Raw genomic sequence first — 57,671 nt, 5'->3', positions numbered from 1 at the left:
GCTTGTCATCCGGATTCTCGACAGGCAGCATGTCGTACGTCACCTTGTAGCCCGTCTTCTCATTCAGAAACTTGGCTACGACTTCCGCATTGGGGTCGAAGCGCGCATACTGCAGCAGCGCCTTGAATTCCGGCTTCGGCGCATTGGCGTTAGCGGTGGCAGCCGGAGCCGCCGAGGTAGAAGGAGCTGAGGTACTGGCGGGACTGCTGCTTCCGCAAGCGGCTAAAGATGCCGCAATCGTGGTGATGGATAATACGGCTAAACATTTTTTGAACATGCGTGTGCCTCCCTTTATCGCTTTATCCTTATGAGGTTCAACCTGTCAAGCAAGCTTCGTACAGCGTTCCGTGCGCCTGCCAACCACCACCCTTCGTGAATGTGAAGCGGAATCAGCCCTTGACCGATCCGACCAGTACACCTTTGACGAAATATTTTTGCAAGAACGGATAAACGAGAACGATCGGCAGCGTCGCCAAAATAATGGAAGCCGCCTGAATGGACTGCGGCGAGACGTTGAGCGAAGCATCGACATTCGTCCGAAGGAACGCGTCTGTCGATGAGACGAACAGCTCCTTCAAATATAGCTGCAGCGGCTTCAAATCAGCCGAGTTGATATAGATGAGCGACGTGAAATAATCGTTCCAGAACGTAACGGCATAGAACAGCCCGATAGTGGCTAGTACGGGCAGCGACAGCGGAAGCATAATACGCCATAGAATGGTCATATTGCTGGCACCGTCAATTTTGGCCGATTCCTCCAAGCTGTCCGGCAAGCTTTCGAAATAATTTTTAATAATCAGCATGTTGTACACGTTGATCATGAAGGGCAGGAAGAGCACCGGCAGCTTATCGATTAAGTGAAGGGTGTGCATGAGCAGATAGGTCGGGATTAATCCTCCGCTGAACAGCATCGTGAACAAGTAGACGATGATGAACCATCTGCGGCCTCTCAGCCTGGGCTTGGAGAGCGGATAAGCGGCCAGCGTCGTCATGAATAAGGCAAGCAGAGACCCGATGGCGGTGACGGTGACCGAAACGGTGAAAGCGTTCAAGAACAGACTGTTGCTAGCCACATACTTGTACGTCCCGATTTGGAAGTCGATGGGATACAGCGTGACCATACCCGATACGACCGCCGATTCACCGCTCAAGGACTTGGCGATCAAATTAATGAACGGGAAGATCGTCGAGAGTCCGAGCAGTACGAAGAACACGTAATTGATTATGGCAAAAACCTTCTCGCCCGGAGAAGACCGGATAACGCCCGAGCTTCGTGTCCGTGCGGATTGTACAGCGCGATTCGTTTGCATGCGTACATGACCTCCTTCCTCTCTTCACCAGAGACCGCGACCGAAAAATTTGCGTGCCAGCCCATTTCCAAAAAGAATCAAAATAAAGGCGACAACCGATTCGAAAACGCCGACAGCCGTCGAGAAGCTGTAATCTTGATCGCCTAAACCGACCCTGTACACATAGGTGCCGATCACATCCGCAACGTTATAAACGCTGGGGTTGTACATCACGAGCACTTGCTCCGTACCCGCTTCCAGGACATAGCCCAGACGGAGAATGAACATCAGCAGAATGATCGGCATAAGACCGGGGAGCGTGATATGCACGATTTGCTTCCATTTGTTGGCGCCGTCGATTTTGGCCGATTCATACAGGCCCGGATCAATGCCGGCCAGTGCTGCCAAATAAATAATCGTATTCCAGCCGGTTTCCTTCCACCCGGCGGAAGACACGAGCACGGAACGGAAGATGTCGCTGTCCAGAAAAAAGCGAACCGGTTCGCCGCCCATCGCGACGATCATTTTGTTTACGATTCCCCCATTGGTGGAGAGCAGGTCGATGAACAACCCGCTGACGATTACCCACGATAAGAAGTGGGGCAAATAAATTACGGTTTGCACACTTCGTTTGAAGGCCATATTCTTCAACTCGTTGAGCAGGATGGCCACGATGATGGGCAGCGGGAACAGAAACAAGATTTTATAAACCGAAATGGCCAGCGTATTCTGAAACACTTGCATGAAGCTATCGGATGAGAGCAGCTTCTCAAAATGTTTCCACCCGACCCATGGACTTGATGCCATGCCTTCAAATATGTTGAAATCCTTGAAAGCAATAATAATTCCGTACATAGGCGTGTACTTGAACAGCAGCAGAAAGGCCAGTCCGGGAATCAGGGCCAGATACAAATCCCAATCTTTCCGGATATCCACCCATAATTGCTTGCCATAGCTCTTCTTCGCATTCGGATTCGGATTCGGATGCATGTCGGACCTCCATCTCTCAGGCTGCCTTGCCTTCTTTACTTTCTTCTATAGATTTAGTGTAGCATCCGGTGTTTTTTTGCGAATTAGAGTAATATTACTTGTTTTGGTACTTTCATAACTTCTCGCTGTGAATCCTTGCCGGACAAGCCAAAAACCCCGCCTCATCCAAGGCAGGGTTCTGTTAAAGTTCAGCTGCGCACTTCCCCGGGAGTGACCCCCCAATATTTGCGGAACACTCTCGTGAAGTAGCTCACGTCCCGGTAGCCGACGGCAGCGGCGGCATCATACACCCGGACGCCTTCCTGCAGCGTGGCCTTGGCCCGTTCCATTTTTCTTTCCATGACATAGGTTGAGAAAGCTTTGCCCGTCTCTTGTTTAAACAAACGGCTCAAGTAGGAGGAGTTCACATACAGCCGATCAGCCACGGCGTGCAGCGTCATCTCCTGATCGATTTCATTCTCGACAAGGCTCAGAATCGTTTTGATCATGTCGTGGCTCGTCGATTTTCTGCGCTGGGACGCATAGGCCAGGTAGGCTTTGACCATGCGCTGCAGCCAGAACAGGATTTGATCCTTGGCGATCAGCTCCCGGCGATTATTGAAAAACACATAATCCTCTCCGGCCACCTCCCGCACAGGCCATCCTTGCTTCTGAATCATACGGACGAACAGGCTTTCGAAATACAGAATATGTTCATGGATCTCCTCGAGCGTATCCGCTTGGGCCATCCCGCCTTCCCACAGCGCATGCAGCGTCTCAGCAGCCTTGTCCCCTTCCCCGGTTTCCAGCGCGATCTCCAGCGCCTTCTCCAGATTCGGCTGCAGCTGGAGCTCGGGCTCCCTGCCCTGCTCTTCCCGGTAGGGAATCGCCAGGTCATGCCCCAGTATGATCCGGTTTTGCAATGCCCGCACAGCTTGTACGTACAGCTTGTTCAAATCCTCGCATCCGCCTGTCATTCCGCTGATGCCTGCGCTGGCCGTAAGACGAAGGCAGCTCAGGACAGTGAACAGCAGCTTCTCGGTCATCACATTGACTTTCTGCAGCGCTTCCTTCGGATCGTCCTGACCGGAAAGCTTGAAGACGACGACCGTGTATCCCGCGTAATCGGAGACAACCCAGCAGGGCGTTGTTTGCAGGTATTCCTTCACGATGCTGCCCAGCGAGAATTGAAGCAGGGAGACATCCTTTCTGCTGAATCGGGTTTCCGACTCTGAGAGCGGGTCCATGTCGATTACGGCAACCGCGAATTGCGCATCCTGCCCCACATCCATTTGCAAATATTTGCTCCGCTGCTCAATTTCCCATAGCTCGAACTTCCCCTTCAGCCAGCCCTGCATAAAGTCATTGACCAAATACGGCAGATGCTGCATCCACCGCTGCTTCAGCTCCTCTGCGTTGTGGCGCTGCTCCAGCTCCGTTCGCAGCTTCTCGGCCGCTGCCAGCACCGCCTCCATAATCTCTTCGTCCCCGGCGGGCTTCAGCAAATATTTCATGACTCCTAGCGACATCGCCTCCTGCGCGTAAGCAAAATCGTCATGTCCGCTGAGCACGATCATTTTCAATAATGGATCGGTCCGGCGGAGCTGCCGGGCCAGCGCCAATCCATCCATCTCCGGCATTTGCACATCAAGCAGCACAATGTCCGGCTTCTTCCGGTCGATCAGCCGCAGCGCCTCTACGCCATTCCCGGCTTGACCTACGACTTCAATGCCATGCTGCTCCCAAGGAATATTGTTCGCGAGCGCGTTCCTTAAGCGGACTTCGTCTTCTACGATCAGTAAATTCATAGCTGGAACTCCTTTAAGGTTGTGATGAGCTACGATCCTCTTTCTCTTCAAGGATTTGTTTTTCCTGCATATAGTTCAGAATTGCCGCCATTTGGGCGAAAGCGGCCTTCAGCTGTTCATGCACCGCAGGATGCACCTCCGCTTCCTTCCGTCCGGACAGCCACTCGCTAAGCTCGAATATTCGAGCTGCCCATAAGCCATCGGTCCCCCGATCCAAACCTTCATCAGCTCGACTGGCGGTCAAGAGATCGTTCAGCCGCCCGATGAGGACGGCAGCGGCTTCATCGCTTATGCCGCTTCGCGGGATATAAGACTGCTCCACATCCTTCACGACGGCGGCCAACAAAGCCCGGATCGCCCGGCGCGGATACACGCCAGGCGATATCGCCTTGTCTCTCCAGGGACCTAGCCGTAAGGCGCGATTCGCTTCGCTCGTGGCCTGTCCGAAGGCGAAGATGACCGTCCCCTCGTCCAAATCGCGTGCGGCTAGCACCTGCTCAATCGTCTCCAGCGTTCCCATGCGGGCATACATCGGATAAATCCCCGTATAAACCAAGTTTCCCGTGTTCAATTGAGCTTTATGCGCCACGAATGAAGCCCGGACGTCCTCCGTACTTGCATAATAAGACTGTGGAATCACGACGTCCACGCAAGCGGACCATTGACCGATCTTGTCCGACTCCGCCCCAGGCTCCGGCGTGGCCGAAATGATCGTGTGCGGGCGGACGGATTTCAACGTCCGGTACATGTCGCTCATGAAGCTGTCCTCGATGTCCGCCAGCCATTGCGACCAAACCATGGCCATGTCCGGCTGCTCCCGGGCATCGATATCCTTCGGATCAACGCCATGCTCTTTCTCAAATGCACGCCTGGCATGAGAGCTGAAGCAATAGCTGTCATCCGGGTTGTTGTCCGCCGCATGCGGCAGCCGGATAAAATCGACATTCACGCCTGCGATCTCATACCCCGTGATGATTTCAACCATGATGGCCATCAAGTAAGCGCGAACGTTCGGGTTCGTAATGTCCAGCCAGTAATATCCGGTTTCAGGCTGCGGCTGCGGTCTGTCAGCACCGCATTGGCGCCTCGCGAGCGCCCCCCACTCCGGGTAAACGCGCAGCACAGGGCCTCCGGTCGGATGTATGCCGACCATGAAGCCGTCCAGCCAAGCATGGAGAGCGATGCCTCGTTTCCGCGACTCAACGGCAAAAACATGTAAAGGATCCCACCCCAGGAAGGAAGGATGCTGATTCTCCACCCCGTACCCAGCGGCTGCGGTGCTGGGATAAATCGTATAGCCCCAAAACCATGTCTCCAAGTACAGCTCGTTGAAGCCGGCTTCCAGCATCCTGTCGAGCGTTCGGCAAACATCGGCACCGCTTTGCTCTGTCGGCCGGTACCATACGCCCCGCGCTTCCGCCGCCCGGCTGGGAAGCGCGAGCAAGTAGCTGTCCAGAGCTTCGTTCCTTGCTTGCAGAGCTGCTTCACGGCTGTCACGGCTGTCACGGCTGCTTGCCAGACCGGCCGCATATAATTGTTTCGCCTGGGCGAGCAGCTTGGCAGCCGCATCCGATCGGCTTCTTGCCATATCCAAAGGGGCGCGGACGTAATCTTGCCAATTGCGTTCAATCGTATGCTGCGCAAGGATGAGCTGCTGTTCCGCTTGCCCGATCCATCGTTCGATCTCCCCTACCGCCAACTTACACGCCTCCCATCGCCTGTATTTGAAATCTAACATATCACAACGTCTGGCGGCCCGACAGAGGACTTCCGTGACTTCCTTTGGTACTTTCTTATGCAAAAAAAGCTGCCGCCACAGTCATCAGCGACTATGGAGACAGCTTCTTCCGTATGATTATTTCCTGTAATCCAGCATGGACAAGATGAGCGTAACGGCTTCCGCCCGGGTCGTGGGGTCATTCGGAACAAAAACATTTCCGTCTCTGCCTTGAACGAGCTTGGCTTCACGGGCAGCCGCTATCGAAGCCACCGCCCAATCCGGAATGTCCGAATCATCGCTAAATCCGGGTGCCGACGCGGTATTCAAGCTTAATTCCAGCGACCTTTCGATCATCACTGTAATTTCCGCACGCGTGATTTGCCGTTCCGCACGGAACGTGCCGTCTTCATAGCCGTTCACAACGGATTGCCTAACCGCTGCATTGATGCTCGGTATCGCCCACTCGGGGATGCCGGCGTGATCGGCGAAGCCCGGCTGGGCGCTATCGCCGGTATCCCAGTGCTGCGCTCTGGCCAGCATGGCGGCGAACTCCGCGCGTGTAACATGCCCCTCAGGCTGGAAGGAGCCGTCCTCATAGCCGTCTACAAACCCGAGCTTCGCCGCCCTCTCGATGGCTGCCTTCGCCCAGTGCCCGGCAAGATCGGTGAAGGCGCGCGGAGCGATCTCTGCGGCGGCCAGCGTTCCCGGCTTCAGCTGATTGGAGACGATCCGGCTGTTAACAAGCTTCAGCGCCGTGAGCTCCATGGAAGCCTTCCCTGCGCCGGCCGCTTTGAAGATCAGCGTGCACAGCGTCACTTCGCCGCTCTCGCCCGGTACATTGCCCATCTTGGTACTGGCGAATTGCACAAGGTTTTTCTTCTGAATCGCAGGCACGGAGAAGCCCTCGATGGCGCTCTTCGCCGATACGAATTTTAATTGTGTCTCATCATAGGACAGATTGACTTCATAAGCATACACATCCTGCAAGTTCTTTCCTTTGACCGTAACCGTCACTTCATCGCCGGCTGCCGGCTTGTCATTGGACAGCGTCAACGAGAAGGCGGGCGTCTCAGCCGCAAACGCCGTTAAGGGAAGCAGCGGGATGAGGAGCAGCAGCGTTACAACATAGATCGTTAACAGCTTACGTTTCATATCCCCCATCCTCACTCCAATATTTTTTTGGCAATCGCCACGAGGTCGACAATGTCAATCAAGCCGTTGCCGTCATAGTCCGCCGTTCGGATGGTGCTCCAGTCCGGATGCGATTGATCCATGCCGTAATGTGCGGCTGCGAAAGCGAGGTCGCTGATCGAGTACCGGTTGTCATGGTTCGAATCGCCTGGCAAGCCTTGCGGAACGGTCACTTCCACGTTCACGCTCGATGGGGCTGCTGCGTATTCGTGCCCTTCGGCATCACCCAAGGTGGCGCCGGTAACGGCAATCGAACCGGTCGAGGCGTCCGTAATCGGCTTCGCCCGCAAGTTCAGCTCGATGTACACTTGGTCGCTCGATATGGCATGGGCTATCCCTTCGCTGACGACGATCAAACGGATGTCGCCCGTCGCCTGAGATGAACCGGTGTGCACGATCTTCACGCCGTCCGCCGTCGATCTTGCATCCACGAATTCATACAGGCTTGGGTCATAACGGTACGATAAATCCTGTGCCAGTACGGGCTGCCCGACATGAGCTAAACCGAAACGCAGCGTGAAGCTCTCGCCTGGACCCACATTCGGAGGCCCGGTCAGCATTGTAACGGTGCCTTGACCTGTCTCTTCCCGAACAAGAACCTGCGCTGTCACGGTCTGCCCGCCATACTGCGCCGTCAGCGTCGTGCTGCCGGCTCTCAGGCCCTTCACGACGCCATGGCCGTCGATTGATGCGATGCTCTCATCAGCTACGGTGAACACCGTGTCTGCGGTGACAGTTCTCACCGTTCCGGAAGGACTGTAAGTGGCTGTTACCACCGTTTGATGGCTTTCCCCAGCTTCCAGACTGTATTCGGCTTGATCCAGACCAATCGTGAATGTTTCCGGTTGAACCGATTTCTTGAGCGTAAACTGATCAACCAACCGCCCGCCTACCGTTTTGGTGACGACCGTCATTTCATCGCCCTGAATGTCCACAGCCGCATACATTTGCGTATTCTCCGCATCCGTCACCTTCTGCCAGTCTCTTGCGGTCAGCGAGTAAAACTTGGGTCCGGTGGAGCCTGCGACCATATAAGTCGTTCCTTGACCTTCGGCAACCGCATGGCCGTCTTTCATCGGGAACGTGCGCAAATAGATGTGATCGTGTCCATTAATGCCCAGATCCACTTTGAACTCGTCGAACACCGGCACCCACTGCTCGCGCACGATCGCCGTATCATAGATGCTGCCGTACGGTCCGCGGTGGAAAGCAACGACCTTCCACTTCTTCGTTGTCTTCGCCAAATCTTGGCGCAGCCATTCCTTCTGCTCTTCGTATGCATATTCGCTGTTCAGCACGACGAAGTGCATATCCTTATAGTCAAAAGAGAAATTCGTTCCTTTCAGCGTGCTGACGCCATTGCCGGGCTGGTGAAAATGGGCCAGGAAATCGTTGTTTTCCCGCATCCCCATCACTTCGTGATTCCCGATCAGCGCCACGAGCGTCGAATTCATCAGCTTCTCCTGCGCAGCCCCGAACCACATGTTCCACTCGCTCTCCTTAAAGCCGCTGTCGATCATATCGCCGGCATGCACCATGAATTCCGCATCCGGATGTTCTTCGAAAGCTCGGTTAACGGTGTTCCCCCACAGCTTGTAGCCATTCAAATCCGCCGCTTGCGAATCCGCGAAATACAGAAACTTGGTATGGTCGCCTTGAGCCGCAGCCGTACGGAACGTCCCCTGAGCGCTCACATTCCCGCTGCCGTCGCCGACCCGGTACACATATGAAGTATCGGCCTCCAGACCGCTCGTCACCGCCTTGTGAACACGAACCGTGCCTAGATCGTACGTTGAATACACGTAACTGTCCCCGTTAAACTTCTGTACATGGTCTTGCGAGAAACCGGCGAATTCAGCCGCTTTCACGACTTCCACAACGGACGGCTCAATGCCCGGGTGCGTATGCCATGCGATATATCTCGATGTCGCCGGGTCATCGCCCATCGTTACGCTGATATTGAACGGGGCCGGCGTACCGGCCAGCGGCGATACCTTGAAGTTCATGACGGAGCTGAACATTTGCCCTTTGACCGCTTGCAGCTTGTATTCTTTCACATTCGAAGTCAATACCGGCGTTTCCAGCATCCCTTGTGCATCGGTCATGCCAATTTCCGCCCCGTCGGCAAGCAATTTCGCCCCTTCCACCGCCTGCCCCTGCTCATCTTTCACTGTAAATTCGGTTGTGTAGCCTTGAACGACGCCGAACTCATCCCAGCCCAGTGACAAATGCTGCTTGATCACAGCCGTTACCGGCAATCCGAAGAAAGCGAAAGGCGTCTCGCCCGTATCCGTGAATCTGATCGTACCGGAACGGAAGGCAATCTCATGCGTACCTGCCGCATCCGGCTTCACCCGGAAAGAGATTTGACCGAGCCAATCTTCATCTCCCAGCGCTGCAGCCTGCAATCCCGTCCATGTTAGACGTATGGTGCCTCCGACCCGATCGATGGTCGATTGCCACATGGAGTCGTCCAGCTTTGCACCTTTGATTGCTTGCAGCCCCTCAATTTTCGCGGGATCGAAAGCAAATTCAATCTGACCGTCACGAATGTTCGAGGCCTTGACACCTTTCAGGTCAACCGTATACGTATTGCCCGCATACGTTTCTTGCGGAGCTTCATACACGATTTTGGGCGCGCCTGTCTCGACCGTGAATGTCCATTCCTTCGTCGTCTGGTTGCCGGACAAATCTTTGATCTGCAGCTTCGCTTGATGAACGCCGTCCGCGAGAGGCACTTCCGGCGTATGCCAAATGCGGCCCTCCGGCGGATACAGTGCATGGGATATCAAGGCACCGTCCAGATACAACCTTATTTTGTCCGGATCGATCAGCGTAGTTCCCGGATGCGTTTCGTGATTGTAGCCGTAATCCTCACCGTACGCGCGGATCATAGGAGTATTCGTATGCACGACGGCACCTTCGGCAGGCGATAGGTTCGTGATGACCGGCGGATCCATATCGTCCTTGGTAGGTCCGTACAGCGCGCGGATCTGATCGACATAGATGACTCCGGCATCCTTCTTGGCCGCCTGCGTCTCCATATAGCGGACCGGCATATCGATCGTGAGCGGAAGCGTCCTGCCTTTCGGCACGACGGCCTCCACGTATTTCCATCCCGTCCAATTCACTCCGATATTCTGGTCCGTGAAGTCGATCGGAATGGCCCCGTTCACATCCCTGAGCTGGGCTCTCAGCCAGTGCGTGCGTCCGTCGCCGTACACCCACATGCTGATTTTCTCCGGGTATCCTGGGATTTGGATGCGTGAAGCGACGTCCTTGACAGTCAGATATGCGCCGGATGTCCCCGGTTTGCCCGTAAAATCATACTCCAGCTTCAGCGCTTTGCCGCCGAATCTGACGAATTCCTCATTCGTTTCAATACTTGCAACGCTCTTAACCGCTTGTGCGGAGGAGCTGACAAGATAATTGCCCAGCCCGTTCTCGAAATCTTCAAGAATAACAGGCGGAAGGCCTACGTTAACGTCCATTGATGTCTCCACTCCGTGATAGCTTGCGTAAATTTTTCCGTTTTTTTCCGTTTCATTCGTTGCGGTGAAAGTGCCGCTTGCGTCGATTGTACCGATCGGTCCTTCTACGCGCCAGCTCAATTGGCTGTTATCCGCCCGCACAACTTGACCGTCCCGCAATGCAATAACGGAGAGAACCGCAGATTTGCCCGAAGCGAACGTTTGCACTGCATCGGGAAATTTCAATTGTGTCAGCTCATCAACCACCTCGACAGTCGCTTTCCCGGCTTCCAGACCGGAACCGCTTACGGTCAATTCGGATATCCCCGGCGCGGTTCCGGCCGTAAATTTGCCTGTGCCGTCGATCGTACCGCTCATCGGATCCATTCGCCAGCTGCGCTCACCCGCATAAGCAGCCGGATGTCCGGCATTATCCACCGCGTAGGACTGGAAGTTGACGCTCGAACCGGCCAGCACGCGCTCGAAATTCGGCTGTACAACCAGCTTGGACGCCGCCCCCTCGGGAGCCTTGTTGACGAGCAGCAGCCCGTTCGCGGTTTTTCTTTCCCCGCCGTCCGAAGGCCGGTTCATGACTTGGCGCGCCGTCTGTCCCGGAAGCTTCACCACGACGGTCGAGGAGCCGCCGCCATCGAGGTTGAGCGCCTGCACGACGCCGAGGCTCTTCATCAATTGTCCCAGCTCCTGAAGCTGTACGCCTTCGCTGAACCCCGGCGCACGGCCGTCGACCTCGAACATCACGATCGTACCGTCCGCCTTGACTCCGATGGCGGAACGCGGATGTACGGCGGTATCGCTGTTCGGCTGAACGATGCCGTCCTTGACCAGCAGCTCCGAGCCGCCGATGACCAGTTGCGCATTGCGCCAAGCGGCTTCCAATTCGAAGCTGGCGCTCAGCTCGTCGCCGACTTGAAGACCGGCCAGAATAGCTCTGGAATTGCCTGCCGCCGATAAAACGACTTGGCCGGCCGTCAGTGCAGAATTCCCGCGGTCCTTACGAATTTCGGCGACTTGGAGCTTCATCGTCTGGCCGCTCTTCACATCGCCTTCGACGATGTCGAGCACAACCTCGTCGCCAAGTTCATTCGTCATGGTCGAAGTGTAATAATCTTCCGTATACAGCACCAGCGCATCCGTGCTGCGCAAGCGGTTAATATGCGTAATGCTCGACGTCTTCCCCTTGATGGTCACGGTTCTCGTCAATTTGGGACTCGGGCCGAATAGCGTCGTCCCGTCATGGTTTAAAGCGAAGGCAAACCAGTCGCTGGGCGGACTCGTCAAGATGCGGCCGTCCCCCATGAACATGCCTAGCGGAATACCGTTCGCCAGATCGTAGAAATCTCCGTTAATTCCCGCAATAACGCGATTACCGGTTCGATCGGCGTCGCTAGCCATTTGGGACAACCCCTGCATCCCGTATACTTTGCCGTTCGTTGTGCCCGGCTGCAAATCCAAATCCCCGCTCTGCGGATTGAATTCAATCGTATGTATTTTCTCCAACCCGCGGTCCAGCTTCATATCGTACCAATTGTATACGGCGCCTGGGGCTATGTCCATCTGCCGCGAATCGATCACTTGGCTCACCGCAGCAGGCACAGCCCCCGAAGCGGCTCCAGATGGAAGGAGCATGGAGAGTACCGAGACGCCGCACAGCCAGACGGAAAGTTTCCTGCGAAGCTTTATCATCCTTGAAGCCTCCTGTTTACGAGTCCGCCCCTCCCCCACAGGGAAAGAGGCGGCATGTGTCTAACCTTATTCCACAATTTTACTTGCGATAGCGGCCAGGTCGGCAATATCGATCATACCGTTGCCGTCGTAGTCAGCCGCCTTGATCCGATTCCAGTCGGGGCTTGTGCTGTCCTTGCCGTAATGAGCTGCGGCGAACGACAGATCGCCTATGCTGTAACGGTTATCGCCATTGGCGTCTCCCGGCTTGCCAGGCGGCGGAACGACAACTTCGATCCGGGCGGATGCCGGACGCGCCGCAATCTCTCTGCCTTGGCTGTCGCCTAACAGGACATTCGAGACCGCAACCGTTCCGGACGTTGTTTGCTCAAGCGCTTTGGCTTGGAAGGCCAGCTGCACCAGTTCGACATTGCCGCTAATCGCGCTTCCCGCGCCTTGGCTGGCCAAGATCAACCTTATTGTGCCTGGAGCTGACTTCTCAGACACGATCTCGACGCCGCTGCGGAGCGAGACGGATGATACATAATCCATAACGGCTGCATCGTATTCAACCGTAATGTCCTCAGCATAGACGCCGGATGTCACATTATGAAGCCCAACATTTACTGTAAACGGCTGTCCCTTGGTCACGCTGATAGGTGCCGACAAGACGGCGGCGGGCTCCTCGTTATAGACGCGCACCTGCACGGTCTCCGCTGCCGTTAATGCGCCATAAGTGGCTGTAATGACACTGGAACCCTCCTTCAGCGCCGTAATTAAGCCGCTTGACGAGATCACCGCCACATCGGTTTGCGAGCTGCCGAACTGCGAGTAGCCCGTCACATCCACCGGTTCTGCGTGTTCGGCGTCATACGCCATCACTCTCGCCTGCTTCGTTGCGCCTGCGGCAAGCTCGCCGATCGGCTCCAGCTCGATCCGTTTCCGGCTCTCGCCTAGCGTGACGTAGCTGCTCGGTTCACTCTCGTTATGCACACGGTCTACGGCAGTGACCGCATAGGTGAACTGCTGCCCCGCAGCTGCGGCGGTATCGGTGTAGCGCTGCACATCGCCCGGCTGTTTGCGGACTATAGCGGCGATGTGGGAAGGCTGATCGATGCTGCCTCCCTCGCTGCCATCGAATCTGTATACGACGTAATACGCTGCTTCGCCGTCCGCTTCGACGCTCCAGGTAAGCTCGGCGCCATTCGTACCTCGCACAGCGGAGATCAATGCCGGTTTCCCTGGCGCAGCAGCATCGATCCAGGGCATCGCCGGAATCAATGCAGGCAGCTTGTAGCTGTCCGTTGTCAGGCGGTCTTTGATGCCCAGCGGATTTCTGAGCAGGTCCTTCGTGCTGAAATGCATGCTTCCCTTAACGTCTGCAAAGTTCCGGTTGTATGTCAACTGATTCGGCAGCTCGTCGGGAAGCGCCCATGCCTCATTGTTCGCATCGATTTTGTAAACCGCGTGGCCGATATACAAATGCACATTGGTCCCCTGTGTTTCTCGGGTCCACCAGTCGATCAGCTTCTCGTAAGCCGCCGCCGTAAAGCCGAAATTCCAATAAATTTGCGGCGTCATATAGTCGATCCAGCCTTGCTTGATCCAGGTCCGCGTGTCCGCATACAAATCATCGTAATTACGCTGGCCGGCTGTCGTATCGGAGCCCGTCGGATCGTCGGCAATATTGCGCCATACCCCGAACGGCGAGATGCCGAACTTCACGTAGCTTTTCTTGTGTTTAATCGCGACGGACAGTTCATGCACCAATTTGTTCACGTTGTCCCTACGCCAGTCTCCTTTGTTCGTGAAGCCTGTTCCGTATGTTTGATAGGTGGCATTGTCAGGGAAATCTTGGCCGTCTACCACATAAGGATAGAAATAGTCATCCATATGAACAGCGTCGATATCATAGCCATTCACTACTTCCATAATGCTGCCGATGACAAAATCTTTCACAGCCGGCACGCCCGGATTGTAGTAGAGCTTGCCGCCGTAGCTGACAACCCAATCGGGATGCTGTCTTGCCGGATGATTCGCAACCAAATTCCCGATATTATCCTTCATGGAGACCCGGTACGGATTGAACCAGGCATGGAACTCCATATTGCGCTTGTGCGCTTCCTCAATCATAAAAGCCAGCGGGTCATAGCCGGGATTCTGTCCCTGCACTCCCGTCAAATACTCGGACCACGGGCCGTACTCAGACGGATAGAAGCTATCCGCTGTCGGCTTCACTTGAACGACTACGGCATTCATGCCCGTTGCGGCCAATTGGTCCAGCATGGCGGAGAAGGACTGTTTCTGCGCTTCCGGTGTCACAACGCCCTTCTGCGGCCAGTCGATATTGTCCACGGAGGCGATCCATGCCGCTCTCAGCTCGCGTTTCGGCGCCGATGCCGGCTGATTGACAACGATCGTGAAATAATCCGTTTTGCCTTCGAACGAAGCTGTAATCATCGTAAAACCTACTTTCAAGGCGCTTACATTCCCTGTTTCGTCAACCGCTGCGACAGCAGGGTTGCTGCTCTTGAACGTTACGCCGCTCGTCAGCTCGACCGGATCCGGCGTCAAGCTGTACTGCGCCGTCACGCGAGGGTGCTGCGTATCACCGATTATCATGGCGCTCAGCCCCTGAATCTCGATGCTTTGCAGAACGGCGATAGGGTTCGTGACGACAAGCTCATAACCGGCTGTTTTACCTCCGTATGCGGCAGTAATCGTCGTCTGACCGGCCTTCATCGCCGTCACCTTGCCGATCGCATCGACGGTTGCCACATCCGTGGCACTGCTGCTGAAAGTAACTTCGCTAACCGGCAGCTCAACCGGGTTCGCCTCACCGGCATACGTCGCGAACACCTTCGCCTGCTTCGACTGACCTTTCTCCATCGGCGTCAGTCCTGCGATCTCCAAGCGTTCAACCACAGGTGCCTCTGCGGTGACTTTCAGCTCATACACTGCAGGCGGCGCGCTTCCATATAGCGCCGTAATCGTCGTGCTGCCTGCCTTCAGTGCCTTCACTGCACCTTGGGCATTCACGGCTGCAACGCCAGGATCGCTGCTGTAGAAAGTTAGGCCGCTTCGCACCGTCACAGGCGCCGTGCTGCCGGAATACGTTGCCTGGACGACCAATTGCTTGCTTTCGCCAATCACCATCGGCGTCAAACCGGACAGCCCCAGCTCGAACACATCCGTGTTCGCATACAAAGCCGTTACTTGATCGATGTAAAGGGTTCCCCCGTTTTTGTTCGTGTCGCTCGTCTCCACCAGGTAAATTTGATTCAATCGAATCGGCGGCTTCAAATTCGCAGGCAGATCGATCGTGACATATTTCCACCCGAGCCAATTCAGCCCGCCGACCAGCGTGAAATCGATCGTCGGCTTCGTGCCGGCGGAATCCTGCAGCATAGCGCGCAGCCAATGCTTCTGACCGTCGCCGTATACCCACACGCCAAGCTTTCGTGGATACCCTTCCAGAATGCGGCCTGTGCCGCCAAGCTCGTCTTTGAAGTTCAAATAGGCTGCAGATGTGCCTGTCGTTCCCGTAAAGTCATACGTGAATTTCCCGGCGAATGTGCCGGCTTGCACAGGTTCAGGTCTGTTGGCCTTCGTGAACTGGACCGAGTTCGGAACTGAACGCACACTGGACGCTGCAAGATCGCTCGTGTTCTCGAAATCTTCGACCACAACCGAAGGCTTGCCGACGACTACGGCCGCCTCCCCGCTTGCTCCGCCTGCCCCGCCTGTAGAAACCGACACCTTACCGACCGCCGTCGTACTCGATGCTGTCAATTGACCTGCGGAAGAGACGGTGCCGATCCCGCCGGTTTGGCTCCAGACGAGCCCTTCTGCAGGAACCGCCATTTCGCTGCCGCTTCCGTCATACCCTTTGACGGTATAAGCTTGCGTTGATCCAGGTGCGATATTCGCAAATGCTGGTGAAAGTTCCAGCCTGCGGAGCACGGGGGCATTCAGATCCGAGATCTGCATGCCTTTGTAATAGGCATCGAGAATTTTGTCATAGCTCCAGCCCTGCTGCCCGAGCATTTGCGCTCCGAATTGGCTCATGCCGACGCCATGTCCATTGCCGCCGCCGTAGAAGGTAACACCCGTTAGTTCGCCGCCCGTATCGCGTGCGAGATCGAAAGTCAGGAACGCCGAGTAGAGGATACTGGGGTTTTTCAGCGGTGAATTATCATAGGTTCCTGCCCCTCCCTTCGCACGGTAAGCGAGTACATCCCCGCCGCCGGTGTCCGTCTTATTGGGCCGAATCGTAAAGCGAATATTGTATTCGCGCAAAATTTTATAAGTGCCGGTGCTTCCCTCAATCACAAGCTCCATCGCGTTGCCGCCGGCCCCGCGCCTCGCAACGTACAGATTGGCAATCGTTCCGACGCCTTCTTCCGGTATCGGTTTACTCGCAAAAGCGCCGTCTTCGCCTTTCGTCAAAACAAACATCGGTTCTTGCGCATAGCGTACTTTGATGTTTTTATTCACCGTATTTTGCAGCTCGGTTCTCGTCAAACTCACTTTCCAGCGGAAATACGGGGATTCGGAATCATAGCCGGTATAAGTCAAATTTTTGTAAAAATCATTCAACGCCTGCTCATTGGACGTATCGATGCTGAGCATACTTCCGCTGTTTGCAGGATCGAACGTATAGCTGCGCCCCGTCAAATACGGAAGCGGCGTTCCCGGGAACAGATTCGTGTCGACATCCTGCCACACCTCATGCTTCGATGCTCCGTAACCGCCTGATGTCGAGTAAAATCGCGCATCGACGAGCGCATTGCCGCTCTTCATGATCTTGCCGGCAGTTGCTTGCACCGCCTGCGTCGTCAACGCGTTTTCCACTTGGTTGTTGTACACTTGGCTGAGCGTGCTGTCATCGATGTGGAAACCGAGATCGGCGAACCGGCTCGTCATATAATCCGTTAATGCGTAAGTGCGCGCTGCGACGGACTGCGCTTTCAAAGCCTCCAGACCGAATGAAGCGGGCATCTCGCTAGGGACGACCTGATACAAATACTGCTCGATATCCAGCTCGTTAATAAGCCTTAGCTTCGATTTGTCGGGATTAAGGAATATTTCGAGCGTCCCCCGGTACTGAGGATTTCCCTGAGCTCGGGTAATCGACATGACCTGCAGCAGCGAATCATCGGCCGCCGGCTCGATATACAGCCGGTTTGGCGTTACTGCGATGGGCGTGCCGTTTTGTTGGACTGCGATTTCCCCGTTGGCGACGGTAAAAGATACTTGCGCACCCGCCGCAACCGGGTAGGTCTGATTAGCTGCCTTATCGGTGATCGCGAAGCCCTTGGCCGACTTGATCTCGATGGCACCGTGATTGATTTGCGTCATGTCGGTGATGTCGCTAATATTGTTGCGGATGCCGACACGCATCCGGTTCATCGGCGTTTCCCCGACGATAACGATACGCGCTGCCTTGCCGTCTTCGCCTAAATAGACGTCGACGTTCTCCGCACCGACCATGACATCGTTCAGTGTGCGTGCCACGCTCGTGTCGGCGAACTGCTGCACGACGGTCAACGTATCGCTCAAAGGGACAGTACCTTTGTAAGCCAATTCAATCGTACGGGCTGCCGCATTTTTGGCCATGATCTTCTCATGGATCGGGGCTGCCGCCGCAAGAGAACTCCCCCCTGCTTCCTCTTGTGCATACACAGCGTTTAAACCGCTTCCATAACCGGATACAATTGTGCAAACCAGCAGCATCACGGCAAGAGATGCCTGCCATCGTTTGCGTAGCGAATAGGTGTAGCCTCTCATCATTAGGCACTTCCCTTCTATGTATGTCCTTTCTCTTCAATTACCGCTTATGTTGGTTCGTGTATGCACGACTGATGACTCGCTCGATGCTAGACATGAACATCTCAGATCCCTTCGACGCGCGAAATCATGCGCGGATTGCTGCAGATTCACGCGCCGGTTCATGCGCGAATTCATACGTAGATTAATGCGTCGGTCCATGCGCGAGTCCTTACGTAGACTCATGCGTCGGTCCATGCACGAATCCATACGTAGATTCACGCGTAGCTCCTAACACCAAACCATGGAAGATTTACGCGCAGGTACAAATGAGCATGAGACGGGGCACACCCGAGTGTCATTAGTTTCGTGAACTCCGCTCATAACCGCTGATAAATTCATCGGTAGTACACACGTCGACTCGACCCTCTCTACCTGACTTCGCCTGACTTCGTTTCTCGCACATCACCCTTTCCCCGGAATCTCAATGCGATACTATATGTATCGCTCGCTACAACAAAACAAGCTCCCTATACTGTGAATAGCCTTTCTTCAACCTCCTCGAAAATATTGTTTCGAAATTTTAATTTCTAATGAAATTAAATTTCATCGCATATACGTTAAGTTTATCCGCAACTTTTCAATATGTACATAGCGAACCGTGACTGTTTCTGTCTGTTTTCCACCCATGAATACTGAGGAAACGTAGCGAAACCTGTCGTTACAAAATGTATCTGAGCAGCTAGGCGTAGGCCTCCTGGCAGATGCACAGTGAATATCAAGGATTAACGGAACTATGATGCGTTATTTCCGGACAAAACACCCTTTTGGCAGCTTAAGGGGAAATATGATGCCTTATGTAGATTACTTTAACCGCTGTGGCCAACTTTCTGCGCAAATAAGACATCTTATTTCCGCAAGCGCCAAATGAAAGCGATTTCAACCAAAAATAGCGGCCTGTATTTCCTCAGCGTAAACTCGCCCCCACCCGAGGACGAGAACGGGAACGCTAGCGGCGGCGGGGCATGGTGGCGGTAACAACGACCGGAGCGTTGATCCTGAGCCAACGGAGTAGTGGCTATACGCTCACTTCCGTGAACTCACCCCCCCACTCCTGAGGAAGGGAACGGGAACACTAGCAGGGGCGGGGGCAAAGTGACGGTATCGACGACGGAGCGGTGATCCTTCATGAGCCGACGGGATAGTGGCTATACGCTCACTTCCGTGAACTCACCTCTCCCTCAGAGGACGAGAACGGAATCGCTAGCGGCGGCGCAGGCAAGGTGACGGTATCGACGATGGAGCGGTGACCCTTCATGAGCCAACGGGATAGTGGCTATACGCTCACTTCCGTGAACTCGCCCCCCCCACTCCTGAGGACGGTAGCGGCGGCACTAGAGGCGGCGGTGCAAGAAACGACTTCGGCTAGTGGTAGAGATCCCCGTGCTGGCCTGGGTTCGCACACCGACGACAGCCTAACGGACACAGGCGCCGCTATTCGCGCAATATACACCGAGCTTCTGCGCTAACGGTCACGAGTGACGTTATTTGCCAATTTCGAGGCTCAACAAGCCCAAAATGGCCAAAATAGAGGCTCTGGTGTCCGTTACATTTCCGAAGCCGCGCCTTTTTTCGGCGAATAAGGGCCGCTGTGTCCGCTAGAGAGATCCGACACGCTCTGACACGCTCTGACACGCTCTGGCACGCTTTGGCTTTGGTACTCTTTGGCTCTGGCACGCTTTGGCTTTGGCACGCTCCGGCACGCTCCGGTCCGGGCGGGCAGGGCGGGGCCAAGCCCGCCCCAAAACCAAAAGAAGACCGAACAGGCATCCCCCCTGTTCGGTCCTTCCGTCACTTACGGTCCATGTCCACATGAACCCGGCCGTCCTCCACGATCACTTTGTACGTTTTCACCCAAATCTTCTCGCTGAACAGCGATTTGCCGGTACGGATGTCGAACTCCCAGCCATGCCAAGGGCAACGGATGATCTCCCCCGCCTTGCCGTATTCATATTCGTAGACGCCGGACGGAAGCGTTGTGCCGGAAACGAGCCCGGCGCACATCGGCGCACCTTGATGCGGACAATAGTTGTTGATGGCATAGAAGCTGTCGCCCAACCGGTAGATGCCGATACTCTTCCCCTCGACCGTCACTACGGCATGGCCGCCATCAGGAACAGCATCCACATCCAGCACATCATGCACGGACATCGGCTCCTCCTCCTCCTCCCCCCATAAGCTAAAGTTTAAACAGATTCTTTGCGTTCTCATAAAAGATTTTGCGCTTAGCTTCCGGCTTCAACCGTCGCAAGATCATATCCGGCGAGTCGAAATCCCAATGCGGATAGTCGCTGGAATACAAAATCATATTCTCGGCATCGATCATATTGAACAGATCGATGAGATGCTGCGGATTATCCGGCTCTTCAATCGGCTGCGTCGTCAAATAGCAATGCTCCCGAATATACTGGCTGGGCAGCTTCTTCAGCCAAGGAACCGTGGAACGCAGCGCTTTGTAGTTTTTATCGAGCCTCCACATCAGATGCGGCAGCCAGGCGATGCCTCCTTCGGTAAGCACCACCTTCAACCGTGGAAACTTCTCGAATACGCCCTCGCATACCATCGAGACCAAATGCGCCATGAACATTTGGGACAAGCAGGTGTGCCATTCGATGTACCGGGACGGGTACCCGGCTGCCGTTGGCGCCGTCGAGCTGCCGCCGCCCTCGGCCCCAGGATGAATGGCAATCGGAAGCCCGTTCCGTTCAGCCGCCTCATAGATCGGGTGGTACATGCGCTGCCCCAGCGGTGCGCGGGCCGCGCTGGAGATCATCACCTCGACGATGTCGGGATGACCGCCGATCCGGTCGATTTCCCGCGCTGCCAGCTGCGGGTCCTGCGTGGCGACGGACATGGCGCCTTTGAACGCCTTGTGCCGGCCCAGCCACTCCGCGATCAGGAAATCATTGTAGGCGGAACATATGACAGCCGCATAATCCGGATCGTGCGTCGTCGAGATGTTGTAGACCACGCCGGTCAAAACACAGTACTCGACATTATAGCCTTCGAGCAGCTGCTTGATCAGAAGGTCAGGGTCTGATCCGGCCTTCCCGCCGCCCGGCGGAATGGCGTCCTTCTTCATGACGCCTACCGGCGAGTAATAGCCGGAACCGGAATAACCGATTCCGGTTGCCGCCACGCGCGACCGCCACGGCTCCGCCAGATAGGGCAGCAGCGCGCTGTCGTTCTGTTCATTATGGACGTCCACATCAATGACCTTCATCCGTTCGTCGGCCATTCGAATCCCTCCCATGCGGGGAGCACGAAGCGAGTCTTGCCCTTCATGCTCCCCTGTTGTGCCTAAGGCTTATTTCTTTCCATATGTGCGTGTGTATGCCGTATTGTACATGTTGAGCAATTCGTCAGCGCCAAGCTTTTTCGTTTGGTCGATGAATTCCTGCCATGTTTTATCGTTAATCGGCGTTTTCCCGGATACGAATTCCGTCAGCTTTTGCTCCAAATATTTATTCAGATTGTTCAGCTTCGACTTCTCCAGCTCCAGCTCTTCGCTCGTTTTGACAATTTGCTTCGGCGCCGGAATGATGAAAGACTCGTAGCTTTTGTTAATCGCTTTGCTCTTCTCGCTCAGCCCGCTTTCCCACACAGCCCGAGATTTGGCGTTATCCAGCGTAATCATGTCGTACCAGACGCCCCAATCTTTGCGCAGCGTTGTAAACGGTGAAGCGCCGAAGTCTTTGTTGTATACCGGCTTGCCGTTTTCTTTGGTATACGTCTTGCCTTCGATCCCCAAGGATAAATAATTGGAGCCTTCCTCACTGAGCAAGTAGTCGAGGAATTGCACCGCCCGGTCCTTATCTTTCACCTTCGCCGAAATCGCACGCCCCGTCGATCCTACGACCGACCGGGAGAATTGATAGTTCTTGATGCCGTCGGCCGCAAACTGCGGAATGGCATCCAGTGTGTAATCGGCGATGCCCGCTTTCCGCCCCTTGTCCATAAGCGTCTCCAAATCAGCCTTCCAGAAGAACGTAACGAGCGATTTCCCTTTCAGAATGCGCTCTTCCCATTGTGCTTGCGTAATCATGGAAAACTCAGGATCGAGCAATTTCTCATTAAACAGCTTGTTAAGGAAAATCAACGAGTCCTTATATCCTTTGTGGTAGGGAGCAAAGGCATATTTGTCTGTCGAAGGATCCACGTTGTAGAAGCCATGAATGCCGGTGAACGCCCGCCCGAACGTGGTAAATAGCCCCGTATCCCCAACGATGGCATTGTTGATCAGCGGGTACGTGTCCGGTTGTTTTTCTTTCAGCGCTTTCAGGAACTGGTAAAATTCTTCCACGGTCGTCGGCGCTTTCAAACCGAACTTATCCATCAAATCTTTGCGCGTATACCAGATGAAGTTGAAACCTTTGCCTTCCGCGTCGCCTTCGATGACCGGTACGGTATAGATGCCCCCGTCGGCTCCTGTGGCCACAGCTTTGGCTTCCGGATATTTTTCGTAGAATGCTTTCAGATTCGGAGCTTTATCCAAGTAGTCTTTCAAATTCAAGAACACCTTGTCGGGACCGTGCTGTCTTCCTTCCAGTGTATCGACCTGAATGAAATCGGTCACGGCGTTCGTCGCGATCATAATCTGCTTCTTTTCCTTCAAGCCTTCCTGGCTGACCACCTGAAATTCGATTTTCACGCCGGTCTTCGCTTCGATTTCCTTGAAAATCTCCCAGTCCTGCCGCACCTTCCCCTCCGGGCGGTCGTAAGCCAGCCAAGAGAATGTGATCGGCTTCTTGGCGTCTTCCCCTTTCTTCGTATCGCTTGCTGCCGGCGTATTTGCCGTTTCGTTCGTACAGCCGGCTGCGACGATGCCGGAGAGCATAACTGCGGATAATGCTGCTGCCACCGTTTTTCTTTTCATAGATATACCTCCCTTGGATATGGAAAAAGCTGCTTACCCTTTAATGCCGCCAATCATGGTGCCCTGTACGAAATACTTCTGAATGAATGGATATACACACAAAATAGGGAGTGTCGCGATCATGATAATGGCATATTTCATCGTCTGAAGAAGGTTCATATCCCCTTCCGCTTGAATTGTAGAGCCTGCGACCAGGATATTGCGAAGCATAATTTGCAGCGGATACATCGAACGGTCGTTCAAATAAATCAATGCATCGAAGAACGCATTCCATTGGTTCACGGCCGTGAACAGGCCGATGGTCGCCATCACGGGCATCGACAGCGGCATCACGACACGCAGGAGCACCTGCAGCGAAGAACAGCCGTCTATCGTGGCCGCATCTTCCAGCTCCTCCGGCAGCGCTTCGAAGAACGTCCGCATGATGAACAAATACCATGTGCTGATCATGGTCGGCAGCACGATCGCCCAGATGCTGTTCAGCAGGCCGAGCTTCTGTACGACGAGGAACGTCGGAATCATCCCGCCGCTGAATAGCAGCGTAAACGCGGCCATCATTAGGATGAGCTTGCGGCCGGGCAGCCATTTTTTGGCCAGCGGATAAGCCATCGCAGAGGTTGTAATCAGCGTGAATACGACATGGACAACCGTATAACGGATCGTGTTCCAATAGCTGATCCATAGATCCGGATTGGCCGTCAGCTGCTTATACGCGATAAGGGTTACCTGTTTGGGCAGGAACAGCACTTCGCCGCTCGAAACCATGGCGTTGTCGCTTATAGACGCGGAGAACACGTACCACAGCGGATAAATCATCACAATCATGATCACGATCATGACCGTGTAATTAAATGCGTCGAATATCCGGGAGCCGGCCGATTGTCTGATTTTCATGCAGAATCCCCCTTCACCATAAGCTTGTCTCTGAGTATTTCTTGGCAATCCGGTTGGCGCCGATGACAAGTATGAGACCGATGACTGATTGGAACAACCCGACGGCAGTGGCAAAGCTGAAATCCGCGTCCAGGATCCCACGGCGGTATACGAATGTGTTGATGACGTCGGACGTTTCGTAGTTCATGGAGTTGTACAGCAGCAAAATTTTTTGGAAGCCGGTTTCCATGAAATGCCCCAGTGTCAGAACGAACAAAATAATCATCACAGGCACCATGCCGATAAAGGTAATGTGGCGCATTTGCTGGAAGCGGTTGGCGCCGTCCATTTTGGCCGCTTCATACAGCGTCGGATCGATCCCGGCGATGGCCGCCAAGTAGAGAATCGTTCCCCAGCCGACCTTTTGCCATATTTCCGAGGAAACATAGATGGTTCGGAACCATTCGGGCAGACCGAGAAACAGGATCGGCTCCATCCCGAACACTTTCACGAGCAGGAAGTTAATGATGCCGGTTTGCGGCGATAAGAATGTCACCAGAATCCCGGCAATGACTACCGTTGACAGAAAGTGGGGCATATAGCTGATGCTTTGTGCGATGCGTTTGAACATTTTATTCCGTAATTCATGAAACAAGATGGCCAGTAGGATCGGGGCCGGAAAATGAAACAGCAAATCGTATACATTCAGCATGACTGTGTTGCGAATGAGCTTCCACGAATCCGGGTTTACATAGAAGAATTCGATAAAATGCTTGAACCCGACAAATTTGCTGCCAAGAATTCCTTTGCCGATCGAATAATCCTGGAACGCAATGACGACTCCGTACATAGGCACATATTTGAAAATGATGTAGTATAAAATCCCAGGCAGCATTAACAAATATAGCGCTCTATGTTTCTTGACGATGTACCACATTCCTTTGCGCTGCGGCATACTGCCTCCCCCCTCCTCCTTTCGGAAGTTGATGGCCTAACTATACGAGAAGGCGCGCCGCAGCGTAAAGATCGCATAATTGCTTGACGTCTCATTTTTTGCGAAGCCTGATTTCATGCGGTTTCTGCGGGTCTCGATTGGCCTTGGAAGAAAAAATAGAGACTTCGGAAAAAATGAAGTCTCTATCTATTCAGTGATGCATCGTCCGGAATTTGGCCGGCGTGATGCCCTCGTATTTGCGAAACGTGCGAATAAACGAATTGCGGCCCCAATAGCCGACCTTCTCGGCAATGTCATCGATTTTCATATCCGTCTCCAATAGAAATTGCTTCGCCTTCATCAATCTGTACCTGGCGATGTATTCAACATACTTCTCGCCTACCGCTTCTTTGAACGTTCTGGAGAAATGCCCGTTGGACATATTCAGCTTCTCTGCAAAATATTCGATCGACAGCTCTTCATTGTAATGTGCATGGATATAGTCGAGCACTTCGGCGAACAGCTGCGTCCGCTGATCGGGCTCTTCCGTCCGGAACAGGACGGCATGACTCTCCTGGAAACAGGCTTTCAATTCCTCCCAGGTCATACAGCTGTTCATCCGCTCATACAGGCTCGAGAAGAAAGGGACATTGAAATCGTTATGCTCCGTCTCCACGGCACGAATCCACGTGTTAAGCACATCCGTACAAAAATATTTGACCTGCAGCGCCGTCGCATTGCGCCGTCTTCCATCTTCCAGCCGCTCGTAGACGAATTGCAGCAGCTTCTCATATTCCCGGGTTTTGTGCTGATTGAAAATCCGGTTCACGTCCTGCACGGCCAGGAAGCTCTCCCACTGCGTCCGGTCTGCCTCCAGCGGACCGCGGCAGATGTCCACATCCGCCTCAAGTCCCCGATTCTGCATGACCGTCAGCGCATGCTCGTACGATTCATGCAGCTGTTCGATAGCGTTCACCGGCTTCCCGATGCCGATCGTCGCTTTGAAATATTGGCTGTACGACTCCAGCACCAACCGGACGATATCCGCAGCCTCCTCCGCGCCCAAATGCAGGAAAGGGTCGTGCGCAACGACACAGGCCATGACGTCCGGCTTCGTTTGGCAGAGCCAGATAGGCGATGGCGTGGACTTCCTGATCAATTCTTTAATCTCAACGAACATGAAGGATTTCGTCGTTTCCGATAATTTGGCGTACATTTGCGAATTGTAATGAAAGGCAATCGTCAGCACGGTGCGTACCGCGTGCTTGTCATAGGTGAAACGAATTTCTTTGGCATATAACGCGATGGAGAGCTCATCCTGGTATTCCCCCAGCAGCATTTTCGTCACGAAAAGCTCATGCATATAAGGAACCATGCCGCTCATGCGCTGCGAGAGCTCTTTGTTCTCGTCCGTAATCTCCTGAATCGGACGGTATAACCGGCGGCTTAAATAATAAGACACCAAGCTGCCGACAACGAGGAAGAAGATCAGGAATGCCCAAGAGATCATTCGCGTTATATAGGCGGGCTTCATGAGCGTACGCAGATCTGCAACCGTTACATAGTACCAAGTATCGTTAAAACGGGACTTCACTAAGGACATCGCAATTTCGTCGGTGACGAGGAACTGTGAATCGGCGGAGCTCAGGCGCGCATGCGTCTGTACCGCTTTGATCTCTTTGTCCGTGAAGCCGAACGCATTCAGAATCGTCCCTTGGGAAGAGGCGATCGCCGTCCCCGTCACCCATTTCTCCGGTATGGAAATGAGCTCTTTCAGCTTGCTCTGGTCAAAGTGCACGACCAAATACACCTCAGGATTATCCGTATTGAACGGATAGCTCATGACGGCCGATAAGCCGAGCTTGCCCGTATCGGTAACTTCCATCATTTTCTTGCCGGCGAATTGGGAAAGATAGCCGCCCTTTTGCTGCTCATCCAGCGGGTAGGTCTGGGTAAAATAGTAGGCTTTGTCCGTGTAAATATCCACATCGGCGACCAAATCGTGATTGGCGAAGTATAGGAAAACTTTCGAGACGAGCTTGTCGGATTGAAGCTTCATGAGCTGCTCCCGCAGCGTATACAACTGTTCGGCCCGCTGCTGGTTCTCCCGTGAATCGTCAATGACTCGGAGCAAGCCGGTCACATTGGACGAGCTCAGCATATTGATCATATTCGTTTTGAGCGCATCGAGAGCCGTGTCCGTCTGTTTGGAGAAATGGCTGATGACAACGTCGTTAAGCTTCTCCGCATCCTTCTCAATCGTCCGTACGACCAGCACGTGAGCCAGGAAGCTGGCGACAATGACCGGGACCATGATGACGATGAAATAGTTAGTAAAAAGCCGCCAGAATAAAGCTAACCGGAACTTGTGCACCTTCGAAATCGCTTTCACGCAAGCGCCGCCCCCCGAATACGTCTTTATTTCTATTCCCATATATTAGAATGACTATTTTTTTATACTATTGAAAAAGGTTTATGGGGTCAATAGAATTTGAAATTTTATTTTATTTTTGTAATTTCAAATAAATATTTATTTCTTTTTCCGACAAAATGAGACAAATCGGCAAAAACGCCCGCATTCTCCAGGAAGGCGGACGCTTTGTCCTTGATGGTTCAGATATGCTAGCAAGCTGCATCCCTCAAAACTTGAGTTCGGCGATCGCTTTTTTATATTTATCAATTCGGGCCTTATCTCTATCGGTCATCTCCGGCATGCGGCTGGTATCGCAATTATCCTTCAGATCGAGGAGTTTGACTTTCGTAGCCAGCGGATTTCGCTTGATTCTTAGTATAAAGCTTTCGTAGGTTTCATCCGCTCTTCGCGTCAAGCAGTCCAGCGCTTCGATCACGTTAAGGCTAAAGCCTTCGTTCTTCAGATCGAATAGCGTCATATCCGAATCCTCCACGACATCATGCAGGACGGCGACAATGGATTCCTCGGTCGTTACGGCTTTGCTGGCCAATCGAATGGGATGTAAAATATACGGGTTTCCGCCTTTATCGGTTTGACCGTCATGCGCCTTGGCAGCCAGCAGAATGGCTTTCGTTAATGTACTCATGTCTGCACCTTCATTCGTAAGTAGTAACGCTCCTATCATAGCATCGATACGATTCGGAAGCTATATGAGGAGGCTTACGGGAGGCGCCAATTTTAAATTATGAACGCAGGCCGGCCCGCTTCAAAGCCCCCATTGAATCCGCTTTCAGAATATCACCCTCCATGAACAGCATCTTCTCCGCTTCTTGCCTGCCCGGCTTCAACCGGGGCAATCTCATCCAAGCAAACTTTACAAATCAATTTCCGTTTAAAATAATACGGCTCTCTCTCACTCCCGCAGAAAATGCAGTTCAACACGCATTTCGTTACGATCACCCGCTCTTCATCGCAATAAATCTTCACTTCGTCATCCGTGCCGATATTGAGCAAACGCCGCATCTCGATCGGTAGAACAATACGACCTAATTGGTCAACCTTGCGCACAATCCCCGTAGCTTTCATTGCCTCACCCTCTCAGTCTGCCCTTCTAAGTCAAAGGTCGTAGTTCTACTAAAATATTTCGTTCATTTTTCACTTATGTCAGGTATGTTTTACCAGTTCACATCGCCAAAAAATAGAAAATCCGCCTTACACAGGTTCCTGTGCCTTGGCGGATTTTCATATTTTTTTATTCATATTGCCTGCTCTATACACATCTTTGGCTTGCCGCGATTGGGCGGGTTTTACCAACCTTTATGACCGGATCGAGGCGGCGACCGCATTATGGAAACAATCCCGCAGCCTGGCAACGGATTTCTCACGGCCATAGTGAACTCTGTTGGTCAGAAGCACGGCGAAAACTTGCGAAGCCGGGTCCATCCACAAGGAAGTGCCGGTAAATCCCGTGTGACCGAAGCTCCGAGGCGAGAACCAATCGCCGGAAGCGTCCCATTTGTCACCCTTCAGCACCCAACCGAGCCCACGGTTTGCGTGTTCCAACTCCCGCGTATAGCTTCGCGTCGCCGCTTCGACCGCTGCCGCAGATATCAGGCTGCTGCCGTCGGCAAGACAGCCCTTGTTCAACCACATCGCGGCGTATTTGGCCGCGTCATGTGCCGTGGCGAACAAGCCGGCATGCCCGCTAACGCCGCCCATCGCCCAGGCGTTCTCGTCATGCACCTCGCCCCAGCGGCAGCTGCCCTGCATGAACTCGGTCGCGGCAATTTGCGGCCGCAGCTCCGCAGCCGGTCGGTAGCCGCTGCGGGTCATGCCCAGCGGTTCCAGCACATACCGGCGCGCAGCCTCGTCCAGCGGCAGACCGAACAGATGCGCCGCCAGCTCGCCCAGCACGATGTAATTGAAATCGCTGTATTCGTAACCGCCGCCGCACGGATAAAGCAAGGTCTCTTCCATGACCGCGGCTCTGATCTGCTGCGGGGTCCAACCGTGTGCGTGAAGGTTCTTGTAGGCTTGGAAGCCGGACGTATGGGTCAATAGATGCAGAATCGTCACTTCGCCTTTGCCGCCGGCGGCAAAGTCCGGAAAAAAACGGGCAACCGGGTCCTTCAGCCGCAGCTCGCCGCGGTCGATCAGCTGCAAAATAAGCGGCAATGTCACCATCACCTTGGTCAATGAAGCGCAGTCATAGATCGTATCTTCCGTTACCGGAAGCTCCTGCTCCTGCGTGACAATGGCGCGGCCGGCAGCGCAGGAACCGACGATGACGCCGCCCCGGCCTACGAGCGCCACGCCTCCGGGAATTTCGCCGCTGTCAATCTCTCGCTCCAGTAACCGGAAAGCGGCTTGGAGCTTATCAGGGTCCATCCCTTGCTGCTCGGGTGCGGTTGTCGGCAGTTGTTGTTCGGCGCGCATCTTATTCGAATGAACGGCGCGACGGCCACGAGCCTTGCAGCTTGCGAATGAACATGATCTGGCCCGTATGATACGCATCATGCAGGATCAGGCTGTTCACCCAGCGTCCTGCAGATTGCGTACGATTCGGGTATACATGCTCGAAATCGTTCTCTCCCCACTGCGCAAGGCGTTCGCGGATGGCTAAATGAACCGTTTGCAAACGGGATAACGTCATCTCCCACGCTTCGCCGGATACGGACTCAACCGCAAACGTATCGTCATTCGTCGCATCCGGATATTCCATCTCTTCCCCGGTCATCCGTTTGAGCAATCTTTCTTTATAAAAAATCAGATGCTGCACATTTTCCCAGATCGTGTTGACGTGTTCGCCTGCAGGACGCCAATTGGCTTGCTCGGCAGTCAATCCTTTCAGCGCGTCCGTCAGTGGAGGATACCAGTCTTCCTTGTCATAGCAGCACTCCCAACCATGCAGCAAAAGCTCAACATTATTCATTAAACAGCCTCCCAATATTATCATTAGTAACCACCAAATATGAATTAACAAGTTACATGGCTAATTTACCATGGAATGTTTTTCCGGTCAAGTAACTAGCAAAAATACTTTTCAGATGTTACACTGAAGCATAAAAAAGATCGGGGTCATGTCATATGCTTTGGGACGATTTACTGAACAGCTTGCATCGAGACTGGAGGGGCGACGGCGCAATCGATGACCGCTTGGATAACCCGGACTGGCTACACCGCTGGCTTACGAGCCAGAACCTGAATATGGATCGTCCCCCGGAACCGGCAGAGCTGCAAGAATTGAAAGAACTGCGAGCACTGCTGCACCGAATCGTGACGCAATTCGTATCCAAGGCTATGCCGCATGAAGCGGATACGGAGGCGCTCAATGCGATTATGGCCGGCGGTCCGGTCATCCGCAAGCTTGTATCGGACGAGGGACGCTATCGCCTGGAATGGTATGGCCTTAACCGGCGATGGGAGCAAGTCCTGGCCGATATCGCCGCTTCCATGGCGCAATCGATAGCCAATGGCGAAACGTCGCGAATTCGGATTTGCGACAACCCGAACTGCCTCTGGGTGTACGTGGACGAAACGCGCAACCGTTCCAAACGGTATTGCGATGACAAAATGTGCGGCAATCTGATGAAGGTGCGGCGCTTTCGGGCACGGCAAAAAGCCGCTGCCGACGCTCCCAAACACGACCACGAGTGATCATGTCCAAGATGTCGGCAGCAGCTTGGTTACCGGGTGGTAATTCAAAGATTCGCAGCTGCCTATTTCCTTCGCTTCATTCCTGTGCAAGGACCAATCGAACAGCCTTGCCGATTTCCTCATAGCTTGTGCAGCGGCATATGTTGGAGCGCAGCCACTCCGTGATCTCTTCCTCGCTCGCTTGCCGTCCGGTCTGGGCAAGGGCATGTGCAACCATGATAAAACCGGGGGTACAGAAACCGCATTGAAAAGCGAAATGCTTCACAAAAGCTTGCTGCACGGGAGAGTCCCCCCCAAGTCCTTCGATTGTCGTTATCCGCTTGCCGTGTGTCTCGATCGCCAGCATCATACAGGATTTGACCGGAACTCCGTCAACGATGACCGTGCAAGCGCCGCAATCTCCATTCTCGCAGCCGGCTTTGGCTCCCGTGAAGCCCAGCTGCTCGCGCAGCACACGCAGCAGCGTATCCGCCGAACGGATAGCGGCATGATGCGGCCGGCCGTTAACGAGCAGTTCCATCTCCCCTCTAACCATCCCTTCTTTCATGTTGCTTCCCCCTCTCTTCCAGAGCGGTCATCACATCATATAACGTATTGCGCAGCACGAATGCCCGGTAGTCGCTGGAGCCAAGCAGATCGCTCATAATCGGCAGCGGCCAGCTTCGTATAACGTTCTCTACACGAACACCGAGCGGAAGCATTCCCTCATTCAGGATGTTCTCCAAGCTGCGCGAACGAAACGGAACGGAACTGACACCGCTGAAGGCGGCGCGAACCCCTTCGCTGCTGCGAAGGGCGGCGATGCGAACGATGGGGTAGTCGATGCGTTCCATTTTGGTCTTTTTCACAGTGACGTAGGGTAGGTGCGTATAAGCGGCACCGGTAATCAACTGTACCAGGAGGTCTCCTCTCGCCAGCCGCGGTTGACCGTTCAGCAGCTCATGGACCGATATGCGGCGTACGCCCGCCGGACCGGCCAGCACGGCTTCGCTGTCCGCCAGCAAAAATGGCAGAAGTACTTCCCGGTATATGAAGGCTCCGCAGAGATTGCCGCCGAGCGTAATTCGGTTGCGGTTCGTACGATCCGCCACATCCCGCGATGTATCTGCCAGCAGCGGAAAGAAGCCGGACTCTTCCAGCTCCGTCAGCGTTAATGCTGCGCCAATCACGAGTACGTTCTCCTTCTCTCGAAGCTGCATCACCTTGCATTCAGCAATATCTTTCACATCGATGACTGCTCCTGTGCGAAGCTTATTCAACCGGGCCATGGAAATGATCTCCGAGCCGCCGGAATAATAGCGCGGCGCTTTGCCGCTCGCCTCGGCCTGCTGAAATAGAAAGACCGCCTCATCCAAGCTTGCCGGCTTATAATATTCGAAGTCGAACGAAATCATCGGCCTCCCCCTCTAGCCCGCCAAATCATCTCCGGCGTCAAAGGCAATGTGTCCAATTCGACTTCCGCCGCGAGAGACAAGGCGTTCGCCAGACAAGCGGGCATCCCAATGGTGCCATGCTCAGCGACCCCTCTGGCGCCATACGGTCCCTCGAGGAACGGCGTCTCCACGAATTCCGCCAAATAGGCAGGCGTTTCACCGTACCGTGTTACCTTGTAGGAACGCAGCTGCGGGTTCAGCACCTGGCCGGCCTGATTGTACAGCAATCCTTCACGGGTTGCGAAGCTGAGGCCCATATTCATGCCGCCGATGACCTGACCTCGCGCCGTGCCTGGATTGATCACCTTCCCGGCATCAAATACGGATGCCGCTTTGAGCACGCGATACGTGCATTCGCGGGTATCGAATTCCACTTCAACCGCTTGCGCGCCTAAGGTCCACTGCTGGCCCGGAACACCTTCGCCCGTTTGCGGATTCAGTCTGGTCGTGTCGCGGACACGGTAACGCCCGCGGCCGATCACGGGTTCGCCGACAGCGCGGCCGTCCAGGAATTGGAATCGCTGACCAGCTTACTGATCTTCAGACTTATGATGGGATCGTCCTTCACGAATACCATCCCGCGTCCAACCTCCAGCAGCTCCGCCGGCATTTGCAGGGCAAGCGCAGCATTGTTTTTCAATTGATTGATCGCATCGTCAGCCGCGTCGAGCACTGCCCTGCCGACCATCATCGTCGAGCTGCTCGCAACAGTCCTCCAATGCTCCGGTGTAATCTGCGTATCGATGTCCATCTTGACATGGACCTGATCCATCCGCATTTGCAGCCGCTCCGCAAGAATCTGCCCCATCGCCGTGCGGTTCCCTTGTCCAAGCTCCACCGCGCCGATGCTAAGATTCGCACTGCCGTCATGGTTGAAGGTGACCGTTGCGCCGGAACCGGTTTCCACGGACATCCCGAACGCTTTCCATACACAGGCCATGCCTTTCGTCCTGACCGTGTGCGGACCCGTCTGTACATGCTGACCTTCCTCCCAATGAATCAGTTCCTTCAGCTTACGGATGCATTGGGGCAAATCGCCGATGGAGCTGCTTGTAAGCGGAGTCTGCGTCGGGGGCGTATCGCCCGGCAAAATAGCGTTGTTGAGCCGAAGCGCTAACGGATCCATCTCCAGCCTTTTGGCCAGCCGGTCCATCGTCCGTTCGATGCAATAGAGCGCTTCCGTATGACCGAAGCCCCGGAATGCCGTAGCATAAGGGTGATTCGTATAGACGCACAAGGCGTCGCACCACACATGGTCGATCTTGTACGGACCCGTACAATCGACAGCCGCCGATTGCGTGACGGCCGCCCCCTCATCGGTGTATCCGCCTGTGTCGAACAAGAGCGTCACTTCAGCCGCCATCAGCTTGCCTTCTCGGGTGGCGCCGAGCTTCACTTTCGCCTCCAGACCGATATGGCAGGGGGAACTGACGATGTCGCATTCGCGGGAATTGTTGACTTTGACGGGCCGGCCGCCGCAAGCTTTGGAGGCCAAATAGGCGATATATTCGAGCTGAATCGACCCTTTACCGCCAAAGCCGCCACCGACGAACGGCACGTGCACGATGACCTTGGACTGGTCGACATGGAAGAAGTGCGCAAACGCACGTTTGATCGTATAAGGGTCTTGCGTTGAGCTTTGAATCTCGATCAAGCCGCCAGGCTTCACTTCGACAATCGCGCAGCGCGGCTCTATGGCGGCGTGATCGGACGTGTTGAAGGCATAGGTCCCTTCGACGGTCACCTCGCTTGCCGCCCAGCCCGCAGGCATATGGCCTTTGCGGATGCGAACCCAGTTGCCGATATTCGTGTGTGCGACGGGGTACACGTCTCCCTGCTTCTCATAACCGGCTAATCCTTCATGAATTAGCGGCGCACCGGGCGCAAGGGCACTGCTCGGCGAATGTACGACCGGCAGCTGCTCGAACTCGGCGCGAATGCGGGCTGCCGCCTCCTTGGCCCGATGCTCCGATTCGGCAACGACGATGACGATCGGTTCTCCGTAATAACGAACTTTGCCGGAAGCGAGCGGCGGCCGGTCTGCCAGCATACTTCCGGTAAGAACAGCTATGTCATCTCCACGAATCACTGCATGAACGCCGCTCATTGCCTTGGCGCCGGAGACATCGATGGACTGGATCCGCGCATGGGCATAAGGGCTGGTCACGAGCCAGCCGTGAAGCAGTCCGGGAGACTGCGTATCGTTCGTATACTTCGCAACCCCGGTTACTTTCTCTTCAGATTCCAGCCGCGGAATACTCTTTCCTATCACTGTCACAAGCGACACGCTCCCTGCTCATTTCCGACAATCTATTTTTATCATCATATCGCATAACAACTCGTCTCATTCCGTTGCTTCTTCTGCAGAGTACCGTCAAACATCCAATCCGATTTAGGTCCTGATACATACTTTACTTACATATCTTTCGAGAGGATGATGGACAATGGCGAAAATCCGGCAAGGAGACGGCGGCCCCGTACAATTCAAGCATCGAATGGAGGGGTTAACTTCGCGTGTAGAGGGACACCAGCATGCCTTCGGCAATTTGACGGACTTATTCATTCCTGAAGATGGCAGACACCGCCACACGTTCAGGGGCATTACAACGACAGCTGACGGCCATAGGCACTCCTATTCGGGACGAACCGGTTTAAATATCGGCTTCGGGGTCAATCATTTTCATCGTTTCTCGATTCAAACGAACATCGCGGACGGACATCGGCATCTTATTTCCGGTCGGACTACAGGCCTGATTCGCCTTGGCGGCCGGCTCGGTCACAAATTAATCATTGAAAAAGTCTTGCGCGAGCGCGTCAAGAAGTAATGCATGACAAAAAGGACTGCTCCTAGTCAACAGAACTAGTCGAGCGGTCCTTTTGCTTTTGCCTTATCCAGCCTGTTTCTTCGTGCCGATCGGCAGAATCAAATCCACCGTCGTACCTTTGTCAACCTCGCTCCTGATCTGCAGGCTTCCTTGGTGGGCTTCGACGATTTTATGACAAACCATCAAACCTAATCCAGTCCCCTTCTCCTTCGTCGTGTAGAAAGGCTCTCCCAATACAGCGAGCCGCTCCTCGGCAATGCCGCAGCCCTCGTCCGTGAAACGGATGAAGACTTGGCTGCCGGCCGTTTGAAGTTGGATGACAATATTGCCGCCTTCCGGCATCGCTTCTATCGCATTTTTGAGGATATTAATGAAAACCTGCTTCAATTGATTCTCTTCGCAGTTAATCAGAGGCAGATCCGGCGCCATTTCCGTATGGATCACCACATTATTAAGAATGGCCTGCGTCTCTAGCAGAGAAATAACATCATGGGCAATTTTGCGGACGTCTTTCATTTGGAAGTGAACAATCGAAGGCTTGGCAATGACCATAAATTCGCTCACGATGTCATTGATCCGGTCCAGCTCCGAGATCATAATTTCGAAATAGCTCTCATACCCCGTCACCTTAGATTGCAATAATTGCACAAAGCCGCGCAGCGACGTAAGCGGATTGCGAATTTCATGAGCGACTCCTGCCGCAAGCTGCCCTACGATCGAGAGCTTCTCGGTTTTGAGCAGCAGCTCCTCGGTTCGTTTGCGCTCTGTGATATCTTTGGCAATCCCATAGACGCCGTTCACTTGCTCATGAATAATAATCGGCACCATTTTCAAGTTGATTTCGATGATTTTCCCTGTTTGGAGCGTAAGTGTCATTTCGATGCTGTCGGACTCACCTTTCAGCGCCCGGGCGAACAGCTGCAGCGCCTTCTTCTTGTCCTCCGCACGGACGAAAGGCGATAGCGACCGATAGCTGAATGCCGCCTCCGGGTAGCCTGTAATCTTCTCCGTAGCGTTATTGACAGAAGTGACGTTCCCTTTCAGATCAAGCGTGAAAATCGCATCGGGATTATGCTCGACAAGCGACTTATAGCTCTGCTCGCTTAGCTCCAGCATATCTTGCGCCCGTTTGCGCTCCGTGATGTCTCTGCACAACAGCTGTACGGCAGACGTGCCCAGGAATTCAATCGGCACCTCGCGAACTTCCACATCGATCACCTGTCGGTCGAGACGCAGAAACTTTTGATCCATCGGTTCCGTCGGCCGTTTGTCGTCATTCACTTGCTTCATTCGTTCCCGCGTCATACTCAAATAATCCGGATGAACAAAATGCTCCATAAGTCTTCCAATCAGCTCATCAGGATGCTGTGCACCAAGAACCTTCGCGCCTGCAGGATTAATAAAAACAATAACCCCGTTCGTATGTACAACGATCGGTTCTGGCGAGTGCTCTACCAGAATGCGGTATCGCTCTTCACTTTCCAGCAGCTGCTTTTTCAACCGTTTCAAACAAAAATATAAAATTAACGCCGTAACCCCGACATAAAACAATCCTTTGGATGAGTTAACGGAAACCGCCTCTGACGACTTCAGCGTTCGAACCAAGTGATCCGATAGAATGACCCAAAGACTGCCGACCAATACATAGATGCCTGTGACTTTTAATGCGGATTTGATTTTTTTCACTTCTTTTGGCTTGTTCTGCATTTCACTCTTCTCTTCCTTGACCATGCTGTGCGGCTAATAGTCTTCAAGGTTATATCCATAAGTATATCATTTAAAATGGAACTTGCTTATTGGATCTTTCTCCCAAATTGAATCTCACACATTCTATTGGACGAACATATAATAGAATAACACAGCTAGAAGGGAGGTCTTTCCCGATGAAACGTTCAGAGTCATTCAAAATTTGTCAAAAATATATGGGACGCGAAGTGGTTATCCGCACCACCCACGGTACTTATAAAGGAAAAATTGTTAAATTGGACAATAACAAAGTGTATTTGCAGCCGCTGCGGCCATCCAATAAAGCGCAAATCTCATTTTTTCCTTTTATCATTCCGCTCGTACTCTTCGATCTTCTAGCTATTGGTCTATTGGCTTCACGTCCGTTTTTTCCGTTTCGGCCGTTCTAACGATCAATAACGAACAACCTCATGCCATACGATGAGGTTTACTTGCAACATGACAAAAAAAAGACAGGGGGCTTGCTGCCCTCTGCCTTTTTGTTATTGCTCTTTCAAATATCCGCTGGCAAACTCGTAAAAAGCGCTAGCGTCTTCCCATTTCTGGAAGCCGGCTTGAGCTATTTTATCACTGCCTCCGCCTTTTCCGGCATATGCACCCAAATTCGCTTTGAGAAAAGCTCCGCAGGCGACAGGCGTTCCGCCGCTGTTCGCGAGTACGACCTTGTTGTCCAATTGCGATGCCAAAAGTACGGGAAGCTTGCTCTCCTCCGCCAGCTTCGCTGCGAGCATTTGCAAATCTTTCAATACCCTGTCCGCAAACACATGAGCAACAAAAGGATGCCCGGAGGACAACGTCAACAATTCCTGCGCCACATAAGCGTCGTTTCTTTCTTTGAGCTCCGAGAGTTCGGCTTGAAGCTGCTTATGCTCCTGCTCCCATTTCGCAATCCGATCCATAATTTCGTCTTTGCCGGTATTATACTTAACGGATAATGCGCCCAAAATTGTCATGCAATCATTGAACTCATCCAATGCCCGATAACCGCATTTGAAGTATACTCGCGTATTCCCCTTCTGCTTCTCGGATCTCAACAGCTTGATCATGCCGATCTCCCCTGTGGATGCAACATGAGTTCCGCCGCAAGCGTTGTATTCGATTCCTTGGATCTCCACAATGCGAATGCGCTCTGTTACCTTCGGCTGTTTGACGAGCGGCAGCTTGGCCAGCTCCTCTTCGGATACGAAATAACTGCTCATCCTGCGATTCCGATAAATTTGCGCATTCACTTCCCGTTCGAGCGCTGCCAGTTGATCAAGCCGCAGTTCCGGCAGCTCGATATCGATGGTTGCATAATCGGTCCCAAGATGAAAACTGAGCGTCACCGCTTGATACATCTCGCGGCAGACGGCTGATAACAGATGCTGGCCGCTATGGTGCTGCATATGATCCAATCTTCGTGCCCAATCCAGCTTACATGCAACCGAACTGCCATCCGGCAGGCTCGCTACTTTATGCAGCACCTTCTCCTCCTCGCTGACGACATCGAGCACCGGAATTCCGCCGATCTCCCCTTGGTCACAAGGCTGGCCGCCACCATGCGGATAAAAGGCCGTGGCCTCCAGAACGAGGTACCATCCATCCTCTCTTGGCAGCACCTCGCTGACCGTCGTTTCCCATTCTTGGATATAAGCGGAATCGTAATAAATCTTCTTCGTCATCGCTTGCTTCCTTTCTATTCTATGGCAGGCTTTCAGCGGTGAAGCCATCTTTCCATCACCACATAGTCCTTGCCGCCTTTGGTGAATTGTTGATCCGTTGCTTTCAGGCCGAACTTCTCATAGAAAGCGGCCTTATGGCTCCTGGCATTGCAGAAAATGCGCGTCACGCCGGCCTTCGCCGCCTCTTCAAGCACATAACTCAGTAACCGGCTTCCATAACCACGGCCTTGACTCGCATTCTTTGTCGCAAATTTGCGAAACTGCGCCTCGCCGCCCTCGATGAAGAGAGAGACGACAGACTGGAGCTCTTCCCCGTCATAAAGCCCATAATGCATCCCCTTATCGTCATCCGCAAGCTTCACATAATCCAGCTCACGGTCCGGCCACATCACCTCATGACGCAGCTGCCATGCCAGCTCTTGAGAAACCGTTCTAATTTCCACTGCTTTCTCTCCCTCTATTGTTGTTACTTCCCTCTCAGCCAGAGCTTGTCCACACCATACGCCATGGCTGTTCCGAAAGCATAACGTACGAGATCTATCCATAGAAAGCCTCTGCCCAGCACCAACGCACCCAAAGTGGTACTTCTCAGATCGGTCATCCACACCGACTGATTCAGTTGACTGAACTCAATACCGAAGCTGAAAAGCAAGGTAAGCGCCGCAGCCAAGCCCAGCTTCTGCCGTTTGTTCATCATCAGCCGAATGCCGAAATAAACCATGCTGGCCCAAAGCATATCCCCCGTGTGTTCAGCCCAAAAAGTCGGAAGATAGGAAGCGAACCTTCTTGAAGCCAGCCCCAGCATCATCGCGATGACCACTGCTGCCCCGTATCTTATCATCGTCTACCTCACCCTATGTAACGTATACGTTTTATTGTAGGGGAAGTTGAGCATTTTAGCCACCCTCGGCCATAGCTGCATGCAAAAAAAGCCAACCAGAAGAATTCTGGATGACCTCATCCTGTGAAAAGCCGCCTTCGGGGCAGCTTTCCGTTATAGCTATAGTCTAGCTTAGCGCGCTTTCCTTTTCCTCCGATGGAACACGAACCACGCGATACCGATCCCGCCCGCCAACAGCAGCGCGCTGAAAAAAAGGATATAACTCAAATGAAATATATTATTAATGGGAATCCCTCCTGTTCATAGGCTTGCTCGCTCAGGAAAGCCGTGCGATGCCAGCGAGATGATCCGCCATGCCGATTCGCCGATCACCAAATCGAACTCGCAATACGCCGTATCTTCGTGCAGCTCGCATGCATGCAATTCATAATCGGCATTCCCGATTCGAAAAGAAGCTGAATCCTCGCAATATGAGCATGCTTCCGTCTTTATTGTATCCATTAACCCAATGTCCCCCACCGCTCTAAATTATCATTAATTCATTATGCCCCATTGGCGGGATTTTCATACTGGAAAATAAACCTTCGCGATATTACGCGCTTGTCAGGCATGAAACTTGTCCCCCGCACATACTATGGAACTAAGCAAATGAAGCGTTTACATGAAGGAGTTGATGTCCATGTTCGACCCCAAAGAATGGACCAAACAGCTCAAATCCATTCACGGCATCGTAAGAATCATTTACGTCAACGAACATACCGGCCTGGCGAAATTGCGCAGCACATTCACCAAAGAGCAGCAAAAAGCGCTCGAACGTGAAGATAAAAAGCTATCCCATTCTTGAAAATGAAAAGAACGCTCTTGCAGCGTTCTTTTTTTGTTGCGTGTGCGCCTGCTCCGGGAGGTGGTGGCGCAGTGCGAAGGAGCGCCTGCGCACAATGTGTGGCTCCCAAGCGGAGGCGACAGCCGCTTGGGGGGCGGACGTTAGCCGGGGGCGTGCCGCGGTAATGGGCTGCGCGCCCAATCGGCGAGCCCACCGCGCTGCACCGCAGGCGGAGCTAACGGACACAGGAGACGCTAATTGCGCGGAAATCGCCGCTATGCGGAGCTAACGGACACCACAGCGCCTATTTGCCGAATTTCTGTGCGAAATCGGGCAAATGAGGGAAAATAGCGGCGCTGGTGTCCGTTAGAATGCGAAGGCGGACCGGATTCCGCCAATAAGGTCCGCTGTGTCCGTTAGCTGGCTCCGCGCCGCGAAAAAGGCTGCGCGAGGCTGCGTAGGGCTGTGCGCCCGATCGGCGAGCCCACCGCGCGGCGCTCGCAGGCGGAGCTAACGGACACAGGAGACGCTAATTGCGCGGAAAGCGCCGCAATGCGGAGCTAACGGACACCACAGCCCCTATTTGCCGGATTTCGGGGCGAAATCGGGAAAATGAGGGCAAATAGCGGCGCTGGTGTCCGTTAGAATGCGAAGGCGGACCGGATTCCGCCATTAAGGTCCGCTGTGTCCGTTAGCCGGAGGCGTGCCGCGCAATGGGCTGCGCGAGGCTGCGTAGGGCTGTGCGCCCGATCGGCATCGGCGAGCCCACCGCGCGGCGCTCGCAGGCGGAGCTAACGGACACAGGAGACGTTAATCGCGCGGAAAGCGCCGCAATGCGGAGCTAACGGACACCATAGCCACTATTTGCCGGATTTCGGGGCGAAATCGAACCAAAAAGGGCAAATAGCGGCGCTGGTGTCCGTTAGAATGCGGAGGCGGACAGGATTCCGCCAATAAGGTCCGCTGTGTCCGTTAGCCGGCCCCGCGCCGCGCAATAGACTGCGCGACGCTGCGCATGGCTGTGCGCCCGGTAGCCAAACCGACCGCACGGCACCCGCAGGCGGAGCTAACGCCCCCCCCCCCCGCCCTCCCGCCAACGCTGCCGAGCTATATCCTGCTCATCAGCTGCCGCACCTTGGCAGCGGTATCCGATCCCGGCGACGGCGTATACACGCTGCACCGCAAATCCGTCTGCCCTTGAATCTGCAGCGTCGTCAAATCAAAGAGCAGCTTCCCGACCTTCGCATGGCGGAATTCAATCAACACCTCAGGCGCGCGGCTAACGTCGCTCTGATTCCAGAAAGCCCGGAATTCCGGATTCCGCTCGCTGATCCGTTCAATAAACTCACTGTACCAATTGTCCCCCACATATTGCCCGTAATAAGATCGGAACATCGCCAGAAACCCCCTGGCGAAATCCCGCCAGTTCACCGCCAGAGCCTTCAGCTCCTTCCGTGTAAAAAGCAGCCAAATGAGATTCCTCTCCTCCAACGGAACTCCGGAAAAATCCAAAAACATCGCCGCAGCCGCCGAATTCCATCCGACGATATTACAGCGGCGATCGGAGATAATCGCAGGGCAATCCCGCAGCTCGTCCACGATGCGGCGAAGCGCCGGCGTCACCGTCGGCGTCTCGTCCACAATCGCCGTCGGCGCGGGCTGCTCAAGAGCCAGCATGAACAAATATTGGCGCTCATCCTCATTCAACTGCAAAGCAAGCGCGATCCGGTCCAGCACCTGAACCGACATTTTGATTTCCCTGCCCTGCTCCAGCCAGGTATACCACGTCGTGCTCACACCGGCTATCGCCGCCACTTCCTCCCGGCGCAAGCCCGGCGTCCGTCTCCGGCTCCCGCCCAGCAGCCCGGCATCGCCGGGCTTCAACCGGGCCCGGTGGGCGGTCAGAAACTCCGACAGCTCCTGCAGCCGTTCCTTCGTATTCATGGTCATACCTCCCTATAAGTGCATCCTAGAAGCTATTATACCAGTATAAACTATAACTTGTAATAGGATAACAACTGTGACATTCTAATGGCATAACAGTAGAAACTAATCCCCATGCACATATAAATAAGGAGGAAATAGCATGAAACGTGTTGTGATTACAGGAATGGGAGTCATCACTCCCCTCGGTCATCAAGTGGATGTATTTTGGGAGAAGCTGACAAGCGGCACCTCCGGCATTACCCCAATCGATCACATGGACGTCTCCGGATACAAAGCCGGCATTGCCGGCGTCATTCGGGATTTCGACGCCGAGGCCGCCGTAGGGCGCCGGGAAGTACGGCGCATGGACCGGTACTGCCAATTCGCCGTTGCCGCAGCCAAACAGGCGATCGACGATGCCGGCCTCGAGATCAACGCGGCCAACGAAGAGCGAGTCGGCGTCTACATCGGCTCCGGGATCGGCGGCATCCATACGATGCTGGACAACTACCGGACGCTGCTGACCCGCGGCCCCGGCCGCGTCAGTCCGACCGTCGTGCCGATGATGATCGCGAACATGGCCGCTGCGCAAGTCAGCATCCTGTATGGCGCCAAAGGGCCTTCGCTCGCGCCGGTGACCGCTTGCGCCACAGGCAATAACGCCATCGGCGAAGCCTTCAAGCTGATCCAGCGCGGAGGCGCAGACGCCGTCATTGCCGGAGGCGCCGAAGCGACGGTCACCGACCTCGCGCTGGCGGGCTTCGGCAATGCGACGGCGCTGTCGACGCGCGAGTGTCCGCCGCAGCAAGCCAGCCGCCCGTTCGATGCGCAGCGCGACGGCTTCGTCTCCGCCGAAGGCGCCGGCGTGCTGGTGCTGGAGTCGCTCGAGCATGCCGAGCTCCGGGGCGCCAAGATCCATGCCGAGCTCGTCGGCTATGGCTCAACCTCGGACGCCTACCATATCGTGGCGACCGATCCGGAAGGCTTGGGCGCCTACCGAGCCATGCGCGATGCGCTCGCGGACGCCGGGGTGGCGGCTGAGGAGCTGGACACGATCAACGCCCATGCGACAAGCACGCCGGCCGGCGATCTGTCCGAGACGCTTGCCATCAAGCGGCTGCTTGGCCGCAGGGCCTACGATGTGCCCGTCAGCGCAAACAAATCGATGCTGGGGCACATGCTGGGCGCAGCAGGCGGCGTGGAAGCGGTCGCGCTGATCAAGACTCTGCAGGACGGCATCATCCCGCCGACGATCAATCTCGATCATGCCGATCCGCAGTGCGATCTGGATTATGTGCCTCACCGCGCACGCACAGCCGAACTGCAATACGGCTTATCGAGCTCGTTCGGCTTCGGCGGCCATAATGCCGTCCTCGTTTTCAAAAAATACGGCGCTTAACATAACGCAGATACAGCAAAAAACCCTTACCGGGCAAACTTGTCAATTAGTTCGCCTGTAAGGGTTTTTCCTATGGTTTAAGCAGCAATAAGCGGTCATCGCTCGCGCCCGGACTGCCTCGGCCGTCGGTATTGTTCGTGATTACATACACATCGCCGTTATGCAGCTTCACATCCCGGAGCCTGCCTTCCCCCTCCAATTTGGTCGTCAATTGATTGGCTGCAGGGTTATACTTATACAGCTTCTGCCCGCGCAGCGTTGCGAACAACAGCTGTCCATCGGCATCGACCGTCATGCCCGAAGGGGCGATCGCCGTATTGCCGGTATGGTACAACGGGCTGACCATGCTCTCTTTCTTCGCGCTGCCGATGATGAGCGGCCACCCGTAATTTTTCCCTTTTTCAATGAGGTTAACCTCATCATGCCCTCCCGGATCCCCCGACGGACCATGCTCCGTGTTATACATCCGGCCCTGCTTGTCCCAGACGATGCCTTGCGGATTGCGATGGCCGTAAGTATACACGTAGGACCCGGGAAACGGGTTATCCGCAGGCACTTTGCCATCCAAGGTCATACGCAATATTTTGCCCGCCGTACTTTTCATATCCTGCGCCAGCATGTCGTTGCCCGAATCGCCTGTCGTCACATACAGCATCTGATCAGGACCAATGGCTATCCGCCCGCCATTATGGGTGTAGGCTCCCGGGATGCCTTCGAGATACGCTTTGACCTCTTCCCAACCGCCGTTTTTCTTCTGCAGCATGATGACGCGATTATAGGCTTTGCCGCCTTCTTCATAGGTATGATAAGCATAGGCCTGTTTCGTTTTCGCAAAATCAGGAGACAATTGGAGACCGAGGAATCCGCCTTCCCCTTGATGCTTGACCGGCTTTTTGAGCTGCACCTTTTGCCGGGTGACGGAATCGCCGCTTATTTGGACAATATGGCCCTCCCGCTCGCTCACATAAATCGTATCCCCGTCAAACTGGATGGACCAAGGAATTTTCAAGTGCTCCGCAAGCACCGTGTAGGCTCTAGCGGCGGCGGGCTTGCTGTCCGCTGTTTTCACTTGGTTCTCGGAATCGCTGCTGCGTGTACAAGCTGAGCACATGATGGCTGCAGCCATCAGGATCGTTCCCAAACGACCGGCTTTCATCCCACTTGTCCCCCTCACATCCTAATTTTATCCAATAAGTAAAATCCATTATAACGACTCCGGAAAGGGAAGTACAGCTGCATCCATGTAAGATAAAAAGAGAGCCCCCGCAAGGTCAAATCGACCTTATTTGGCGCTCTCTGCGGTTATTTTTTCACATTTTTCGTAAAATCCCATCCGCCCGTCACTGTCGTTACTTTGCCTGTCGGTCCAACCATATTGTATTTGATAGCGATAGAACCATAGCTCAACTCAATCGTTTCATTCGTCTCATACATGCTGAACGAGCTCACATTCACTTTTTCCAAATCGATCGTAATGACAGGCTTCCTGTCCTCGCTGCCTGAAGGCACGAAAACAATTTGGCCTTTCTCTAGCGATTTGGCCGTGACGGTGTTCAGAAACAACGGAATGGACGAGGCGTCAAAATTTTTGTTCAGCAAAATGGTGCTGGGCACGGCTTTGCCTGCCGATGATCCGGCTCCGCTAGTGCTGGCGCCCGCTGCCGTATTGTGGACATCGAAGGAGAAGGACTGAACTTCAATCCACTTTTCAAACCCTCTGGCTTGAGATTCGCCTTCAATGCCATCCAGCTTCAAATACACATCGTACTCTTGGCTTTCGGCTGCCGCTGCAGGCCATGCGCCGAAGGCCATAACCAACAAGATTAGCAGTACAACAACATACGTGTACTTTCGATAACGGACCTTGTTCAAACGATCACTCCTCATTCGTGTTACGATATGTATCCATCATCTCACTATATTGGAAGTAATGCTCTTTTATGCATATCGGGCAAAAAGAAAGTGCCGTGTTCGCCACGGCACTCCTTCTTCTCATTATGAGATCAAGCCGAATTCCCGGCCGACCTTCTCCAAGCTTCCAAGGGCAACGGCAAGATCCGCTTCCGTATGCTGCGCCGTCACAATCAGCCGAACGCGGCCTTTGTCCATCGCGACGGTCGGATAAACGATGCCTTGCGCGAAGATCCCCTCCTCGAGCAGGCGGTCAGAGAAACGCATCGTTCGTGCGGGGTCCCCTACGATGATCGGGATGATCGGCGTTTCGCTGGCGCCGGTATCGAAGCCCAGGCGCTGCAGCGAGCTCCGGAAGCCGTTCGCATTATGCCACAACTTGGCGACCAGATCCGAACTCTCGCGCAGCACCTGAATCGCAGCTAAGCATGTAGCTGCAACGGCCGGCGGCTGCGACGTGCTGAAGAGGAACGGCCGCGCGGAGTGGATCAAATGCTCTTTCAGCAGCTGGGCTCCGGCGACATAGCCGCCTACGGCGCCGATCGCTTTGGACAGCGTGCCGATCTGAATATGGACGCGTCCGTGCAGGCCGAAATGGTCGGTCGAGCCTTTGCCGTTCTTGCCCAGCACACCGCTGGCGTGCGCATCGTCCACATACACGATGGCGTCATAAGCTTCCGCCAATTGCACAATGTCCGGAAGCGGCGCAATGTCCCCGTCCATGGAGAACACGCCGTCGGTTACGATGACCCGTTTGCGATGATTTTGTGTATCTTTCAGCACGGCTTCAAGCTGATTCATATCCTTATGCGCGAAGATCCGGCGCGCCGCCTTCGTCAGGCGAATGCCGTCGATGATGCTTGCATGGTTCAGCTCGTCGGAGATCACGACGTCATCCGCGCCAAGAATCGCAGACAATGCGCCCTGGTTCGTCGTGAAGCCGGACTGGAAGACGAGTGCCGCTTCCGTGCCTTTGAAGGCTGCGAGCTCCAGCTCCAGCTGTTCGTGAATATCCAGCGTCCCCGTAATCGTCCGCACCGAACCGCTGCCGACGCCGTATTTCTCGATGGCGGCGATTGCCGCCTGCTTCAACCGGGGATGATCGGTCAGCCCCAAATAGTTGTTGGAGGACATTTGGAGAATACGCCGCCCGTTCAAATTCATCCAGGTGCCGGAGCCGCTCTCCCATACTTTGATCGTACGGTACCGGCCGTCCCGCTTCCAGCCCTCGATATCTGCCGCCAAATCGTTCAAATAATGCATGACGAACCTCCCAAGTTATATTAATGAGTAAAAACAATTTTACCGCATTGGCCCTCATGCATTAAACGGAAGGCTTCCTCATATTGGTCCAGCGTGAAGGTATGGGTGATTACCGACGCCAAATCCACGCGATGCTGGTTCAGCAGCCCTTTCATCTGGTACCAGGTCTGGTACATTTTGCGCCCGGTGATGCCTTCGACCTTAAGTCCCTTGAAAATAATCTGGTTCGTTACATCCAGACTGACTTCCTTCGTCGGAATGCCCAGGAGCGATACACGGCCCGCATTGGCCGCAGCCTCGAATGCATCCGCAATCGCAAGCGGATTGCCCGACATTTCAAGGACGACCTCCACGCCTTCGCCTTCCGTCAGCTTGCGCAGCTCCTCGGATGTACGCGTTTCCATCGCATTGATCGTGACATCCGCCCCCATCTGCGAGGCCATATTCAGCCGGTTCTGGTTAATGTCCACAGCATAGATTGCGCCTGCACCGCACGCTTTCGCCACTTTGATGGCCAGCAGTCCGATGGGACCTACCCCAATGATCGCAACCGTCTTCCCGACGATATCTCCCGATAGCACGGTTTGTACCGCGTTGCCGAGCGGATCCTGCAAGCAGGCTATTTCGAAAGGCAATTCAGGCGAATTATGAATAATATTGCTCGCCTTGACGACGGCATACTCGGCGAAGCAGCCCGGCGCCGTAATGCCGAAGCTTTTGGTATGCGGGCATACATGCCCGTTACCGGTTCGGCACGCTTTGCAATTCCCGCAGATCATATGCCCTTCGGCAGAGACGTGGTCACCGATTCTCACACCGCGAACCCGGTCACCGATCTCGACGACGATGCCGGCAAATTCATGGCCGAACACGTTGGGCGTAATGACGGTTTTGTCCGCCCAAGCATCCCATTTGTAAATATGCAGATCCGTTCCGCAAATGGAACTCGCCTTGATACGAACGAGCACTTCGTCGTCGCCGCACACCGGCACGGGAACTTCTTTCAATACGGCGCCGGGTCCGCGGTGTTCTTTGACCAACCCTACCATCATTCTGGACATGATGATTCCTCCTACGTGAATATACAATATACTGTACATATGTGCGTTTTACTGTCTATATATACCATATTACACGAATGTATGTTATATTGTAAATAGGCGAATTTGACGGACCCAATTTACTCAGAAGGAGTCACACCGATGCAAGAACCGATACACAAAATGGTCGGCAGAAAGCTGCTGAACATCCGCAAAACAAGAGGCTTAAGCTTGGATCAGGTAGCCGAGTTGACCGGCGTCAGCAAAGCGATGCTGGGGCAGATCGAACGGGGAGACTCGAATCCGACAATCTCCGTGCTTTGGAAGATCGTCAGCGGGCTGCAGATCTCCTTCACCTCTTTAATCGAAGACGATGAACCGAAGATTACCGTTGTCCGTTCGGATGATTTATCCCCATTCGAAGAGGAAGACGGCCAATATCGCGCCTATCCGCTGTTTCCCTTCCACCCGCAGAAAAACTTTGAGATCTATACCGTCCAAATGGATCGGCATTGCAGCCATACATCGGAGCCTCATAACGAAGGCGTTGAGGAATACATTCTGATGGTGGAAGGCAAGCTGCAAATCACGATCGGACAAGAGAGCTACACGCTGTATGCCGGCGACGGCATCCATTTCTCCGCTGACAGACCGCATACGTATACGAATCTCACGGACCGCAGAGCTGTCTATAAGACGATCATCTATTATCCCTCCGTGTAAAAAAACGCAAGCTGCCGGCTCCCGCCGGCGGCTTGCGTTTCTTCTATTAGACCTGAACCAACCGGTTGTAGAATTCCTCGATCGCAATAGGCTTGCCGCCGTTCAAACGGGATTCCTCCGCTGCGAACGACATGAGATGGCTGCGCACGGATACGGAGGCCGACGACGAGCTTTCGCCCCCTGCATACGTTCTCACTTCGCGCAAGAAGCTGCGCACGATGCCTGCATCGCCTCCGCCGTGCCCCTCTTCGGATGCGTGAACATGGATGGTCGTCTTCTCATTCGTCACGAAATCATGAACGGTGAACTCGTTCTCCTCCATATTGCCGCGAATGTCGCCTTTCGTCCCCATGATTTGGAGAATCCGCGTGTTGTCACGCGTGAACCCGCACATGCTGAACATGGCGGTCGCTCCGCCGGCGAACTCCATATTGACCACCTGATGGTCAACGACGTTATTATCGCTCCGGTATACGCATTTGCCATAAGGCGTTGTGCGTAGCGCTTCAATGATGCCTTCATTGCTCGTATCCGTCGTAAATTTACGCGCCCAGCGGCGGCCTGCGCCCAAATAATATTTGGGGGCGTAATATTGGCACGAGGTCTCAGCCGGACAGCCCTCCAAGCAGCGTGCCGGCGCGCCTTCCGGCGCGTTGGCCTCGTTGAAATGCATAAGCGACCCGAAAGAACTGACACGCTGGGCGGGCCCGCCCATGATATAGGAAAGAATGTCCATGTCGTGGCACGATTTGGCCAATATCATCGGTGACGACTTGTCGGCGTTGTTCCAATTGCCGCGAACGAAGCTGTGCGCCATATGCATATTACCGACATTCTCGTTCAGTTGAATGTTCACGATCTGGCCGATTTTGCCTTCGTCGATCGCGCGCTTCATGGCCGTCCAGAACGTGGTATACCGCAGCACGTGGCAGATTGTCAGCAGCCTGTTATGCTTTTTGGCCATGAGCTCCATCTCCACGCATTCGGCTGGACTTGGCGACATCGGCTTCTCGAGCAGAACGTGGTACCCAAGCTCAAGCGCTTTCAACGTTGGCTGATAATGCATCTGATCCTGCGTACAAATGATGGCGATATCCGCCAGCTTCGGCTGTGCCAGCAGCGCTTCCCAATTCTCCTGCGAATTTTCTGGCGCAATCCCGTGTGCTGCGGCAAAAGCGGCGCGACGCTCCGCATGCGGCTCGGCGACCGCCACGAATTGCAGTTCGTGCGGATAGTTTATTGCATAAGGCGCATACGCGTGCGCTCCTCGATCTCCCGCCCCTAGCAGGATTGCCGTAACTTTATCCATGATGAGTTCATCTCCTGTAACATTGTATGTAATTTTGAACCTATACCTATAAGTTATCTTATGATGAGCTTTAGGATTTGCTTCCTGTGAATGCGATCCCTTGAATGAAAGAACGCTGGAACACGAAGAAAATGACGATCATAGGCAGAATCGCCATCATCGAGCCCGCCATAATAATGGTGTAATTCGTTTTATGTTCGCCTTCCAGGAAAGCGATTCCTGCGGACAGCACCATTTTATCCGGTGACGAATTGACGATAAGCGGCCACATGAGATCGTTCCACGACCATAGCATGGTGAAAATGGCGAGGGCGATCATCCCGGATTTGGCGAGCGGCAGCATAATTTGCCAGTAGATGCGGAATTGGTTGCAGCCGTCAAGCTTCGCCGCTTCTTCCAGCTCGCCGGGCAGCGTCATGAAAAACTGACGCAGCAGGAACGTACCGAAAGCGCTGAATAACCCGGGTACGATAAGAGCCGTCAGCGAATTCAGCCAGCCCATATTTTTCATAATCATATATTGCGGAATGAGAAATACTTGCCCCGGCACCATCAGCACGGAAAGCATCAGAATGAAGAAAAAGCTGCGCCCCGGAAAAGCGATTCTGGCGAACGCATAGGCTGCCAACGAACAGATGACCAGCTGGCCGGCCACTTTTACCACAGTTGTAATGAACGTATTCCAGTAGAATGTAAAGAACGGCAGATTCACAAAAACCTTGGAATAATTGCTCCATTGGAACGTTTTTGGCAGCAGCACCGGCGGAATTGCCGTCGACTCGCCCAACGTTTTCACCGACGTCAGGAACATCCAGAGGAAAGGCGTGACCATGAGCACCGCGCCCAATATGAGAATGAGATGGATTCCGCCGCTCTGAAGCGATTTCTGATTGACCCGTTTCGTATTCATACACTCGCCTCCTTAGTCGTAGTGGACCCATTTCTTTTGAATTTTCATCTGAATATACGTAATGATCATAATGATGATGAACAGCAGCACAGCGATCGCGGAAGCGTACCCTTTGCTGTTTTTAAGAAATCCGTATTTGTAATACAAATAAACGACGGATTGGGTGGATTCCATGACAATATCGCCGACCATCATATAAATGAAATCAAACACCTGGAATGCGCCGATCAGTGACGTCACCAACACGAAGAAGATGGTCGGCGTCAAAAGCGGCAGCGTGATGCGGACAAACTTAGTGACAGCCCCCGCTCCATCGATCGATGCGGCTTCATAATAAGACTCGGATATGCCCTGCAAGCCGGATAAGAAGATGATCATATGGCTGCCGATTGAGCACCAGATTGCAACGATAATGATGGAGAGCAGCGCCGTACGATGATCGGTCAACCAGTGCGGACCGGGAATGGACAGCTTTCCGAGCACATAATTGATCAATCCGAAATCGGAGTTGTACAGCCACTTCCAAACCATCGCAATCGCAGCCGGCATCGTGACAACCGGTAGGAAATACAACGTTCGATAAACCGATAAGCCTCTCACCTTCTGATTCAGCAGCACGGCGAGGACGATCGATACAATAATGCCTACGGGCACGGCGGTAATAATATAGATGCTCGTATTGCGAAAGGCATAGAGCAAATCTTTATCCGTGAAAAGCTTCTTGTAATTCGCTATCCCCGACCACGTATACTTGCCAAAGGCGCCCCAATCCGTAAATGAGAAATAAAACGTCTGGAACACGGGCCAAATGTAAAAAATAAGCAAACCCAGCATTAACGGTGTGATCATGATGTACGCCCACATCCACTCGGATAGGCGCTTTGAGCTGAATCGCATGAGTACGCACGCTCCCATGGTTGATTTAAGGCGGGAGGTTCGACGGTGCTTGTCGCTGCCGTGCGAACCTCCGCTTTGGCGGATTATTTCTCTGCCGCCAGGGCTTGATTCATTTTGGCGCCTAGCTCTTTGGCAGCGTCTGCCACCGGTTTATCGCCGGTCCATGCGTTTTTCAAAATTTCCGTCTCATACGTTGTCCATACGGAAGTGTTCTTGGATACCGGATACGGCGTTGCATACTCAGTCATATCGATGAATACTTTGGCCTTATATTGCGGGAATGCCGCAAGCCATGCAGCTTCGCTGCCTTTGTAAGCCGGGATGGCTCCCCCTTGTTTAGCCGCTACTTCCGCCGCTTCCTTCGAGCCGAGGAATTTCACGAACTCCCACGCTTCCTTCGGATGCTTGGAGTTGGCCGAGATGACATGACCCAGTCCGTGAATGACGACGCCTTGCTTTTTACCCTTCGGCAGCGGGGCAACATCGGCTATGTTTTTCATTTCCGCATTTTGATTAATCGTGAAGGCTGCCCATGAACCGTCGAAATACATCGCCAGCTTGCCTGAAGTGAACAGGTCCGCTGGAGCCGTCTCCGTCATTTGGGCGAGCGTCGGGGACACTTTATGTACTTGAATAAGATCCGTCAAAAACTTCAAGCCCTCGATGGATTCTGGCGAATCGTACCCTGATTTCTTATGGTCGTCAGAAATGATGCTGCCTCCGGCTTGAAGAATCGTATTGTAGAAATACTCTTGGTTGGCGAGCGGTGCGGCGAAGCCATATACGCCTTTGCCGGGGTCCGTCAGCTTCTTGGCCGCTTCCGTCAGCTTCGCCCAATCCCATGTGTTATCCGGGTAAGAGACACCTTTCTCATCGAACAGTTTCTTGTTGTACCATAAGCCGATCGTGTCGTAATCTTTGGGAATGCCATAGTTCTTGCCGCCAAGACTATAGAGCGATACGAGGGATGCCGGGAAATTTTTCAAATCGACTTGATCCTTCTTTATATTGTCGGTCAAATCCTTCAGCATGCCGTTCTCAGCATATTTGATGAAGTTAGGCCCGTTCATCCAGAGCACGTCCGGCATCGTTCCGCCTTGAGCGGCTGTCTCCAGTTTGGTGAAATATTGCTTGTACGGTGTGTTCTCCGCTTTCACTTCAATATTCGGATGACTGGCTTGGAAAGCTTTGATGACTTCGGTCATCGTATCCAATCCCCAACCGCCATACGTGATCGTAACCTTCTCCCCACTTGCAGCAGCCGTCGCTTTCGCATCCGCCCCGGGTGCCCCAGAAGAGACTGGGTCCGTTGAAGCTGTGCTCCCGCAAGCACTCACGACAACCATGGAAGACATCAGCATTGATAAGCAAACCATTTTTTTCGCATTCTTAACCATTGTGTAATCACCCTTTTAATTTTTTAGTGAAAGAACTCATCTAAACGAGAAAACGGTTACAATCCGGATTGGCCGTAAAGCGCAACTCACCCCCTTCAATCGAATTAATTTGGGCACAAACCCAGGATAACGTTATCCTGAGATCCAAAAAAAATTATGATCTTCGAAACGTTGACGACTGTCTCACAATTAATTTATGCGGCAGCAGTACCTTCGACAGAACCAGCTGCTCACCTTTCAACATGTCGAGCAATGTAGTTGCGGCCGTGATGCCAATCTCTACTTTAGGCACATGGACCGAGGATAACGGCGGTGTTGTATACTGGGCGAAATCAATATTATCCATGGAAACGAACGCGATATCTTCCGGTATCCTCAGTTTGCTCTCGATCACTGCCCGCATGGCCGGTATCGCCAACTGGTCGCTGGCTGAGAAGATCGCTGTCGGACGCTCTACATCCGTACGCGCAAGCTGCTCTTTCACGTATTCGTAGCTGCGGTCGATTTCCCAGCGGGTGTCTATGACCCAATCTTTGTGTAAGGGAATGCCCGCATCGTACATAGCGAATTTGTAGCCCTGGAACCGTTCTTCGCTGTCCAGCTGCCCGGTGTGCCCAGGACCGCCGACAAAGCCGATCGCGCGGTGGCCTTGAGCAATCAAATGGTCGACGGCAGCTTTGGCCGCATGTATCCTGTCGTAATCGACCATCGTAATCTCCGCACCGTTCGTGCAAATACCGATGAGTGCGAGATCTTCTACCTTCTGCAAATATTCGAGCACAGATGGACCGATCTCGCCGATCATGATAATGCCGTCCACGCCGATCTCATGAATACAGCGGTGCAGCAGTGCATCATCCGTAAGCTCGTCAGAGGTGTGGATGAAAGCCAAGGAATAGCTGGATTCCAATATTTTTTTGGTAAAAGCCGTAATAATCGGCGAATAGTAAGGATGATCGTCATTCAAACGAGCCGTTTGAATAATACAGCCGATTTGCTTCGTCTGCTTCTTCTGCCCCTTCACCTTGCTGACGAGGTGGCGCGCCGATTCGTTAGGGGTATATTCCAGCTGTCGAACGGCTTCCCAAACTTTGGCTCTTGTTTCAGGATTGATATGCCTGCTCGTATCATTTCTGACAACGCGCGAGGCTGTTGAAATCGAAACGCCGACCAGCTCGGCGATATCTTTGAGTGTAGGCAAATGTGACAGCTCCTTTTGTCCAAAACCAAAATCCAAAACAACTCTAAGCCAAATCCAAACCAAGATCCAAACCAAGATCCAAACCAAGGTCCAAACCAAGATCCAAACCAAGATCCAAATCTAAACCCAAATCCTTGCCCAAACGTTTTCCTGAGCCTAAATAAATATTAGTTCATCTCTTTACAATGTGTCAATATTGTTACAGGGAAATTTTATAGATTTGTCACCGAGCACAAACCTGACATGCATAGCACCGCACTCTTTCAGAGGAAAAACTGCTGCCACAGCCGGTATATCCGGTAAATAATTATGCTGTTGCATATTACCAGCAAAATATTCAATAATGCGCCTGCTGCGCAGAGCAGGATGCGTATTCCTTGTTCTGCTAACGCAAGCTTGGACTTGATCCTGCGAAAGTGCTTGAAGTCAACCAAACATTGCAGAAGCCCAAACAAAGATACCGTTGTCCAAATAAGAAGGAATATGACGAGCATAAAAACGCTGGCAACCAGCAACAGCGTAAAACTTGGCATCAACAAGCGTATACCATAAATAAAAGCAGTTGAGCAAGCTAGAACAGCCCAGCCTGTTACCGCTGTGAATATCGGTTTTTTGAATAATCGTTGGTTTTCGGTATTCATTGCAGCTCCTCAAACATACATGATCGTATCGCTCACTCTCGTCTCTCCTACCTCAGGTTCTTTGATTGACACCTTTTGTACAATTCCACGTTTTCTGGAGTATCCCTGCTTCCGCCGTGCATCACACACTACTAACTCATCCTTCTAACTCACCCTTCAATCTCATACTCCATTCCCATTTCGACTCGCGATTACGATTCTAACCCCCCTCCCTTTCGCTCAGGTCACCTCGAGTCAGTGTTTCCTTCAGCCACCCCCTTCGCTCAGGTCGCCTCAAGTTAGTGCTTCCTATAGCCACTATCCCTTTCGCTCAGGTCGCCTCATAGTCAGTGCTTCCTTCAACCACTATCCCTTTCGCTCAGGTCGCCTCGAGTTAGTGCTTCCTATAGCCACTATCCCTTTCGCTCAGGTCGCCTCGAGTTAGTGCTTCCTATAGCCACTATCCCTTTCGCTCAGGTCGCCCCCGAGTCAGTGCTGCCTATAGCCACTATCCCTTTCGCTCAGGTCGCCCCCGAGTCAGTGCTGCCTACTGCCACTATCCCCTTGGCTCAGTACTCCTGAGCTAAGGGGATAGTGGTCAAAGCACAGTCGAGCTCGATACCCGGTCACCTAAATGGACATCGAACTTCGGCACCTGAGCCAACGAGATTGTGGACATAGCGCAGCTGAACTCGATACCTCGGCACCTGAGCCAACGGGATAGTGGACACAGCGCAGTCGAGCTCGAACCTCGTAACCTGAACCAATGGGATAGTGGACACAGCGCAGTCGAGCTCGAACCTCGTCACCTGAGCCAACGGGATAGTGGACATAGCGCAACTGAGCTCGCTACCAGGTCACCTGAAACAACGGGATAGTGGACACAGCGGAGCCGAGCTTGATACCTCGGCACCTGAGCCAAGGGATAGTGGACATAGCGCAACTGAGCTCGCTACCAGGTCACCTGAACCAACGGGATAGTGGACATAAAGTGGCTGAGGACAGTTAGTGTGGATTTTGTATCTAGCGTGGATACTGCTGATTCTGTAGGTTATAGTAGGCTACCATCAATTGATAGCACCCTGCTATCCCATCAAAACTGATGGCCGCAGGTCGAGCAAAATTTCGTGTCAGCCGCAACCACTTTGCCGCAGACGCATTCTTTTTCATTGCGCAGCTCGATCAATTTCTGTTCGAGCTGCACGATCTCCTGTTTGACCATGGCGATGCCGTGGCTTAATCTCTCTACAATTTCTCCGTAACGGGCCGTATCGCCGGTCATATAAGCGGAATAAACGGATTCGCCGATGAGGCCGTAAAATTTCTCAATTTCTTTTTCTTTTGATGAAATTTGCGCCTTCAGTTTGGTAATTTCGACGGTTTGCTGGGCTTTCTTGGCGGCATCGGACGCTCCCTGCTTTACTTTGTCAAAAAAAGACATCGGGTACCCCTCCATGAATCGTTTTTTGCACTCCATAACGATTCATATGCACACCCGCCATAAACTAACACACCGGTACAAGTGCATACGTCCTCACATTTGCCGCAGCATGTGCACCTGCGTGACATATGACGTGAAACCCATGGCTGTTAACAATTCGGCAAGCTCCTGATTTGAATGCCTGAGGTTCAACGTCAACCGCTTGCAGGATGGACCTCCTGGTTCAAAAACTTCCCGCAGCGCAGCCCGCATAATTTCGCGCTCATCCCCGCGACCCGGCGATGCTTCGCACTGGTAAAGGACGATTGTCGCTAAGCTGCTGTCCTCTGCATACACACGTTTGCATAGCGCATATCCGACCACCGCGTCTCCATCGGTAACTATGATGCTTTCGCCGTCTCTCAGGCTGGTCCATTGGGTCTGCCAAGCAGACATCGGCCTGTAGAAAGGAAGCTCCTTCACTTCGACCGGGCGCCCTCGCTTTACGTCATACGTACGGTTCGTTCCCAGGATGTCCGCATGAAGTGTACCCTCATGTTGAAGTCCGAGCAGCCGCTCAGTGATTTCGTAGCCGACTTTTTGGTACAGCCGAATGGCAGCATCGTTCTGGATCAGCGCCTCCAAAAGAGCTGCAGCTGCGCCTTGTTCACGATACAGCTCTAAGTTTCGCTCCATCAGCTGCTGCCCGTAGCCTTTTCCCCTGAAGGCCGGGGCAATTCCCGTACCGCCATTCCAAGCGATTTTCCGGCCGTCGATCGTCCGAAATCCGTTCATGACCAACCCGACTGGGTCCCCAAACGTGTCATACATGGCCAGCGAAAGCTCCATAGAGAGCCCTTCAGCAACTGCTCTTGCCAGAAACCTGTCCACATTCAACGTACTGTTGATGAAATATCCCTCGAACCCCAGATTCCAAAGCGCAACTGCCTCGTTCACCGACAGCTCGCTCATCTTTTTGAAAATCACTGCGCTCACCCTCCGTCGTTACCTTTCAAAATATAACGGAATACCATACCCTCCATATCGTCAATTCTGCGCCGGTACTCCGCTTCTTCCCCGCTTAACATGTACTGGAGCGCCAATCCGTCCCTAATCGACCAGAACAGCCGGGAAGCCGCCGCACAATCCAGGTCCGCGCGGAACTCCCCAGATTTTCTCCCGCCTTCCATGATGTCCTGCATAAATACCAGCGCTTTATCCGCATACTGCTCCCATCGTGCGCTCAAGTGCGGCTGGCGAGCCGCATACAGCATGAACTCCAGGTGAAAGGCCATCCATCTGCGCAGCTCGGCCAAAGGCTGTTTGCGGAAACGTTCATACATATATCGAATTTGATCCGCTGCTCCGGGCAAGTTCTTGAAATGTTCGAGGGAATTGGCCAGCATCGCATTCATTTTATCGTCAGCCATTTGAATGTACATCTCTTCCTTGGAGGCGAAATAGCTATAAATCGCACCCTTGCTGATCCCCAAATGCTTCACGATATCGTCGATTGTCGTAGCCTGGAACCCTTTCTCCGTAAAGCAGTGAAGCGCTCCCTCGAGAATGATCGCCTTCTTCTCTTCCTTGTAAGCTTGTGAAACTTTCGGTGAC

At 53.6% G+C, this 57,671-nt stretch carries 48 protein-coding genes (2 of these 48 running past the window's edge); 7 read left to right on the top strand and 41 right to left on the bottom strand.

Translation table 11 applies throughout. From position 1 onward, the window contains the following. The 18 genes from PUT07_RS13780 to PUT07_RS13695 form a co-directional block, all read right to left on the bottom strand. Positions 1-277: the 5' portion of an extracellular solute-binding protein gene (locus tag PUT07_RS13780; protein WP_274468678.1), read on the bottom strand. It extends 1,250 nt beyond the left edge of the window; the window shows 277 of its 1,527 coding nt (coding positions 1-277); it begins with the start codon at positions 275-277; its stop codon lies off the left edge, out of view. 112 nt (positions 278-389) lie between these two features. Continuing rightward, on the bottom strand, positions 390-1,310 hold the full coding sequence (locus PUT07_RS13775) for a carbohydrate ABC transporter permease (RefSeq protein WP_274468677.1): 921 nt from the start codon (positions 1,308-1,310) through the stop codon (positions 390-392). A gap of 24 nt (positions 1,311-1,334) precedes the next feature. Further along, on the bottom strand, positions 1,335-2,279 hold the full coding sequence (locus tag PUT07_RS13770) for an ABC transporter permease (protein WP_274468676.1): 945 nt from the start codon (positions 2,277-2,279) through the stop codon (positions 1,335-1,337). Positions 2,280-2,467: 188 nt separating this feature from the next. After that, positions 2,468-4,066 (bottom strand): response regulator, encoded by a 1,599-nt coding sequence (locus PUT07_RS13765; RefSeq protein WP_274468674.1) that lies wholly within the window; start codon positions 4,064-4,066, stop codon positions 2,468-2,470. 13 nt (positions 4,067-4,079) lie between these two features. Further along, positions 4,080-5,765 (bottom strand): glycoside hydrolase family 10 protein, encoded by a 1,686-nt coding sequence (locus PUT07_RS13760; RefSeq protein WP_274468673.1) that lies wholly within the window; start codon positions 5,763-5,765, stop codon positions 4,080-4,082. A 156-nt stretch (positions 5,766-5,921) separates the two neighbouring features. Then, positions 5,922-6,938 carry an S-layer homology domain-containing protein gene (locus PUT07_RS13755; RefSeq protein ID WP_274468672.1) on the bottom strand — a complete coding sequence of 339 codons (1,017 nt, stop codon included), beginning with the start codon at positions 6,936-6,938 and terminating at the stop codon, positions 5,922-5,924. Positions 6,939-6,949: 11 nt separating this feature from the next. After that, complete coding sequence (locus PUT07_RS13750; protein WP_274468671.1) at positions 6,950-12,151, bottom strand: phosphodiester glycosidase family protein; 5,202 nt, start codon at positions 12,149-12,151, stop codon at positions 6,950-6,952. A gap of 66 nt (positions 12,152-12,217) precedes the next feature. Then, a complete protein-coding gene (locus PUT07_RS13745) occupies positions 12,218-17,923 on the bottom strand; it encodes a family 10 glycosylhydrolase (RefSeq protein WP_274468670.1) in 5,706 nt (1,901 codons plus the stop codon). Positions 17,924-19,750: 1,827 nt separating this feature from the next. Further along, the gene (locus PUT07_RS13740; RefSeq protein ID WP_274468669.1) at positions 19,751-20,110 is read right to left on the bottom strand and encodes a Rieske (2Fe-2S) protein; all 360 of its coding nucleotides are present in this window, start codon (positions 20,108-20,110) and stop codon (positions 19,751-19,753) included. Positions 20,111-20,138: 28 nt separating this feature from the next. Then, the gene (locus PUT07_RS13735; RefSeq protein WP_274468668.1) at positions 20,139-21,197 is read right to left on the bottom strand and encodes an amidohydrolase family protein; all 1,059 of its coding nucleotides are present in this window, start codon (positions 21,195-21,197) and stop codon (positions 20,139-20,141) included. Positions 21,198-21,266: 69 nt separating this feature from the next. Continuing rightward, a complete protein-coding gene (locus tag PUT07_RS13730; protein WP_274468667.1) occupies positions 21,267-22,835 on the bottom strand; it encodes an extracellular solute-binding protein in 1,569 nt (522 codons plus the stop codon). A 33-nt stretch (positions 22,836-22,868) separates the two neighbouring features. After that, positions 22,869-23,729 (bottom strand): carbohydrate ABC transporter permease, encoded by an 861-nt coding sequence (locus PUT07_RS13725; RefSeq protein WP_274468666.1) that lies wholly within the window; start codon positions 23,727-23,729, stop codon positions 22,869-22,871. A 13-nt stretch (positions 23,730-23,742) separates the two neighbouring features. Further along, positions 23,743-24,663, bottom strand: coding sequence for an ABC transporter permease (locus PUT07_RS13720; protein WP_274468665.1), 921 nt, complete (start codon positions 24,661-24,663; stop codon positions 23,743-23,745). Positions 24,664-24,853: 190 nt separating this feature from the next. Beyond that, a complete protein-coding gene (locus PUT07_RS13715; RefSeq protein WP_274468663.1) occupies positions 24,854-27,034 on the bottom strand; it encodes a helix-turn-helix domain-containing protein in 2,181 nt (726 codons plus the stop codon). A 247-nt stretch (positions 27,035-27,281) separates the two neighbouring features. Beyond that, a complete protein-coding gene (locus PUT07_RS13710) occupies positions 27,282-27,701 on the bottom strand; it encodes a GTP pyrophosphokinase (RefSeq protein WP_274468660.1) in 420 nt (139 codons plus the stop codon). 152 nt (positions 27,702-27,853) lie between these two features. Beyond that, entirely contained in the window at positions 27,854-28,141 is a 288-nt protein-coding gene (locus PUT07_RS13705; RefSeq protein ID WP_274468658.1) for an AbrB/MazE/SpoVT family DNA-binding domain-containing protein, read from the bottom strand. 231 nt (positions 28,142-28,372) lie between these two features. After that, a complete protein-coding gene (locus tag PUT07_RS13700) occupies positions 28,373-29,491 on the bottom strand; it encodes a serine hydrolase domain-containing protein (RefSeq protein ID WP_274468657.1) in 1,119 nt (372 codons plus the stop codon). Position 29,492: 1 nt separating this feature from the next. After that, a complete protein-coding gene (locus PUT07_RS13695; protein WP_274468656.1) occupies positions 29,493-29,987 on the bottom strand; it encodes a DinB family protein in 495 nt (164 codons plus the stop codon). Positions 29,988-30,142: 155 nt separating this feature from the next. Here PUT07_RS13695 and PUT07_RS13690 point away from each other — a divergent pair, with 155 nt between their 5' ends. Further along, entirely contained in the window at positions 30,143-30,712 is a 570-nt protein-coding gene (locus tag PUT07_RS13690; protein WP_274468655.1) for a CGNR zinc finger domain-containing protein, read from the top strand. Between the two features lie 76 nt (positions 30,713-30,788). On the opposite strand, the gene PUT07_RS13685 is transcribed toward PUT07_RS13690, so the two are convergent. Genes PUT07_RS13685 through PUT07_RS13675 form a run of 4 tightly spaced genes read right to left on the bottom strand, consistent with a single transcriptional unit; the run spans position 30,789 to position 34,423 of the window. Next, the gene (locus PUT07_RS13685) at positions 30,789-31,259 is read right to left on the bottom strand and encodes a (2Fe-2S)-binding protein (RefSeq protein ID WP_379239657.1); all 471 of its coding nucleotides are present in this window, start codon (positions 31,257-31,259) and stop codon (positions 30,789-30,791) included. Beyond that, entirely contained in the window at positions 31,240-32,106 is an 867-nt protein-coding gene (locus PUT07_RS13680; RefSeq protein WP_274468654.1) for an FAD binding domain-containing protein, read from the bottom strand. The genes PUT07_RS13685 and PUT07_RS13680 overlap by 20 nt, the downstream gene beginning before the upstream one ends. Beyond that, complete coding sequence (locus PUT07_RS35430; RefSeq protein ID WP_338000753.1) at positions 32,103-32,627, bottom strand: molybdopterin cofactor-binding domain-containing protein; 525 nt, start codon at positions 32,625-32,627, stop codon at positions 32,103-32,105. The genes PUT07_RS13680 and PUT07_RS35430 overlap by 4 nt, the downstream gene beginning before the upstream one ends. Next, positions 32,624-34,423 carry a xanthine dehydrogenase family protein molybdopterin-binding subunit gene (locus PUT07_RS13675; RefSeq protein WP_338000752.1) on the bottom strand — a complete coding sequence of 600 codons (1,800 nt, stop codon included), beginning with the start codon at positions 34,421-34,423 and terminating at the stop codon, positions 32,624-32,626. Before PUT07_RS13675 ends, PUT07_RS35430 begins: the two co-directional genes overlap by 4 nt. Positions 34,424-34,589: 166 nt before the next feature. Between PUT07_RS13675 and PUT07_RS13670 the strand changes: the two genes are divergently transcribed. Next, complete coding sequence (locus PUT07_RS13670; RefSeq protein WP_274468652.1) at positions 34,590-34,970, top strand: YmaF family protein; 381 nt, start codon at positions 34,590-34,592, stop codon at positions 34,968-34,970. 63 nt (positions 34,971-35,033) lie between these two features. Here PUT07_RS13670 and PUT07_RS13665 read toward each other — a convergent pair whose 3' ends face one another. Beyond that, the gene (locus PUT07_RS13665; protein WP_274468651.1) at positions 35,034-36,677 is read right to left on the bottom strand and encodes a PAS domain-containing sensor histidine kinase; all 1,644 of its coding nucleotides are present in this window, start codon (positions 36,675-36,677) and stop codon (positions 35,034-35,036) included. A 176-nt stretch (positions 36,678-36,853) separates the two neighbouring features. Between PUT07_RS13665 and PUT07_RS13660 the strand changes: the two genes are divergently transcribed. Beyond that, positions 36,854-37,105: a hypothetical protein gene (locus PUT07_RS13660; RefSeq protein ID WP_274468649.1), complete on the top strand. Its 252-nt coding sequence runs from the start codon at positions 36,854-36,856 to the stop codon at positions 37,103-37,105. A gap of 93 nt (positions 37,106-37,198) precedes the next feature. Here PUT07_RS13660 and PUT07_RS13655 read toward each other — a convergent pair whose 3' ends face one another. The 4 genes from PUT07_RS13655 to PUT07_RS13640 form a co-directional block, all read right to left on the bottom strand. Next, the gene (locus PUT07_RS13655; RefSeq protein WP_274468648.1) at positions 37,199-38,377 is read right to left on the bottom strand and encodes an alanyl-tRNA editing protein; all 1,179 of its coding nucleotides are present in this window, start codon (positions 38,375-38,377) and stop codon (positions 37,199-37,201) included. A 32-nt stretch (positions 38,378-38,409) separates the two neighbouring features. After that, entirely contained in the window at positions 38,410-38,766 is a 357-nt protein-coding gene (locus PUT07_RS13650; RefSeq protein WP_379239790.1) for a GNAT family N-acetyltransferase, read from the bottom strand. A gap of 77 nt (positions 38,767-38,843) precedes the next feature. Then, positions 38,844-39,218, bottom strand: a complete 375-nt coding sequence (locus tag PUT07_RS13645) for a ribosomal maturation YjgA family protein (RefSeq protein WP_274468646.1) — start codon at positions 39,216-39,218, stop codon at positions 38,844-38,846. A 300-nt stretch (positions 39,219-39,518) separates the two neighbouring features. Then, on the bottom strand, positions 39,519-39,719 hold the full coding sequence (locus tag PUT07_RS13640; RefSeq protein WP_274468645.1) for a hypothetical protein: 201 nt from the start codon (positions 39,717-39,719) through the stop codon (positions 39,519-39,521). Between the two features lie 178 nt (positions 39,720-39,897). Here PUT07_RS13640 and PUT07_RS13635 point away from each other — a divergent pair, with 178 nt between their 5' ends. Both PUT07_RS13635 and PUT07_RS13630 read left to right on the top strand, forming a co-directional pair. Continuing rightward, positions 39,898-40,062 carry a hypothetical protein gene (locus PUT07_RS13635; RefSeq protein WP_274468643.1) on the top strand — a complete coding sequence of 55 codons (165 nt, stop codon included), beginning with the start codon at positions 39,898-39,900 and terminating at the stop codon, positions 40,060-40,062. A 94-nt stretch (positions 40,063-40,156) separates the two neighbouring features. Further along, entirely contained in the window at positions 40,157-40,330 is a 174-nt protein-coding gene (locus PUT07_RS13630; RefSeq protein ID WP_274468642.1) for a hypothetical protein, read from the top strand. Between the two features lie 818 nt (positions 40,331-41,148). Here the strand turns inward: PUT07_RS13630 and PUT07_RS13625 are convergent. Further along, complete coding sequence (locus PUT07_RS13625) at positions 41,149-41,985, bottom strand: helix-turn-helix transcriptional regulator (protein ID WP_274468641.1); 837 nt, start codon at positions 41,983-41,985, stop codon at positions 41,149-41,151. 142 nt (positions 41,986-42,127) lie between these two features. Here PUT07_RS13625 and fabF point away from each other — a divergent pair, with 142 nt between their 5' ends. Next, the gene (fabF, locus tag PUT07_RS13620; protein ID WP_274468640.1) at positions 42,128-43,366 is read left to right on the top strand and encodes a beta-ketoacyl-ACP synthase II; all 1,239 of its coding nucleotides are present in this window, start codon (positions 42,128-42,130) and stop codon (positions 43,364-43,366) included. 70 nt (positions 43,367-43,436) lie between these two features. Here fabF and PUT07_RS13615 read toward each other — a convergent pair whose 3' ends face one another. The 4 genes from PUT07_RS13615 to tdh form a co-directional block, all read right to left on the bottom strand. Continuing rightward, positions 43,437-44,522: a PQQ-dependent sugar dehydrogenase gene (locus tag PUT07_RS13615; RefSeq protein WP_274468639.1), complete on the bottom strand. Its 1,086-nt coding sequence runs from the start codon at positions 44,520-44,522 to the stop codon at positions 43,437-43,439. Positions 44,523-44,668: 146 nt separating this feature from the next. Continuing rightward, complete coding sequence (locus tag PUT07_RS13610; protein ID WP_274468637.1) at positions 44,669-45,238, bottom strand: Hcp family type VI secretion system effector; 570 nt, start codon at positions 45,236-45,238, stop codon at positions 44,669-44,671. Between the two features lie 123 nt (positions 45,239-45,361). Then, positions 45,362-46,540, bottom strand: coding sequence for a glycine C-acetyltransferase (locus PUT07_RS13605; RefSeq protein WP_274468636.1), 1,179 nt, complete (start codon positions 46,538-46,540; stop codon positions 45,362-45,364). Between the two features lie 20 nt (positions 46,541-46,560). Next, the gene (gene tdh / locus PUT07_RS13600) at positions 46,561-47,601 is read right to left on the bottom strand and encodes an L-threonine 3-dehydrogenase (protein ID WP_274468635.1); all 1,041 of its coding nucleotides are present in this window, start codon (positions 47,599-47,601) and stop codon (positions 46,561-46,563) included. A gap of 141 nt (positions 47,602-47,742) precedes the next feature. Here tdh and PUT07_RS13595 point away from each other — a divergent pair, with 141 nt between their 5' ends. Beyond that, positions 47,743-48,303, top strand: a complete 561-nt coding sequence (locus tag PUT07_RS13595) for a helix-turn-helix domain-containing protein (protein WP_274468634.1) — start codon at positions 47,743-47,745, stop codon at positions 48,301-48,303. Positions 48,304-48,349: 46 nt separating this feature from the next. Here the strand turns inward: PUT07_RS13595 and PUT07_RS13590 are convergent, their stop codons facing one another. The 9 genes from PUT07_RS13590 to PUT07_RS13550 form a co-directional block, all read right to left on the bottom strand. After that, positions 48,350-49,612, bottom strand: a complete 1,263-nt coding sequence (locus tag PUT07_RS13590; RefSeq protein WP_274468633.1) for a Gfo/Idh/MocA family protein — start codon at positions 49,610-49,612, stop codon at positions 48,350-48,352. A 70-nt stretch (positions 49,613-49,682) separates the two neighbouring features. Then, complete coding sequence (locus tag PUT07_RS13585; RefSeq protein ID WP_274468632.1) at positions 49,683-50,522, bottom strand: carbohydrate ABC transporter permease; 840 nt, start codon at positions 50,520-50,522, stop codon at positions 49,683-49,685. A 12-nt stretch (positions 50,523-50,534) separates the two neighbouring features. Then, positions 50,535-51,419 carry a carbohydrate ABC transporter permease gene (locus PUT07_RS13580; RefSeq protein ID WP_274468631.1) on the bottom strand — a complete coding sequence of 295 codons (885 nt, stop codon included), beginning with the start codon at positions 51,417-51,419 and terminating at the stop codon, positions 50,535-50,537. Between the two features lie 83 nt (positions 51,420-51,502). Then, on the bottom strand, positions 51,503-52,816 hold the full coding sequence (locus tag PUT07_RS13575) for an ABC transporter substrate-binding protein (RefSeq protein ID WP_274468630.1): 1,314 nt from the start codon (positions 52,814-52,816) through the stop codon (positions 51,503-51,505). 154 nt (positions 52,817-52,970) lie between these two features. Then, the gene (locus tag PUT07_RS13570; RefSeq protein WP_274468629.1) at positions 52,971-54,017 is read right to left on the bottom strand and encodes a LacI family DNA-binding transcriptional regulator; all 1,047 of its coding nucleotides are present in this window, start codon (positions 54,015-54,017) and stop codon (positions 52,971-52,973) included. Between the two features lie 263 nt (positions 54,018-54,280). Next, positions 54,281-54,658, bottom strand: a complete 378-nt coding sequence (locus PUT07_RS13565) for a hypothetical protein (RefSeq protein WP_274468628.1) — start codon at positions 54,656-54,658, stop codon at positions 54,281-54,283. Between the two features lie 1,072 nt (positions 54,659-55,730). Beyond that, positions 55,731-56,078, bottom strand: coding sequence for a hypothetical protein (locus tag PUT07_RS13560; RefSeq protein ID WP_274468626.1), 348 nt, complete (start codon positions 56,076-56,078; stop codon positions 55,731-55,733). Positions 56,079-56,171: 93 nt separating this feature from the next. Further along, positions 56,172-57,044, bottom strand: coding sequence for a GNAT family N-acetyltransferase (locus PUT07_RS13555; protein WP_274468624.1), 873 nt, complete (start codon positions 57,042-57,044; stop codon positions 56,172-56,174). Positions 57,045-57,049: 5 nt separating this feature from the next. Further along, a protein-coding gene (locus PUT07_RS13550; RefSeq protein WP_274468623.1) for a TetR/AcrR family transcriptional regulator crosses the window boundary here: on the bottom strand, positions 57,050-57,671 show its 3' portion. It continues 2 nt past the right edge of the window; the window shows 622 of its 624 coding nt (coding positions 3-624); the start codon is cut by the window's right edge — 1 of its three bases falls inside, at position 57,671; the stop codon is at positions 57,050-57,052.

This window comes from Paenibacillus sp. MAHUQ-63, assembly GCF_028765165.1.
Classification (GTDB): Bacteria; Bacillota; Bacilli; order Paenibacillales; family NBRC-103111; genus Paenibacillus_E.
The sequence above is the reverse complement of the archived record's forward strand: the minus strand, read 5'-3'. Positions and strand labels throughout refer to the sequence as shown.

Coding starts and splice junctions, on each gene's coding strand:
- PUT07_RS13775 (WP_274468677.1), bottom strand. CDS start 1,310: ATGCAAACGAATCGCGCTGTACAATCCGCACGGACACGAAGCTCGGGC.
- PUT07_RS13770 (WP_274468676.1), bottom strand. CDS start 2,279: ATGCATCCGAATCCGAATCCGAATGCGAAGAAGAGCTATGGCAAGCAA.
- PUT07_RS13765 (WP_274468674.1), bottom strand. CDS start 4,066: ATGAATTTACTGATCGTAGAAGACGAAGTCCGCTTAAGGAACGCGCTC.
- PUT07_RS13755 (WP_274468672.1), bottom strand. CDS start 6,938: ATGAAACGTAAGCTGTTAACGATCTATGTTGTAACGCTGCTGCTCCTC.
- PUT07_RS13750 (WP_274468671.1), bottom strand. CDS start 12,151: ATGATAAAGCTTCGCAGGAAACTTTCCGTCTGGCTGTGCGGCGTCTCG.
- PUT07_RS13745 (WP_274468670.1), bottom strand. CDS start 17,923: ATGATGAGAGGCTACACCTATTCGCTACGCAAACGATGGCAGGCATCT.
- PUT07_RS13740 (WP_274468669.1), bottom strand. CDS start 20,110: ATGTCCGTGCATGATGTGCTGGATGTGGATGCTGTTCCTGATGGCGGC.
- PUT07_RS13735 (WP_274468668.1), bottom strand. CDS start 21,197: ATGGCCGACGAACGGATGAAGGTCATTGATGTGGACGTCCATAATGAA.
- PUT07_RS13730 (WP_274468667.1), bottom strand. CDS start 22,835: ATGAAAAGAAAAACGGTGGCAGCAGCATTATCCGCAGTTATGCTCTCC.
- PUT07_RS13725 (WP_274468666.1), bottom strand. CDS start 23,729: ATGAAAATCAGACAATCGGCCGGCTCCCGGATATTCGACGCATTTAAT.
- PUT07_RS13720 (WP_274468665.1), bottom strand. CDS start 24,663: ATGCCGCAGCGCAAAGGAATGTGGTACATCGTCAAGAAACATAGAGCG.
- PUT07_RS13710 (WP_274468660.1), bottom strand. CDS start 27,701: ATGAGTACATTAACGAAAGCCATTCTGCTGGCTGCCAAGGCGCATGAC.
- PUT07_RS13705 (WP_274468658.1), bottom strand. CDS start 28,141: ATGAAAGCTACGGGGATTGTGCGCAAGGTTGACCAATTAGGTCGTATT.
- PUT07_RS13700 (WP_274468657.1), bottom strand. CDS start 29,491: ATGCGCGCCGAACAACAACTGCCGACAACCGCACCCGAGCAGCAAGGG.
- PUT07_RS13695 (WP_274468656.1), bottom strand. CDS start 29,987: ATGAATAATGTTGAGCTTTTGCTGCATGGTTGGGAGTGCTGCTATGAC.
- PUT07_RS13690 (WP_274468655.1), top strand. CDS start 30,143: ATGCTTTGGGACGATTTACTGAACAGCTTGCATCGAGACTGGAGGGGC.
- PUT07_RS13685 (WP_379239657.1), bottom strand. CDS start 31,259: ATGAAAGAAGGGATGGTTAGAGGGGAGATGGAACTGCTCGTTAACGGC.
- PUT07_RS13680 (WP_274468654.1), bottom strand. CDS start 32,106: ATGATTTCGTTCGACTTCGAATATTATAAGCCGGCAAGCTTGGATGAG.
- PUT07_RS13670 (WP_274468652.1), top strand. CDS start 34,590: ATGGCGAAAATCCGGCAAGGAGACGGCGGCCCCGTACAATTCAAGCAT.
- PUT07_RS13665 (WP_274468651.1), bottom strand. CDS start 36,677: ATGCAGAACAAGCCAAAAGAAGTGAAAAAAATCAAATCCGCATTAAAA.
- PUT07_RS13660 (WP_274468649.1), top strand. CDS start 36,854: ATGAAACGTTCAGAGTCATTCAAAATTTGTCAAAAATATATGGGACGC.
- PUT07_RS13655 (WP_274468648.1), bottom strand. CDS start 38,377: ATGACGAAGAAGATTTATTACGATTCCGCTTATATCCAAGAATGGGAA.
- PUT07_RS13650 (WP_379239790.1), bottom strand. CDS start 38,766: ATGTGGCCGGACCGTGAGCTGGATTATGTGAAGCTTGCGGATGACGAT.
- PUT07_RS13645 (WP_274468646.1), bottom strand. CDS start 39,218: ATGATAAGATACGGGGCAGCAGTGGTCATCGCGATGATGCTGGGGCTG.
- PUT07_RS13640 (WP_274468645.1), bottom strand. CDS start 39,719: ATGGATACAATAAAGACGGAAGCATGCTCATATTGCGAGGATTCAGCT.
- PUT07_RS13635 (WP_274468643.1), top strand. CDS start 39,898: ATGTTCGACCCCAAAGAATGGACCAAACAGCTCAAATCCATTCACGGC.
- PUT07_RS13630 (WP_274468642.1), top strand. CDS start 40,157: ATGTGTGGCTCCCAAGCGGAGGCGACAGCCGCTTGGGGGGCGGACGTT.
- PUT07_RS13625 (WP_274468641.1), bottom strand. CDS start 41,985: ATGAATACGAAGGAACGGCTGCAGGAGCTGTCGGAGTTTCTGACCGCC.
- fabF (WP_274468640.1), top strand. CDS start 42,128: ATGAAACGTGTTGTGATTACAGGAATGGGAGTCATCACTCCCCTCGGT.
- PUT07_RS13615 (WP_274468639.1), bottom strand. CDS start 44,522: ATGAAAGCCGGTCGTTTGGGAACGATCCTGATGGCTGCAGCCATCATG.
- PUT07_RS13605 (WP_274468636.1), bottom strand. CDS start 46,540: ATGCATTATTTGAACGATTTGGCGGCAGATATCGAGGGCTGGAAGCGG.
- tdh (WP_274468635.1), bottom strand. CDS start 47,601: ATGTCCAGAATGATGGTAGGGTTGGTCAAAGAACACCGCGGACCCGGC.
- PUT07_RS13595 (WP_274468634.1), top strand. CDS start 47,743: ATGCAAGAACCGATACACAAAATGGTCGGCAGAAAGCTGCTGAACATC.
- PUT07_RS13590 (WP_274468633.1), bottom strand. CDS start 49,612: ATGGATAAAGTTACGGCAATCCTGCTAGGGGCGGGAGATCGAGGAGCG.
- PUT07_RS13585 (WP_274468632.1), bottom strand. CDS start 50,522: ATGAATACGAAACGGGTCAATCAGAAATCGCTTCAGAGCGGCGGAATC.
- PUT07_RS13580 (WP_274468631.1), bottom strand. CDS start 51,419: ATGCGATTCAGCTCAAAGCGCCTATCCGAGTGGATGTGGGCGTACATC.
- PUT07_RS13575 (WP_274468630.1), bottom strand. CDS start 52,816: ATGGTTAAGAATGCGAAAAAAATGGTTTGCTTATCAATGCTGATGTCT.
- PUT07_RS13565 (WP_274468628.1), bottom strand. CDS start 54,658: ATGAATACCGAAAACCAACGATTATTCAAAAAACCGATATTCACAGCG.
- PUT07_RS13560 (WP_274468626.1), bottom strand. CDS start 56,078: ATGTCTTTTTTTGACAAAGTAAAGCAGGGAGCGTCCGATGCCGCCAAG.